At 64.5% G+C, this 56,935-nt stretch carries 51 protein-coding genes, 1 tRNA gene and 2 pseudogenes; 20 read left to right on the top strand and 34 right to left on the bottom strand.

Annotated features, from left to right (window positions below; all coding sequences use genetic code 11):
* Positions 1–292: 292 nt before the first annotated feature.
* Positions 293–661, bottom strand: coding sequence for a hypothetical protein (locus tag OKW30_RS17915; protein WP_184068875.1), 369 nt, complete (start codon positions 659–661; stop codon positions 293–295).
* Between the two features lie 571 nt (positions 662–1,232).
* Between OKW30_RS17915 and OKW30_RS17910 the strand changes: the two genes are divergently transcribed.
* Complete coding sequence (locus tag OKW30_RS17910) at positions 1,233–1,994, top strand: phytanoyl-CoA dioxygenase family protein (protein WP_184068872.1); 762 nt, start codon at positions 1,233–1,235, stop codon at positions 1,992–1,994.
* A 31-nt stretch (positions 1,995–2,025) separates the two neighbouring features.
* On the opposite strand, the gene OKW30_RS17905 is transcribed toward OKW30_RS17910, so the two are convergent.
* Positions 2,026–2,232, bottom strand: a complete 207-nt coding sequence (locus OKW30_RS17905; protein ID WP_429347274.1) for a DUF3185 family protein — start codon at positions 2,230–2,232, stop codon at positions 2,026–2,028.
* 228 nt (positions 2,233–2,460) lie between these two features.
* Here OKW30_RS17905 and mgrA point away from each other — a divergent pair, with 228 nt between their 5' ends.
* On the top strand, positions 2,461–3,504 hold the full coding sequence (mgrA, locus tag OKW30_RS17900; protein ID WP_184025953.1) for an L-glyceraldehyde 3-phosphate reductase: 1,044 nt from the start codon (positions 2,461–2,463) through the stop codon (positions 3,502–3,504).
* A gap of 100 nt (positions 3,505–3,604) precedes the next feature.
* Here mgrA and OKW30_RS17895 read toward each other — a convergent pair whose 3' ends face one another.
* The 3 genes and pseudogenes from OKW30_RS17895 to OKW30_RS17885 all read right to left on the bottom strand — a co-directional run.
* A complete protein-coding gene (locus OKW30_RS17895; protein WP_090805541.1) occupies positions 3,605–3,787 on the bottom strand; it encodes a hypothetical protein in 183 nt (60 codons plus the stop codon).
* 326 nt (positions 3,788–4,113) lie between these two features.
* Positions 4,114–5,391, bottom strand: a complete 1,278-nt coding sequence (locus OKW30_RS17890) for an MFS transporter (RefSeq protein WP_184068869.1) — start codon at positions 5,389–5,391, stop codon at positions 4,114–4,116.
* Between the two features lie 341 nt (positions 5,392–5,732).
* Positions 5,733–7,286, bottom strand: a pseudogene (locus OKW30_RS17885) (efflux RND transporter permease subunit); the annotation flags it as partial.
* Positions 7,287–7,672: 386 nt separating this feature from the next.
* On the opposite strand from OKW30_RS17885, the gene OKW30_RS17880 reads away from it, so the two are divergent.
* Both OKW30_RS17880 and OKW30_RS17875 read left to right on the top strand, forming a co-directional pair.
* Positions 7,673–7,885, top strand: a complete 213-nt coding sequence (locus tag OKW30_RS17880; protein WP_018419122.1) for a hypothetical protein — start codon at positions 7,673–7,675, stop codon at positions 7,883–7,885.
* A 218-nt stretch (positions 7,886–8,103) separates the two neighbouring features.
* Positions 8,104–9,141: a serine/threonine protein kinase gene (locus tag OKW30_RS17875; protein ID WP_429347273.1), complete on the top strand. Its 1,038-nt coding sequence runs from the start codon at positions 8,104–8,106 to the stop codon at positions 9,139–9,141.
* An 11-nt stretch (positions 9,142–9,152) separates the two neighbouring features.
* Here OKW30_RS17875 and OKW30_RS17870 read toward each other — a convergent pair whose 3' ends face one another.
* From OKW30_RS17870 to OKW30_RS17815, 12 genes are all read right to left on the bottom strand, one after another.
* On the bottom strand, positions 9,153–11,051 hold the full coding sequence (locus OKW30_RS17870) for a DUF3857 domain-containing transglutaminase family protein (protein ID WP_429347272.1): 1,899 nt from the start codon (positions 11,049–11,051) through the stop codon (positions 9,153–9,155).
* A 9-nt stretch (positions 11,052–11,060) separates the two neighbouring features.
* Positions 11,061–12,083: an XdhC family protein gene (locus tag OKW30_RS17865; protein WP_184002850.1), complete on the bottom strand. Its 1,023-nt coding sequence runs from the start codon at positions 12,081–12,083 to the stop codon at positions 11,061–11,063.
* The gene (locus OKW30_RS17860; RefSeq protein ID WP_429347271.1) at positions 12,056–12,670 is read right to left on the bottom strand and encodes a CoxG family protein; all 615 of its coding nucleotides are present in this window, start codon (positions 12,668–12,670) and stop codon (positions 12,056–12,058) included. Before OKW30_RS17860 ends, OKW30_RS17865 begins: the two co-directional genes overlap by 28 nt.
* Positions 12,661–13,926 carry a vWA domain-containing protein gene (locus OKW30_RS17855; RefSeq protein WP_429347270.1) on the bottom strand — a complete coding sequence of 422 codons (1,266 nt, stop codon included), beginning with the start codon at positions 13,924–13,926 and terminating at the stop codon, positions 12,661–12,663. The genes OKW30_RS17860 and OKW30_RS17855 overlap by 10 nt, the downstream gene beginning before the upstream one ends.
* A gap of 11 nt (positions 13,927–13,937) precedes the next feature.
* Positions 13,938–14,819, bottom strand: a complete 882-nt coding sequence (locus OKW30_RS17850; protein ID WP_090802637.1) for an AAA family ATPase — start codon at positions 14,817–14,819, stop codon at positions 13,938–13,940.
* Between the two features lie 168 nt (positions 14,820–14,987).
* Complete coding sequence (locus OKW30_RS17845; RefSeq protein ID WP_429347269.1) at positions 14,988–15,785, bottom strand: FAD binding domain-containing protein; 798 nt, start codon at positions 15,783–15,785, stop codon at positions 14,988–14,990.
* 28 nt (positions 15,786–15,813) lie between these two features.
* Positions 15,814–18,195, bottom strand: coding sequence for a xanthine dehydrogenase family protein molybdopterin-binding subunit (locus OKW30_RS17840; protein ID WP_429347268.1), 2,382 nt, complete (start codon positions 18,193–18,195; stop codon positions 15,814–15,816).
* Positions 18,196–18,205: 10 nt separating this feature from the next.
* The gene (locus tag OKW30_RS17835; protein WP_429347267.1) at positions 18,206–18,727 is read right to left on the bottom strand and encodes a (2Fe-2S)-binding protein; all 522 of its coding nucleotides are present in this window, start codon (positions 18,725–18,727) and stop codon (positions 18,206–18,208) included.
* A 465-nt stretch (positions 18,728–19,192) separates the two neighbouring features.
* Entirely contained in the window at positions 19,193–20,584 is a 1,392-nt protein-coding gene (locus tag OKW30_RS17830; RefSeq protein ID WP_187612075.1) for an amino acid permease, read from the bottom strand.
* A gap of 298 nt (positions 20,585–20,882) precedes the next feature.
* Positions 20,883–21,539 carry a response regulator transcription factor RqpR gene (gene rqpR, locus OKW30_RS17825; protein ID WP_184068839.1) on the bottom strand — a complete coding sequence of 219 codons (657 nt, stop codon included), beginning with the start codon at positions 21,537–21,539 and terminating at the stop codon, positions 20,883–20,885.
* Positions 21,540–21,549: 10 nt separating this feature from the next.
* Positions 21,550–22,437: a sensor histidine kinase gene (locus OKW30_RS17820; protein WP_429347266.1), complete on the bottom strand. Its 888-nt coding sequence runs from the start codon at positions 22,435–22,437 to the stop codon at positions 21,550–21,552.
* A gap of 405 nt (positions 22,438–22,842) precedes the next feature.
* Entirely contained in the window at positions 22,843–23,613 is a 771-nt protein-coding gene (locus OKW30_RS17815; protein WP_018419136.1) for a ferredoxin--NADP reductase, read from the bottom strand.
* A gap of 548 nt (positions 23,614–24,161) precedes the next feature.
* Between OKW30_RS17815 and OKW30_RS17810 the strand changes: the two are divergent.
* Positions 24,162–24,632 (top strand): annotated as a pseudogene (locus tag OKW30_RS17810) (hypothetical protein); the annotation flags it as partial.
* Between the two features lie 196 nt (positions 24,633–24,828).
* Here the strand turns inward: OKW30_RS17810 and OKW30_RS17805 are convergent.
* The 5 genes from OKW30_RS17805 to OKW30_RS17785 form a co-directional block, all read right to left on the bottom strand.
* Positions 24,829–25,785 carry an ABC transporter permease gene (locus OKW30_RS17805; RefSeq protein WP_184068833.1) on the bottom strand — a complete coding sequence of 319 codons (957 nt, stop codon included), beginning with the start codon at positions 25,783–25,785 and terminating at the stop codon, positions 24,829–24,831.
* Positions 25,786–25,842: 57 nt separating this feature from the next.
* The gene (locus tag OKW30_RS17800) at positions 25,843–26,823 is read right to left on the bottom strand and encodes an ABC transporter permease (RefSeq protein ID WP_409340036.1); all 981 of its coding nucleotides are present in this window, start codon (positions 26,821–26,823) and stop codon (positions 25,843–25,845) included.
* A gap of 64 nt (positions 26,824–26,887) precedes the next feature.
* Complete coding sequence (locus OKW30_RS17795) at positions 26,888–28,453, bottom strand: sugar ABC transporter ATP-binding protein (protein WP_429347768.1); 1,566 nt, start codon at positions 28,451–28,453, stop codon at positions 26,888–26,890.
* Positions 28,454–28,603: 150 nt separating this feature from the next.
* Positions 28,604–29,623 (bottom strand): ABC transporter substrate-binding protein, encoded by a 1,020-nt coding sequence (locus OKW30_RS17790; RefSeq protein ID WP_184068824.1) that lies wholly within the window; start codon positions 29,621–29,623, stop codon positions 28,604–28,606.
* A gap of 182 nt (positions 29,624–29,805) precedes the next feature.
* Entirely contained in the window at positions 29,806–30,858 is a 1,053-nt protein-coding gene (locus tag OKW30_RS17785; RefSeq protein ID WP_429347265.1) for a LacI family DNA-binding transcriptional regulator, read from the bottom strand.
* A 340-nt stretch (positions 30,859–31,198) separates the two neighbouring features.
* Between OKW30_RS17785 and OKW30_RS17780 the strand changes: the two genes are divergently transcribed.
* Positions 31,199–32,203, top strand: coding sequence for an aldose 1-epimerase (locus OKW30_RS17780; protein ID WP_429347264.1), 1,005 nt, complete (start codon positions 31,199–31,201; stop codon positions 32,201–32,203).
* Positions 32,204–32,249: 46 nt separating this feature from the next.
* On the opposite strand, the gene OKW30_RS17775 is transcribed toward OKW30_RS17780, so the two are convergent.
* A complete protein-coding gene (locus tag OKW30_RS17775; protein ID WP_090802649.1) occupies positions 32,250–33,047 on the bottom strand; it encodes an endonuclease/exonuclease/phosphatase family protein in 798 nt (265 codons plus the stop codon).
* A gap of 54 nt (positions 33,048–33,101) precedes the next feature.
* On the bottom strand, positions 33,102–33,662 hold the full coding sequence (locus OKW30_RS17770; RefSeq protein WP_184068812.1) for a hypothetical protein: 561 nt from the start codon (positions 33,660–33,662) through the stop codon (positions 33,102–33,104).
* Between the two features lie 270 nt (positions 33,663–33,932).
* On the opposite strand from OKW30_RS17770, the gene OKW30_RS17765 reads away from it, so the two are divergent.
* From OKW30_RS17765 to OKW30_RS17755, 3 genes are all read left to right on the top strand, one after another.
* Positions 33,933–34,910 (top strand): AAA family ATPase, encoded by a 978-nt coding sequence (locus OKW30_RS17765; RefSeq protein WP_187628379.1) that lies wholly within the window; start codon positions 33,933–33,935, stop codon positions 34,908–34,910.
* A gap of 355 nt (positions 34,911–35,265) precedes the next feature.
* Positions 35,266–36,372, top strand: coding sequence for an NAD(P)/FAD-dependent oxidoreductase (locus OKW30_RS17760; protein WP_429347263.1), 1,107 nt, complete (start codon positions 35,266–35,268; stop codon positions 36,370–36,372).
* Positions 36,373–36,505: 133 nt separating this feature from the next.
* Positions 36,506–36,817 carry a high-potential iron-sulfur protein gene (locus OKW30_RS17755; protein WP_184026020.1) on the top strand — a complete coding sequence of 104 codons (312 nt, stop codon included), beginning with the start codon at positions 36,506–36,508 and terminating at the stop codon, positions 36,815–36,817.
* A gap of 108 nt (positions 36,818–36,925) precedes the next feature.
* Here OKW30_RS17755 and OKW30_RS17750 read toward each other — a convergent pair whose 3' ends face one another.
* On the bottom strand, positions 36,926–38,482 hold the full coding sequence (locus tag OKW30_RS17750; protein ID WP_429347262.1) for an amidase: 1,557 nt from the start codon (positions 38,480–38,482) through the stop codon (positions 36,926–36,928).
* A 242-nt stretch (positions 38,483–38,724) separates the two neighbouring features.
* Positions 38,725–39,423: a dienelactone hydrolase family protein gene (locus tag OKW30_RS17745; RefSeq protein WP_018419150.1), complete on the bottom strand. Its 699-nt coding sequence runs from the start codon at positions 39,421–39,423 to the stop codon at positions 38,725–38,727.
* Between the two features lie 321 nt (positions 39,424–39,744).
* Here OKW30_RS17745 and OKW30_RS17740 point away from each other — a divergent pair, with 321 nt between their 5' ends.
* Complete coding sequence (locus OKW30_RS17740) at positions 39,745–40,848, top strand: NAD(P)H-dependent flavin oxidoreductase (RefSeq protein WP_429347261.1); 1,104 nt, start codon at positions 39,745–39,747, stop codon at positions 40,846–40,848.
* Positions 40,849–41,299: 451 nt separating this feature from the next.
* On the top strand, positions 41,300–42,445 hold the full coding sequence (locus OKW30_RS17735) for a branched-chain amino acid ABC transporter substrate-binding protein (RefSeq protein ID WP_184026037.1): 1,146 nt from the start codon (positions 41,300–41,302) through the stop codon (positions 42,443–42,445).
* A gap of 106 nt (positions 42,446–42,551) precedes the next feature.
* Here the strand turns inward: OKW30_RS17735 and OKW30_RS17730 are convergent, their stop codons facing one another.
* Entirely contained in the window at positions 42,552–43,766 is a 1,215-nt protein-coding gene (locus OKW30_RS17730; protein ID WP_184068803.1) for an MFS transporter, read from the bottom strand.
* A gap of 250 nt (positions 43,767–44,016) precedes the next feature.
* On the opposite strand from OKW30_RS17730, the gene OKW30_RS17725 reads away from it, so the two are divergent.
* The 3 genes from OKW30_RS17725 (at position 44,017) to OKW30_RS17715 (ending at position 46,952) form a co-directional block, all read left to right on the top strand.
* Positions 44,017–44,679 carry a HugZ family protein gene (locus OKW30_RS17725; protein WP_429347260.1) on the top strand — a complete coding sequence of 221 codons (663 nt, stop codon included), beginning with the start codon at positions 44,017–44,019 and terminating at the stop codon, positions 44,677–44,679.
* 402 nt (positions 44,680–45,081) lie between these two features.
* Entirely contained in the window at positions 45,082–45,384 is a 303-nt protein-coding gene (locus tag OKW30_RS17720; RefSeq protein ID WP_008921239.1) for an H-NS family nucleoid-associated regulatory protein, read from the top strand.
* 284 nt (positions 45,385–45,668) lie between these two features.
* Positions 45,669–46,952: a cation diffusion facilitator family transporter gene (locus OKW30_RS17715; RefSeq protein WP_429347259.1), complete on the top strand. Its 1,284-nt coding sequence runs from the start codon at positions 45,669–45,671 to the stop codon at positions 46,950–46,952.
* A 63-nt stretch (positions 46,953–47,015) separates the two neighbouring features.
* Here OKW30_RS17715 and OKW30_RS17710 read toward each other — a convergent pair whose 3' ends face one another.
* From OKW30_RS17710 to OKW30_RS17700, 3 genes are all read right to left on the bottom strand, one after another.
* On the bottom strand, positions 47,016–47,474 hold the full coding sequence (locus OKW30_RS17710; protein ID WP_012431468.1) for an Lrp/AsnC family transcriptional regulator: 459 nt from the start codon (positions 47,472–47,474) through the stop codon (positions 47,016–47,018).
* Between the two features lie 90 nt (positions 47,475–47,564).
* The gene (locus OKW30_RS17705) at positions 47,565–48,197 is read right to left on the bottom strand and encodes an exonuclease (protein ID WP_090802665.1); all 633 of its coding nucleotides are present in this window, start codon (positions 48,195–48,197) and stop codon (positions 47,565–47,567) included.
* Positions 48,194–48,838: an MBL fold metallo-hydrolase gene (locus tag OKW30_RS17700; RefSeq protein ID WP_429347258.1), complete on the bottom strand. Its 645-nt coding sequence runs from the start codon at positions 48,836–48,838 to the stop codon at positions 48,194–48,196. Before OKW30_RS17700 ends, OKW30_RS17705 begins: the two co-directional genes overlap by 4 nt.
* Positions 48,839–49,487: 649 nt before the next feature.
* Between OKW30_RS17700 and OKW30_RS17695 the strand changes: the two genes are divergently transcribed.
* Entirely contained in the window at positions 49,488–50,093 is a 606-nt protein-coding gene (locus tag OKW30_RS17695) for a septal ring lytic transglycosylase RlpA family protein (RefSeq protein ID WP_429347257.1), read from the top strand.
* A gap of 120 nt (positions 50,094–50,213) precedes the next feature.
* Here the strand turns inward: OKW30_RS17695 and rsmI are convergent, their stop codons facing one another.
* Entirely contained in the window at positions 50,214–51,098 is an 885-nt protein-coding gene (rsmI, locus tag OKW30_RS17690; RefSeq protein ID WP_429347256.1) for a 16S rRNA (cytidine(1402)-2'-O)-methyltransferase, read from the bottom strand.
* 88 nt (positions 51,099–51,186) lie between these two features.
* Between rsmI and OKW30_RS17685 the strand changes: the two genes are divergently transcribed.
* The 5 genes from OKW30_RS17685 to OKW30_RS17665 all read left to right on the top strand — a co-directional run bounded on the left by OKW30_RS17685 (position 51,187) and on the right by OKW30_RS17665 (position 53,650).
* Complete coding sequence (locus OKW30_RS17685; protein ID WP_260336494.1) at positions 51,187–51,609, top strand: YraN family protein; 423 nt, start codon at positions 51,187–51,189, stop codon at positions 51,607–51,609.
* 142 nt (positions 51,610–51,751) lie between these two features.
* Positions 51,752–52,339: a phosphoheptose isomerase gene (locus OKW30_RS17680; protein ID WP_184068788.1), complete on the top strand. Its 588-nt coding sequence runs from the start codon at positions 51,752–51,754 to the stop codon at positions 52,337–52,339.
* 26 nt (positions 52,340–52,365) lie between these two features.
* Positions 52,366–53,157, top strand: coding sequence for a BON domain-containing protein (locus OKW30_RS17675; RefSeq protein WP_090802672.1), 792 nt, complete (start codon positions 52,366–52,368; stop codon positions 53,155–53,157).
* Between the two features lie 8 nt (positions 53,158–53,165).
* Positions 53,166–53,510 carry a c-type cytochrome gene (locus tag OKW30_RS17670; RefSeq protein ID WP_429347255.1) on the top strand — a complete coding sequence of 115 codons (345 nt, stop codon included), beginning with the start codon at positions 53,166–53,168 and terminating at the stop codon, positions 53,508–53,510.
* A gap of 64 nt (positions 53,511–53,574) precedes the next feature.
* Positions 53,575–53,650 (top strand) — tRNA-Ala (locus tag OKW30_RS17665).
* A 901-nt stretch (positions 53,651–54,551) separates the two neighbouring features.
* Here OKW30_RS17665 and OKW30_RS17660 read toward each other — a convergent pair.
* From OKW30_RS17660 to OKW30_RS17650, 3 genes are all read right to left on the bottom strand, one after another.
* The gene (locus tag OKW30_RS17660) at positions 54,552–54,866 is read right to left on the bottom strand and encodes a hypothetical protein (protein ID WP_429347254.1); all 315 of its coding nucleotides are present in this window, start codon (positions 54,864–54,866) and stop codon (positions 54,552–54,554) included.
* A gap of 38 nt (positions 54,867–54,904) precedes the next feature.
* Entirely contained in the window at positions 54,905–55,183 is a 279-nt protein-coding gene (locus OKW30_RS17655; protein ID WP_429347253.1) for a hypothetical protein, read from the bottom strand.
* Between the two features lie 354 nt (positions 55,184–55,537).
* Positions 55,538–56,587, bottom strand: a complete 1,050-nt coding sequence (locus tag OKW30_RS17650; RefSeq protein ID WP_429347252.1) for a GIY-YIG nuclease family protein — start codon at positions 56,585–56,587, stop codon at positions 55,538–55,540.
* Positions 56,588–56,935 lie beyond the last annotated feature (348 nt).

The following is a 56,935-nucleotide window of genomic DNA, read 5'->3' as shown; positions in this document are numbered from 1 at the left end:
CATCGGATGCCAGGCGACACGACGCACGAAACAAGCTCACGCCGACGACCGATCCGGTCCGAGGCCGACGGGAAACGCCGGATACGTGAACCGTACGTCCGGTGTTGTGGGAGGACGGCGGGGGCAACCCCGCCTCCTACCCGATTCTATCGATGGCGTAGCGATGCCGCCGCACGAAGCACGTCGTCGAGGCGGCGCGCTCGAAGTCAGCCCAGCGGTGAACGGCCAGCCGGTCGGCAGATCAGCGGTCTAGCCACTCAACGCGCAACTGCAACTCACCGGCCCAGCAATCTCACCGGCTCGCAAACGCAAACGCAAACGCGAACCACCCGCCGCTGCTCGCCGACAGGCGACGCGGTCGGCGGCTCGCAGGCGTGGGCATCGCCGGCGCGCGTTTCGCGACCGCGAGGCGCAACGGTGTCGGTTTGCGCAGCAGCGTGCGCAGCGACAGACGGCGCGTGCCGCTCTGCTGGCGTAGCGCCGAGAAGAACGTATGGAACCAGGTGCGAAAGCCGTCGATGGCCTTCGCGTCGCGCCACTGCTCGCCGAGCGCGCGGGTGCGCGCGGCATGATGGCGCAGCGCCCGCATCATATGGCGGCGCGCGGGACGCGCCGCTTTCAGCGCGGCGCGGGTAAGACGGGTGCTCAAAAGAGTATGCATGGCTTCACATTTAGGCAATGAACCGCACGTCGGCGCGTGCACCGGATGTGCACGGACAAACAGCACCATATGTGCCAATGACGGGGTTGCGATGAACGGCCTGAAAGCGGGAAATTCGGTGCGGGTCGTGGCGCGGGAGATTGCGACGCGAAACACGGCGCACAGCGCAGCGAAGGTACAACGCGGAGAAACCGACGGCACGGGCCCTGACGGCCTGCGCACAACAGAAAACTGCGTAAGCGACGATCGACATGCGAGCAGGCTACATGGGAATCATGACGTCAGAAAGTCGGTTATTACCCTGCGAGACCGGATTTCTCCGCGGATCGAATCGTCGCGGATGCCAGTCTGCTGTCACCCTTTACGGGCGATTTGCGTGCGCGTTTGCCCAGCGAATGTGCGGTGCGGGCGCGCCGCGCGCCTGAAACCGGTGCATTGGCGCGCCGCGAAAAGCGAAGGCGACCGGCGCAAAAGATCAGCAGGACGCAGGAGCCTCTCGCGGTGAACCAACGCATCCCGATCGCGCCCGTTTTACAATCGAACATCAGTTAGTCGACGGTAACGGAACGCCATGTCACTCCATTCGAAGAAAGAGCAGATTCAAACGTTGCGGGAGCAGGGTTTTGTCGTCGTGCCTGGACTCGTGTCGCCCGAGCGTTGCGACGAGCTGAAGCGGATCGCGCAGCGGCAGCTGCAGGAAGCGGCGGCGCCGATCGAATTCGAAGCGGATTTGCAGTATCCGGGCGCGCCGTCATCGAAGGATGCTCTGGGCGGACATACGGTGCGGCGCCTGCTCGACGCGTACGGTCGTCACCCCGCGTTCGCGCAATGGGCGACCGCGTCCGAAATCCGTGGCTGGATGGAGCTGTATTTTGGCGAGGAGCCGCGTCTGTCGCGCGCGCATCACAACTGCATGATGACCAAGCACCCCGCGTACGGCAGTCTGACCGGCTGGCATCGCGACGTGCGCTACTGGTCGTTCGAGCGCGACGATCTGGTGTCGGTGTGGCTCGCGGTCGGCCCGGAAACCGTCGATAACGGCGCGCTGTGGTTCGTGCCGCAATCGCACGGCGCCGCGTTCACATCGGACCGCTTCGACGAAGCGAAGTTTTTCCGCGCGGATCTCGCCGAGAACGAGGCCGCGATCCGCACGGCGGTGTCGCCCGAACTGAAGACCGGCGACGTGGTGTTCTTTCACTGCAACACGCTGCACTCGGCCGGCAAGAATCTGAGCGACCAGGTGAAGTTCTCGCTGGTGTTCACCTATCACGGCGCAAGCAATGTGCCGCTGCCCGGCACGCGCTCGGCCGCGAAGCCCGAGATCGCGTTCTAGATTATTTTGCTCGCGGGCCTCGCGCCGACGCTCAGCGCTTGCGCCCCGACATCGCGATTCCCGTCAGCCCGGCGAGCGTCGCCACCACGCCCGGGACGATCAGCACGATCGCCTTGTTGCTCGGCGAGCCGGTAAAGAAGCGCGACACGTCGCTGCTCACCGAATTGAATGCCTGCCCGCCGAAATACAGCAGCACGATACCGCCGACAATCAGCGCGATCGAAATCGCTTTCGTCATCTGCACCTCCCATCAACCTGAACCGGCCAGAGTGTAGGTGAGCCGTGCGTGCTCGTCCATCCCGCATACTGGTTGCGCTGCAAGCGCCGCGTCGATTGGCTAACATAGCGGTCTGGCCGCACCGCGGCGACACCACAACAACAAATTTCCCCAGCAGCACGCCTCCCGCAACGCGCGAATCCTCACGCCCGCCATCCTCGGGCGATCTCATCGACAAGGACACTAGCAATGGCTTACGAAGCAGCTTCAGAACGCTATTCGGACATGCAATACCGCGTCTGCGGCAAGTCGGGTCTCAAACTGCCGGCGCTGTCGCTCGGCCTGTGGCACAACTTCGGCGACACCACGCCGATCTCGACGCAGCGTGACATCCTGCGCACGGCCTTCGACCTCGGCATCACGCACTTCGATCTGGCGAACAACTACGGCCCGCCGTACGGCAGCGCGGAAACCAACTTCGGCCGTCTGTTCAAGGACGATTTCAAACCGTATCGCGACGAGTTGCTGATTTCGTCGAAGGCCGGTTGGGATATGTGGCCCGGTCCGTACGGCCAGGGCGGCGGCTCGCGCAAATATGTGCTCGCGAGTCTCGATCAGAGCCTGAGGCGCATGGGCCTCGATTACGTCGACATCTTCTATTCGCATCGCTTCGACGCGCACACGCCGCTCGAGGAAACCGCGGGCGCGCTCGCGAGCGCGGTGCAGCAGGGCAAGGCGCTGTATATCGGCATCTCGTCGTACTCGTCGGCGAAGACGCGCGAAATGGCGAAGCTGCTCGCCGAATACAAGGTGCCGCTGTTGATCCATCAGCCGTCGTACAACATGCTGAACCGCTGGATCGAACACGACCTGCTCGATACGCTCGATGAAGTCGGCGCGGGCACGATCGCGTTCACGCCGCTCGCGCAGGGATTGTTGACCGGCAAGTACCTGAACGGCGTGCCGGAAGATGCGCGCGTCAACAAGCCGGGCGGCGGTTCGCTCAAAGACGAGCATCTGAGCCCGCGGAACATCGAGCACGTGCGGAAGCTCAACGACATCGCGCAGCGCCGTGGTCAGAGCCTCGCGCAGATGGCGCTCGCGTGGGCGTTGCGCGATCCACGCGTGACCTCGGTGCTGATCGGCGCGAGCCGCGCGGAGCAGGTGCGCGAGAACGTCGGCGCGCTGAAGAAGCTCGCATTCTCGGCCGACGAACTCGCCGAAATCGATCGCTATGCGACCGAAGGCGGGATCAATCTGTGGGAAAAGCCGTCGACGGATCAGGCGATCTGATCGCGTGAGGAGCCGTCCGCGCAACAGGCGGGCGGACGCAAGGGCAAAACGAAGCCGCACGCTCAGCGTGCGGCTTTTCTGCAGGTATTTCGCCGCGCCGCTACACGAGCGCCGGCAGACCCTCGACCAGCGCCACCGCGCACATCACACCGATCAGTGCGCCCAGCACACGCAGCCCGTTGTGTCGCAACTCGGTCTTGCAGGGCAGCGCGCCGACGAATAGCGCGCCCGCCAATGCCATCGGAATGACCAGGATGAAATCGCCGATCGTAAAGTAGGTCATCTTCGTCTCCTCCCATGCGGGATGGTTGCTGTGTCGTTCCGGCAGAGGCCGCGGCTTCGAAATCATGCCGCGCCATTGCACGAATCGAGTATAGGAGACCGATCGAGCGGCGCGACGGCGCAAGCTCGCGCCTCGGCGCTTATTCGTAAGCTGCTGAACCCAGGCGCGGCGCGGCCCGCGGCGATTGGCGCGGCGCAACAAAACGCGGCGGAAAATATCAAACGTTCGCTTACGCAAGCCTTTCGTTTTGCCGCCGATCCATGCGGGTTGGCTGATTGCGGCCGGCTCGCGGTGCCCGCACCGCGCAACGCGACCGATGCGCCGGGCTATTCGCGCCCGCGCAGGCGGCTCGCCGCGATCAAGCCGATCACGAGCAGCGCACCGACTAGCCCGACGACGCCGTTCCAGCCATGACCGGCCCACACATGGCCGCCATACGAACCGACCAGGCTCGAGCCGATGTAGTACGCGAGCAGATACAGCGCAGCGGCCTGGCCTTTCGCGTCTTTCGCCAGACGCCCGACCCAGCCGCTCGCGACCGAATGCCCGGCAAAGAACCCGAACGTCACGCAGGCGATACCGGTCGCGATCGCCGCGAGCGGATGCAGCATCGTCAGCGCGAGGCCGAACACCATCAGCAGCAGGCTCCCGATCAGCACGCGTGCACGGCCGAACGTGTCGGCCATGCGCCCGGACCATGGCGACGCGACCACGCCAACCAGATAGACGATGAAAATCGCGCCGATCTCCGTCTGACTCAACCGATACGGCGGCGCGAGCAGCCGGTAGCCGATGTAGTTGTACAGCGTGACGAAGCTGCCCATCAGCACGAAGCCGAGCAGGAACAGCAGCGGCAGACCCGGTCGCGTGAACTGGCGCAACAGCAGCGTGCGGTGATGCGCGAAGCCGAGCCCGCGGCGCGGCACGAAATGGCGCGACGGTGGCAGCAGCGCGCGGAACGCGAGCATCGACAGCAGGCCGAGCACGCCGATCGTGCCGATCGCGACGCGCCACGAAAACAGATCCGCGACCACGCCGGTGATGACTCGCCCGGCCATGCCGCCGATCGCCGTGCCGCCGACGTACAGGCCCATCGCGAGGCCGAGGCCGTCGGGATGCACTTCCTCGGCGAGATAAGCCATCGCGACGGCCGGCACGCCGCCGAGCGCGAGCCCTTCGAGCGTACGCAGCACGAGCAGCTGGTGCCAGTGCGGCGCGACCGATACGCCAATCGTCAGCACCGACGACACCGTCAGCGACAGCGTCATCAGCTTGTGCCGGCTCCAACCCTCGGAGACGAAACCGGCGACGAAGATCGCGAGCGCGAGCGCAGCAGTGGATAGTGACAACGACAGACTGCTTTGCGCCGGCGTTACGTTGAACGCTTCGGAGAACGACGGCAGCAGCGGCTGCACGCAGTAGAGCAGCGAGAACGTCGCGTAGCCGGCGAACAGCAGCGCGAGGCTGGCACGCCAGTACGCGCGCGAGCCGCGTTCGAGATACGGGATGTCCGACACGGTGGTGGTGCTTGCGGGAGCAGCTGAAGCTGCGCCGCGGGAGGGAACGGCAGATGCGGTCCGCTGGGATTGCGGCGGCAGGGTCACAACAAAACTCCTTGGGTCACACGGAAATGCGCAAAATTGTTAAGGATACGCTGAAAACGCGTTTCAAGCCGGCGTCGCGGCCAACGCGGCGTGCCAATGGTGACCCGCAGCGCTCCATCCGCAACATGTCGCGCGCCTGTCTCCCGGCGCTAGCCGTGCGCCCCGGCTTCACTGCCCGGCGCCGGCGCCCGCGTCGCCCCCGAAGTCGCCGTCGACGGATGCACGAGCGCGTCGTCGCCCGGCAGTCTCGACGTATCCCAGCCGCCGCCGAGCGCCTTCACCAGCGCGACGCTCGCGGCCATCCGGCGGCGCGCGATCGCGACCGCGTTGCGCTCGTTGGTCAGCGCGATCGTGCCGGCATCGACGGCGGGGAAAAAGTCGCGGCCGATAAACGGCAGCAACAGCAGCGACGCGCAACAGCACGCGAGAAACAGCGTGACGAACCGTCCCGGTCGCGCGACTCGCGCTTCGAGATGTAAATCCGCGGGCTTGTGGTGATAGCGCAGCAGATACTTCGCGAGCGTCGGCACGAGCGTACGCGAGAAGAAGTACGACGCGAGCATCGCGAAAACCACCGCTTCGGCAAGCGGAATGAACAGATAGTGCGCGACACCGGTGAGCAGAAACATCGGCACGAACACGATACAGATCGCCAGCGTCGACACCAGCGTCGGAATCGCGATCTGATGCGCGCCGTCGAGAATCGCCTGTTCTAGCGTCTTGCCCTGTTCGAGCTGATGGCTGATGTTTTCGATCGCGACGGTCGCATCGTCGACGAGAATCCCGACCGCGAGCGCGAGGCCGCCGAGCGTCATGATGTTGATCGTCTGACCGAGCGCGGACAACGCGATGATCGACGTGATCATCGACAACGGAATCGATACCGCGATGATCAGCGTCGCGCGCCAGTTGCCGAGGAACAGCAGAATCATCAGGCCCGTCAGGCACGCGGCGATCAGCGCTTCACGCAATACGCCCTGCACGGATGCACGCACGAACAGCGATTGGTCGGCGACGGGATCGATATTCAGCGACGGCGGCACCAGATTGCGCAGCGTCGGCATCATCGTCTTGATGCGGTCGACGATATCGAGCGTGGACGTGTTGCCGCTTTTGTTGATCGTCAGCAGTGCGGCGCGCTGGCCGCTCACGCGCACGACGTTGGTCTGTGGCTGGTAGCCGTCGCGCACGTGCGCGACGTCGCGGATATAGATGGTGCCGTTTGCCGTGGTGCGGATCGGAATGTTGTTCAGGCCCGCGAGGGAATCGGGGCTGCCGTTCATTTCCACCGAGTACTCGGTCGAGCCGATCTTCGTGGTACCCGAGGGCAGGATCAGATTTTGCGCGGAGACTGCGTTGACCACGTCGATCGGCGACAGATTGCGCTCCTGCAGCTTGCGCGAATCGATGTCGACCATGATCTGCCGCTGCTTGCCGCCATACGGCAGCGGCGCGGGCGCGCCCGGCACGGTGGCGAGTTGCGTCTTCAGGAAGTTATTGCCGAAGTCGTAGAGTTCCTGCTCGGTCAGCGACGCGGACGACAACGCGAGCCGCAAGATCGGCACCGTCGACGCGTTGTAGCGCGGGATGATCGGCGGCGTGATGCCGGGCGGCAGCGAGCGCACTTGTGATTGCGACAGCGCGGTGACCTCGGCGAGCGCTTCGTCGATATTCGCGCCCGGCTGGAAAAAGATCTTGATGACGGCGATGCCGTTCAGCGATGTCGATTCCGTGTGTTCGATATCGTTGACCGCCACCGACAAGCCGCGCTCGTAGTTCAGCGCGATGCGCCGCTCCATTTCGTCGGCGGGCAGGCCGTTATACGACCAGATGACCGAGAGCACCGGAATATCGACGTTCGGAAAGATGTCGGTGGGCGTGCGCAGAATGGTCAAGCGCCGCGCGGATCGGAAACGCAGGCGCACACCTCGGCGCGAAGGCAGGTACGAAGCCGCGCGGCGCCCGCATGTGGCAGATCGTTCCGGCAGTGCACGTTTTTGATGTCTCCCCCCGCAGGGTTTATGATGGTCTGCATTACGACGTCTGACGCCGAGATCATCGGCCGTGCGCAGCGTAATGGGAATAGGGCGAAACGACGGGTGAAAGCCTTCTATTCGCCTTCCCAAGGCCCCGCAAAGCGGGAACAATGACTCGAACCTCTTACGCGCCATCCGCGCGACAGATTAAGTGCGCACGCAACGTCAAATGCGAAGCGGCGTTTTTATCATCACCTCGACCGGCGTGAAATCATAAAGCCGGCTAAGGGAAGCGGGGAATTATCATGGAAGTCGGTTCCATTGTCCGATCGGTACATATCGCCGTGCCGCAAGGCGCGCGCGGAATCGTCATGCGCATTCTTGGCGACATGGCGATGGTGGCGTGGTACGCCGGCGAGCCCGGCGCCTCGCAGCAACTCAATACCGAACCCTTTTTCCTGGAAGATCTGATCGATACCGGCGACCTGATACGTCCGGCCGGCGCGCAGACGCATTGAACGAGAGGCTTACCGGTTGCTCATTGCCGTTGTGTGACCCGCAGGTGCGGGCTGTAGTGATGCTGTAAGCTGAGATCGGCTCGCCAGCATCGCCGTGGGCCGATGCGCGCGTCGATTCACGGCGCGTCCCAAATCAGCCCGTATTTCTAGCGATGCCACGCACGCATTGTGAGTCGTCGCCCTCGTCTTTACCCGCGGCGCGGCGCACAATGCGGGGCATGAACGACACCATTCCCGACAATTCCTATCCCGAGGCCGGCGCCGATGGCGCCGTGCCATTCGCGCGGCTCACGCCGGAAACCGTGCTCGACGCGATCGACGGCGTGCTCGCAACGACCGGCGTGCGTACCGACGGCCGTCTGCTGCCGCTCAACAGCTACGAAAATCGCGTGTATCAGGTCGGCGTCGAAGACGGTCCGCCCGTGGTCGCGAAGTTCTATCGTCCCGAGCGCTGGAGCGACGCGGGGATTCTCGAAGAGCACGCGTTCGTCGCCGAACTCGTCGCGCGCGAGATCCCAGCCGTGCCCGCGCGCGTGCTCGATGGCCGCACGCTGCACAGCTTCGACGGATTCCGCTTCTCGGTCTTCGAGCGACGCGGCGGTCGCGCGCCGGATCTCGACCGGCGCGACACGCTGGAATGGCTGGGGCGTTTCATCGGACGCATTCATGCGATCGGGCAGACCCAGGACTACGTAGAACGTCCCACGCTAAACATCGACACTTTCGGCTACGAGCCGCGCGACTTCCTGCTCGCGCACCGTTTCGTGCCCGACGATCTGCGCACCGCGTGGGAAACCGTCGTGAATCTCGCGCTCGAAGGCGTCGCGGGTGCGTTCGAGCGGGCTGGCGAGATTCGCAGGCTGCGTCTGCACGGCGACTGTCATCCGAGCAACGTGCTGTGGACCGACGCGGGCCCGCATTTCGTCGATTTCGACGACAGCCGCATGGGGCCCGCGATTCAGGATTTGTGGCTACTGTTGCCGGGCGAGCGTGCGGAGGCGTCGCGCGCGCTGGCCGATCTGCTCGCCGGTTACGAGGATTTCTGCGAATTCGATCCGCGTGAGTTGTATCTGATCGAAGCGCTGCGCACGTTGCGGCTGATTCACTATCAGGCATGGCTCGCGCGCCGCTGGAACGATCCGGCGTTTCCGGCCGCGTTTCCGTGGTTCAACACGCAGCGCTACTGGGAAGATCGCATCCTCGAGATGCGCGAGCAGATCGGCGCGATGCAGGAAGGGCCGTTGTGGCCGGTTTGACGTGTTGACGGTCAGGGCGCCTGCGACGCCACATTCGACGACTCCACCAACGTCGATCTGACGATCACCTCCGCGCGCACGTCCCGCCCAATCGCTTCGATCGCGGGACGCATGCGCGTGAAATCGTCGGGCGTGCAGACGTCGCTGTCGAAATGGGTGGCGCCGTCGCGCGTCATCGTGACCACGTTGCTGCGCGGGTCGAACGCGTACTGCGACGTGAAATCGACGAAGCGGTCCTGCGTGCGTTGCGCCTCCGGCATGTCGAGCACGCGGAAATTGGCCGGCAGTTCGATGCGCGCGCGTTCGTGGATCGCGAGGTTGTGGCACACGAACGGCTGCGTGCGCTTGCGTTCGCCGAGCCAGTAGCGCGTGTCGGCTTCGACGCCGCCGCCGAGGCTCGTCAAGGCCGGAATCGAGGCCGTCATGCCGGTCACCACGAGACTCTCGAGCGTGCCTTTCATCGTCAGCGTGAGCGGGCCGTCGGCCGCGCTGAGGTCGCTCGTCGTCAGCGTCGCGGTGCCGCGCAGATTCGCGTTGCGCAACTCGGTCTGAATCGATTCCTCGCGTTGCGCGGGCGTTTGCGTGCGCAGCCGCGCGCGGGCCTGCTCGGCGTACGGCCCGGCATCCTGCAGCCGATACGTGAAGCTCGCCGAGCCATCCGGTTCGATCTTGATCGCGAGATCGGTGCTGCGCGACATCTGCGCGGTGGCCGGCGTTTGCGCGAGTACGCCGTCGCCGATCAGCACGGTAGGACGGTCCATGTCGGACGAAGGCAGAAAACCGAATTCGACGTTCGACGCGGTCGAATCCGCGTACATCTGCAAATCGGGCAGCCACGTGATCGCATGATTGATGACGCCGTAGCCCGGGACGCTCGGCAGCGTGTAGATCGTGCCGCTGCTGATCAACGCCGGCTCGTTGCGCACGCCGACCGCGTCGAGCAGCGCGCCGTAGAGCGCGACGTGGTCCTTGCAGTCGCCATAGCGGTTCGCGAGAATCGCGCTTGCGCTGTGCGGCACGACGGCGCCACGTCCGACGTAGATCGCGACATAGCGGATATTGCGGCGAACCCAGTCGTACAGCGTTTTGGCTTTGTCGTGTGGGGTGTGATCGTGCGCGGTCAGCTGCTGAGCGAACTGGGTGATCGCGACGTCGTGCGCGCCCGGGTCGGCCGCGGAGCTGCGATAGGAGGCGGCGAACGCGGCATAGCTCGGGAAGGTCGACACCATCAGCCGATCACCGTACGACACGTACGCGACCGAGCCGCGTTCGAGCCGGTCGAAGTGTGCCTTGTCATAGCGGAATTCGTAACGCGTGCGGCCGTCGCGCGTGACCGGTGTCACTGCGCTGAAGCCGCGCGCGTCCGCATACAGCGGCTTGTCGGCGGGCAGGTCGTAGATCAGGCGGAAGTTGCGGGTCGGCGCGAGATCGGGCGGCGTGAAGTCGCTGAATTCGCCCGGCACTATCGGCTGACGCTGCGTCTTGCGGTACGTCAGATGCACGCGCGCGCCGGGTTCGACCGCGGGGAACACGATCACCTTTTCCTGGATGTCCTGGAACATCGGCGCGTCGAACGAGCGGACTTCCTGGACGTCGCGGATCTGCTCGGGCGCAACATCGTGACGCTTGCCGTCGGCGGTGACCGTGTAGGCCTCGAGGATCTGCACGTCGGCCATGTTGCGGTTGAACCAGACGTATTGCTGAGCGACCCGCTCGACGCCGGCTTCGTTGTTCACGCGCAGCGTCATCGAATCAAGCTTCGCATACGAGCCGTCAGCGTTGACGGCGAAGGTCTGCGTCTCGCCTTCGTTGGTGTAGGGATCGTCCAGGTTGAGCGGCGCGCTCGCGCTCGCGGCGTGAATGCCGGCCAGCCAGCCGGCGGAGGCAAGGACCACGAGGCAGAGTCGCATGACGGCGGGCTACACGCTGCAAGCGGCGCCACCCGACGCCGCAATCTCCCGCGCGGCCTTCGCGCCTTCGACCTGCAATAGCGTCGGCAGCGACACGCCATTTTTCGCCGCCGTCACCTCCGCCAGAATCGACACCGCGATCTCGGGCGGCGTCCTGCTACCGATATAAATGCCGACAGGTCCATGCAAGCGGGCCAGTTCGGCTTCGTTCAGATCGAACTCCTTCAGGCGCTCGCGTCGCGCGTGATTGTTCCTGCGCGAGCCGAGCGCGCCGACATAAAACGCCGGCGTCTTCAATGCTTCCATCAGCGCGAGATCGTCGAGCTTCGGATCGTGCGTGAGCGCGATCACCGCGCAGCGCTCGTCGAGCTTCATGTCGATCACGGTATCGTCCGGCATCGTGCGTACGATCTTCGTGCCCGGTACGTCCCATTCCTCGGTGTATTCCTCGCGCGGATCGCAGACCGTCACCTGATAATCGAGCCCCACCGCGATATGGCACAGGTAGCGAGACAACTGCCCGGCGCCGATCACTAGCATCCGGTAGCGCGGGCCGTGGATCGTCAACAGACGCTCACCGTCGAAATGCACGCCGTCGGTCGCCTGCGCGTTGTCGAGCCGCACCGCGCCCGTCGTCATGTCGAGTTCGCGCGCGACGAGCCGGCCGTTTTCGACCGCGTGACACAGCTCGGCGATGCCGCTTTGCCGCGTCAACGGTTCGAGCACGAGCTGGATCGTGCCGCCGCACGGCAGGCCGAAGCGATGCGCTTCCTCGGCCGTGATGCCGTACTTCACCGCCTCCGGATGTGTCTGCTCGATGCCCCGTTGCCGCACGCGATCGATCAGATCGTCTTCGATGCAGCCGCCCGACACCGAGCCCACCACGAGGCCGTCGTCGCGCACCGCGAGCATCGCGCCCTCGGGACGCGGCGACGAGCCCCACGTCTTCACGACCGTCACGAGGAGCGCGCGATGTCCGTCCGCGAGCCAGCGGGCGCTGGTTTTCAGAACTTCGAGATCCACGCTGTCCATGATTTCTTCCCTTTCTTTGCTTCGCCGCCGGACTCGCCGTCCGCGGCCTCGTTCGATTCCGTTTGCCCGGAGGCGGATGCGGCTTCGGCTTCGGTTTCGGTATGCACCGGGGCGTCGCCTTCCGCTGTTTCATCAGCGCTATTGTCTCCCGAGAGCTGGGCGCTCAAGCGCTTGAAAAACTCCCCCGCAATCTTGCGCGCCGCACCGTCGACGAGCCGCGAGCCGATCTGCGCGAGCTTGCCGCCGACCTGCGCATTGGCGGTGTAGGAGAGCTTCGTCGCGGCATCGCCGTCGGCTTCGAGCGAGACCTGCGTGTTGCCCTTGGCAAAACCCGCGGCGCCGCCCTGGCCTTCGAACACAATGGTGTAGGCGTTCGGCGCGTCGATATCGGTCAGTTGCATGCGCCCCTTGAAGCGCGCCTTGACCGGGCCGACCGCCGCGACCAGCGTGACCAGGTACGCGTTTTCGCCGTCCGGGTCGATGCTTTCGCAGCCGGGAATGCAAGCGCGCAGAATCTCGGTGTCGTTCAACGCGTCCCAGGTTTGCTGCTGCGCGACCGGCAGCGTATGAGTTTCGCTCAATTCCATGACGTTGCTCCTGCGAGTGTCGTCGCGGCGACGGCGTGGCGAGGCGCGCGCGTCAGTTGCGCGAGATCGTGGCCGAACGCTGCGAGACTGTCTAGATTATGAACCGGACGATGCGCGTCGACATACGGCAGGATCGCTTGCACGCCGCGCGCCTTCGGAGTAAAGCCGCTGAACCGCAGCAGCGGATTGAGCCACACGATGCGATGCGCGAAGCGTGCGAGGCGCGCCATTTCGGTATCGAGCACGTCGATCGCTTCGTGATCGAGACCGTCGGTGACGAGCAGCACCGTCGCACGACCTGTGAGCACGCGGCGCGCCCAGCGTCGGTTGAACTCGGCGAGCGCCGCGCCGATGCGCGTGCCGCCCGACCAGTCGACCACCTGATCGCTGAGCGTCGCGATCGCGACGTCCGGATCGCGTTCGCGCAATGCGCGCGTCGCGTTCGTGAGCCGCGTGCCGAACAGAAACACCTGCAGACGTTCGCGCGACTGCAACAACGCGTGGCAAAAGTAGAGCACCGCGCGCGAGTAGTTGCTCATCGAGCCGGAAATGTCGAGCAGCAGCACGAGCGGCGGCTTGCGCTCCACCCTCGCGCGATACTTCCACACGGTCCAGTCGCCACCGGCGCGCACCGCATGCCGCGCGCTCGCGCGCAAGTCCGCATGCGTGCCGTGCGATGCCGCCTTCAGGCGCCGCGTCGATTCGGTTGCGAGCGGCAGCCGCTGGCCGCGAATCAGATGCCGCAGCGTGCGCCATTCGTCGGCGTTCAGCGTGTCGAAATCGCGATGACGCAGCCGCTCTTCGGCGCTGAACGTCAACTGCGCATGCAACTCGTGCGGCTCGGTTTCCTGCGGCGCATTCAGATGCGGCGAGGGTGGCGTGCGCACCGCGAGCGCATCGGCGAGACGGTTGTTGCGCTTCGGCGGTGGCAGCCCGTCGCGCACTTTCGGCAGCAGCAGCGCGCGCAGCTTGCCTTCCCAATCGGGGTCGCGCCAGAACAGATCGAACGCGGCATTGAAGAGTTCGCGTTCGTCGGGCGCGGTGACGAGCAGCGCGGCAAGCGCGGCGTGCACGTCGTCGCGGCGGCCGAGGTCGATCCACTGCAACGCGGCGAGTGCGTCGACTGCTTGTGCGGGCGACATCGGCAAGCCGGCGCCGCGCAGCACGCGCACGAAATGGACGACGTTGCGCGCGAGCGTGGGCGCAGTGTGCTGGTTCGTGTCGTCGAGCCTGCCTGAGCCGGTTCCGTTCGTCATGCCAACGACCCTCACCCGGACAGACACTGCGCGATCTGCGCGGCATCCACACGCGCGAGATCGTCCTGATACTTGAGCAGCACGCCGAGCGTGTTCTGCACCGATTGCGGATCGAGCTCCGTGACCGACAGCGCTTCGAGCGCGCGGCACCAGTCGATCGTCTCGGCGATGCCGGGCGCCTTGAACAGATCCATGCCGCGCAGCCGATGCACGAAGTCGACCGCGCGCCGCTGCAATTGCGCCGACGTTTGCGGCGCGCGCGCGGCGACGATCTCCAGTTCGCGATCGCGGTCCGGATAGCCGATCCATTGATACAGACAGCGGCGCTTCAACGCGTCGTGCACTTCGCGCGTGCGGTTCGACGTCATGATGACGAGCGGCGGCTGCGTCGCGCGCACGGTGCCGTATTCGGGAATCGATACCTGGAAATCCGAAAGGAGTTCGAGCAGGAATGCCTCGAACGGTTCGTCGGCGCGGTCGATTTCGTCGATCAGCAGCACGCGCCGCGCGCCGGGATGGTTTTCGTCGGGCATCAACGCCTGCAGAAGCGGACGCTTCAGCAGGAATTCGCCACGATATAGCGTGTCGTTGTCGGGGCGCTCGCCGCTCGCTTCGGCAAGCCGCAGCGCCATGATCTGGCGCGGGTAGTCCCACTCATACAGCGCGCTCGCGGTGTCGAGGCCTTCATAGCATTGCAGGCGCAGCAACGTGGTGCCGAGCATGCCCGCCGCCGCTTTCGCGAGCTCGGTTTTGCCGACACCCGGCTCGCCTTCGACGAACAACGGCCGCTCCATGCGCAGCGCGAGATACAGTGCGGTCGCGAGCTCGCGGCTCGCGAAATAGCGTTGGGCGGCGAGTTGGGCGAGGGTGTCGTCGATCGAAGCCGGCTGCATGGTGATCCTGAATCTGCGCGACAGGCCATGGAAAAGCGTGGCGCGAGTGAAGAACGCAATGGCCGCGAGCCCGGCGTCGAACTGTCGCGCCGGCTCGCGAAGTGAACGAAGCCGGCTTGCGCGCACCGTGGTGAAGGCGCGGCAAGCCGGGGCGCCTGGCGAGGATCGCTAGGCATTTGCCTTCGTGACCGCGCGCGCGGCGAGCACCGGAATCAGATGCGCGCGATACGCGGCGCTCGCGTGCATGTCGTCGTTCAGCTCGTCGGGCGACACGCTCACTGCACGTGCCGCCTCGGGCGTGAAGTTCGTCGACAGCGCGCTTTCGAGCTCGGCCACGCGAAACACCGATGACGCCGCCCCCGTTACCGCGACGCGCACGCCGCTCGCGACCTTCGCGACGAACACGCCGACCAGCGCGAAGTGCGAGGCCGGATTGCGGAATTTCTCGTATGCGGCACGCTCGGGCACCGGAAACTCGACGGCGACGATCAGCTCGTCGGGCGCGAGCGCGGTCTCGTACATGCCGACGAAGAAATCGGCCGAAGCGATGCGCCGCCGGTCCGTGACGATCGTCGCATCGAGGCCCATCGCCGCCGCCGGGTAGCACGCGGCCGGGTCGTTGTTCGCGAGCGAGCCGCCGATCGTGCCGAGCGCGCGCACCTGGCGATCGCCGATATTCGCGGCCAGCTCCGCGAGCGCGGGCAACACGCGCCGCACGTCCGCGTGTTCGGCGACGTCCGCGTGACAGACGGCTGCGCCGATCGTCACCGTGCTGGCGTCGACGGTGATCGTCCTGAGCGCGGGAATGCGCGTCACGTCGATCAGTTGCGACGGCTGCGCGAGACGCAGGCGCATCGTCGGCAGAAGGCTCTGGCCGCCGGCGAGGAACTTCGCGTCGCTGTCGGCGGTGAGGGCTGCGGCGGCCGCTTGCGGATCCGTCGCGCGTTGATACTCGAATGAATACATGTCGAATGCTCCGCTCAGGATCGTTGGGTCAGGCTTGCTTCGCCGCTTGAATCGCGGACCAGACGCGATGCGGCGTGGCCGGCATCTGCAGATTGGTCACGCCAAGCGGCGCGAGCGCGTCGATAATCGCGTTGATCACGGCCGGCGGTGAGCCGATCGCGCCCGCTTCGCCGCAGCCTTTGACGCCGAGCGGATTGTGCGTGCACGGCGTGCCCTTCGACGTTTCGACCGTGAAGTCGGGCAGGTCGGACGCATGCGGCATCGCGTAGTCCATGTAAGAGCCGGACAGCAACTGGCCGCTGTCGTTGTCGTACACGCAGCGCTCGAGCATCGCCTGACCGATGCCTTGCCCGAGCCCGCCATGCACCTGACCTTCGACGATCATCGGATTGATCACGTTGCCAAAATCGTCGACCGCGGTGAACTGCTGGATGCGGGAGACGCCGGTGTCCGGATCGACTTCGATCTCGCAGATATACGCGCCCGACGGATACGTGAAGTTGGTCGGATCGTAGAACGCGCTTTCTTCGAGCCCCGGTTCGAGCACGTCGAGCGGATAGTTGTGCGGCACGTACGCGGCGAGCGAGATCTCCGCGAACGCCTTGGTGCGGTCGGTGCCCGCGACGCGGAACACACCGTTCCTGAACTCGATGTCTTCAGCCGACGCTTCGAGCAGATGCGCGGCGATCTTCTTCGCCTTTGCTTCGATCTTGTCGAGCGCCTTCGAGATGGCCGAGCCGCCGACCGCGATCGAACGCGAACCATACGTGCCCATGCCGAACGCGATGCGGCCAGTGTCGCCGTGCACGATCTCGACGCTTTCGAGCGGAATGCCGAGGCGGTCCGCGACGACTTGTGCGAAGGTCGTCTCATGCCCCTGGCCGTGACTGTGCGAGCCCGTGAACACGGTGACCGAGCCGGTCGGGTGCACGCGAATCTGGCCGACTTCGAACAGGCCCGCGCGCGCGCCGAGCGCGCCCGCGATGTTCGACGGCGCGAGACCGCATGCCTCGATGTAGCACGAGTAGCCGAGGCCGCGGCGCTTGCCGTTCTGTTCGGATTCCTGCCGGCGTGCGGCGAAGCCCTCGACGTCCGCGAGCGTGAGCGCGCGCGAGAGGATCGCGTTGTAGTCGCCGGTGTCGTAGGTGAGGCCGACCGGCGTCGCGTACGGGAATTGCGTGATGAAATTGCGGCGGCGGATTTCCGCGGGGTCGAGTTTCATCTCGCGCGCCGCGGCTTCCACCAGGCGCTCGACGACGAACGTCGCTTCCGGCCGGCCCGCGCCGCGATACGCATCGACGGGAACGGTGTTGGTGAAGACCGCCTGCACTTCGGCGTAGATCGCGGGCGTTGCGTATTGCCCGGCGAGCAGCGTCGCGTACAGGATCGTCGGCACGCTCGACGCGAACGTCGACAGATACGCGCCCATGTTGGCGATCGTATGCACGCGCATGGCGAGGAACTTGCCGTCGGCGTCCAGCGCAAGCTCGGCTTTGGTCACGTGATCGCGGCCGTGCGCATCGGAAAGGAACGCCTCGGAGCGCTCGGCGGTCCATTTGACCGGCCGGCCGATCTTCTTCGACGCCCAGGTGAGCGCGACGTCTTCGGCGTACAGGAAGATCTTCGAGCCGAAGCCGCCGCCGACGTCCGGCGCGATCACGCGCAGCTTCGATTCCGGCAGCGACAGCACGAACGCGGCCATCAGCAGCCGCTCGACGTGCGGGTTCTGATTCGCGACGTACAGCGTGTAGCTCTCGTCCTGCGCCGAAAAGTTCGCGTTGACCGCGCGCGGCTCGATCGCGTTCGGCACGAGGCGGTTGTTGACGATGTCGAGCGTGGTTATGTGCGCGGCTTTCGCGAACGCGGCGTCGGTCGCGGCCTTGTCGCCGTGGCCCCAGTTGTAGCAGACGTTGTCGGGCACTTCGTCGTGCACGGCCGCTTGACCCGGGTCGGCCGCATGCGCGGTATCGACGACGGCCGGCAGTTCTTCGTAATCGACTTCGATCAGTTCGGCCGCATCTTTTGCCACCTTGATCGATTCAGCGATCACGAGCGCGACCTGATCGCCCACGTGCCGTGCTTTCGTATGGGCGATCACCGGATGCGGCGGCTCGTTCATCGGCTTGCCATCGGTGCTGTGGATCAGCCAGCCGCACGGCAGTCCGCCGACGTTGTCGGCGGCGAGATCCGCGCCGGTGAAGATCGCGACCACGCCCGGCGACTGTTTGGCCGCGCTCGTGTCGATGCTTCTGATCTTCGCGTGCGCGTGCGGTGAGCGCAGGAACACCGCGTAGGTTTGCTGCGGCAGCACGATGTCGTCGGTGTACTGGCCTTTGCCGGTCAGGAAGCGATAGTCTTCCTTGCGTTCGACGGCGGCGCCAATCAGGCTCTGTGTATCGGGTGCGTTCATCGTCGGCTCCTCAGGCGGCGGTGGCGCCGGCGGCATTCGCGCCGGCAGATGCGCTCGATGCGGCGGACTTCATACCCGCGGCGCCTTCGAGCACGGCCTTGACGATGTTGTGATAGCCCGTACAGCGGCATAGGTTGCCGTCGAGCTGCTCGCGCACCTCGTCGCCGGTCAGATTGGGTTGACGCTGCACCAGCGACACCGCGTTCATCACCATGCCCGGCGTGCAGAAGCCGCATTGCAGACCGTGGCAGTGCTTGAAGGCGGCCTGCATCGGATGCAGCGCGCCGTTGTGCGCGAGCCCTTCGATGGTCGTGACTTCTGCGCCTTCGGCTTGCACGGCGAGGATGTTGCAGGACTTGATCGCGCGGCCGTTCAGATGCACGGTGCAGGCGCCGCATTGCGCCGTATCGCAGCCGACATGGGTGCCGGTCAGACGGAGTTGATCGCGCAGGAACTGGACAAGCAGGGTGCCAGGGTCGACTGAGGCGCTCACGGGCGCGCCATTGACCGTCAGACTGATGCTGATCGCCATGAAGCTGTCTCCTTTGTCGACCGCAGTTAGCGCTTCAGCGCTTACTGCGGTCTCATGCGTTTATCGCGGTCGATCGGAGCGAGCGCGTTGGCGTATCGATCCCTGCCGCGGCGCAGACCACGATCCCATGCAAGATAGTTGCTGTGGGTGAGACCGGACCTGTGATTGTTATTGCCCCTGCTTTGCTTCGACTGCGTGCTGACTTCGATTCGCCAGGTCCGATGAGGGTACTACGGGTTTTACAAATCTGCCGAAAAGTAAAGCACAAATCGCGCGGGCGCGCTATGAGGGGAAGTGTGTCGGCGCGCGCGCACACGAAGAGAACATGGCGGCCACGGAATGGGACGCCGCAAAGACAAGCGCCCCGTCTGCGGAGCATGACGGGGCGCATCGATAGATCAGCGGAAAGCGAGGCCACGCTCGCGACCATTCAGCTCATTGGCGTGGCTTCATCGAAACGGCGCTTTACTTTGCCAGTTTCGAATGACGGCGCGAGTAGCCGAAATAGATGACCATGCCGATCAGCAGCCAGATCACGAACGCGCCCCACGTGATGCCTTGCAGGTTCAGCATCAGGAACAGGCACGATGCGACCGCGAGCACCGGCACGACCGGCACGCCAGGGCAACGGAACGCGCGCGGCAGCTCTGGGTGCGTCTTGCGCAGCACGAGCACCGCGATCGACACCATCGAGAACGCCGCGAGCGTGCCGATATTGATCAGCTCAGCCAACACATTGAGCGGCACCAACGCGCCGATCAGGCCGAAGAAGATGCCGACGAGCCACGTCGTGAAGAACGGCGTCGCGAAACGCGGATGCACTTTCGACAGCTTCGCGGGCAGCAGGCCGTCGCGCGACATCGCGAAGATCACCCGCGTCTGACCGTAGGCCATCACGAGAATCACGGTCAGCATGCCGAGCACGGCGCCGAGGTCGATGAAACCCGCGACCCAGTTCTGCCCCGCGAGTTGCAGCGCGTACGACACCGGGTGCGAAATGCCCATGAACTTCCCGGACGGCACGATGCCGGTGACGACCGCGGCCACGGCCACATACAGCACCGCGCACACGCCGAGCGACGCGATGATGCCGATCGGGAGGTCGCGCTTCGGATTCTTCACTTCTTCGGCCGCCGACGACACCGAGTCGAAGCCGATGAACGCGAAGAACATCACCGCGGCCGCGCCGAACACGCCGCTCCAGCCGTGAGGCATGAACGGGTGCCAGTTGGCCGGCGTGACGTGAAACACGCCGACGCCGATCACGAGCAGCACGACGACGACCTTGATCGCAACCATGATGTTGTTGATTCGCGCGGATTCGCGCACGCCGAGCGACAGCAGCGTGGTGATCGCCATCATCACGAGGAAGGCGGGCAGGTTGAACAGCGTTTCGTGTCCGGGCACGGCGCCGGGGGCTGCGCTCAGCGCCATCGGCAGCGATACGCCGAAGCCCGACAGCAACGACTGCAGATAGCCGGACCAGCCGACCGACACCGCCGAGGTCGCGAGCCCGTACTCGAGCATCAGGTCCCAGCCGATGATCCACGCGGCCAGCTCGCCGAGCGTCGCATACGAGTACGTGTAGATCGAACCGGCGACCGGAATCGTCGATGCGAATTCAGCGTAGGCGAGCGCGGCGAAGCCGCAGGCGATCGCCGCGATCAGGAACGAGATCATCAGCGCGGGACCGGCCTGTAAGGCGCCCGTGCCGGTCAGCACGAAGATGCCGGTGCCGATGATGGCGCCGACGCCGAGGAAAGTCAGGTCGAGCGCGCCCAGCGCCTTTTTCAGGCCGGCGGTCTGAGCGCTCGCCGCAAGCATGTGCTCGACGCTCTTTTTGCGAAACAGGGACATTGGCGTGGATCTCTAGTGGTGCACGCTTGTTGCGCGCCGAATGTCGGGAAAACCCGCGATTCTAGCGGATGCGTGCCGCCGGGCTGGTTCGCGCGGCGCTTTCCGGGCCAAGGCGATGGGCGGAAACTCCCGCCGGGAGGTGATTTCGAGGAGGTCTTGCGGTGCCGGAAGCGGGGCGGCAGTGAAGCTATTGACTGAATAGTCAATTGATGAGGATGCAATCTCTCCGATTGCGCCGGCGCCACGATCGGACGACCGCGGCGCAACGCCGCAGGCACGGCTGGCGGCGCCTGCTGGGCTAGCCCGCCATCGCGGGATTCAGATCGACGAGGCGGTTGCTCATTACATAGAAGGTCAGCTCGGCGTTGTTGCGCAGCTTCATCTTGTCGAGCAGCCGCGTGCGGTACACGCTGACCGTCTTCACCGACAGCGACAGCGCGGCCGCGATATCGGTGAGACGTTTGCCGGACGCGAGCATGCACAGCGTCTGGTACTCCCGATCGGACAGCTTTTCATGCGGCAACTGCTCGCCGTCGAACGACACGTAGTCGGCGAGCGCCTCGGCCATCTCGGGGCTCACGTACTTGCGGCCCGCCGCGACCTGCTGGATCGCGCCGATCATCTGCGCGGCATCGACCGTCTTCGACAGATAGCCGGACGCGCCGGCTTTGAGCGCGCGCACCGCGTACTGGTCCTCGCGGTACATCGAGAACATCAGCACCGCGACGCGCGGCGCCTTGCGCTTCAGACGCTTGAGCACCTCGACGCCATTCATGTCGGGCAGCGAAATGTCGAGCAGCACGACGTCGAAGCTCTGGTGGACGACCCGGTCGAGCGCTTCGGAGCCGCTTTGCGCCTCGGCGACCTCGCGCGCGACGCCGCGATCGAGCAGCAGATGGCGAACGCCCTGGCGGACCACCGCGTGATCTTCGACGATCAGGATGCGCAGGCTCATGGTCGCGGGCTCACGATTGCAGCGCGCGCCGGGCGGCGCGCGGCGTTGGGGCGGCCGCGAGCAGCGCGTGCCACGCGAAGCGGGCCTGGACCAGAGTGCCGCGCGGGGTGATGGCGGCGTTGCTGCCAGTGCCGCTGTCCTCGCCACGACCGACGCTCGTGCGCCTCGCGCTGATTCGCAGCGTGCCGTCGAATGCGGCGCAGCGCGCCTGCATGCCGGCGAGGCCGAAATGACCGCCGGTTTTTTTCTGGCCACCGCGTTCGCGCGCGCCGCGCGGCAGGCCGATGCCATCGTCGCTGACGAGGAGCCTCAGATGACGCGCACCGGTTTCGACGCGCAGGTCGGCGCAGGTCGCGCGCGCGTGCTTCGCGACGTTGTTCAGCGCTTCCTGCGCGACGCGGAACACGGCGAGCGCGGCATCGGCGGGCAGGCGCGCGAGCCGCGCGTCACCGCTGCAGGTGAAGGTGGTGCGCAAGCCGGTGCGCATGGAGAAGTCGCGGGTCCAGCACTGCAGCGCGCCGGCGAGGCCTGTCTCGAACGAGGGCGCGTGCAGTTGTGCGATGGCGTCGCGATTTGCCGCCTGCACGGCGTCGAGCGAACGATTCGCGACCGCGAGCGCGGCCGCGCATTGCGGCGGCGCGTCGGCGGGCAGCCAGGTTTCGATGCCGGCGAGCGCGAAGCGCGTCGCAGTCAGCTCGGCGCCGACGCCGTCGTGCAGCTCGCGCGCGACGTGACGGCGCACGCTTTCCTGCGCGTCGACCAATTCGGCCGACAGCTCGCGTACCCGCGCGCGCAGCCGCTCGATCTCGCGCGCGGCGAGCGATGGCATGTCGAAGCCATCACGCTGCGCGGACGAAGCCAGCGCAGCGTTGAACGGGACGGCAGTCGACGTATCCATGAATTTCCCTCTCAGGAGGCGGAGTGGACGGCGAAGCGGGCACGCGCAGACGGAATCAAAGCCTGCGAATCACGAGGTTTCGCGTCGGACGAAACACGATGGCCCAACGTAACGAAATTTACATTCAGTAACAACTCTGGTGGACGACGATCGGTGCATGAATTCGTCTGATCTCGCGGCGCGATGATATCTCAAAAAGATTAAAAAAGCAGTCGCACCAAGGCTTAGCGCAGAGTCTTCAGAGATTGCATGATGTTTACAGCGGACTCGTGCTGTCAGAGGAATTCTGACAGCGAAGGTGACGCAACGCGCTCCAATTTGTAACGGAGCAACAAAAAAAGGAGCCCGGAGGCTCCTTTTTTGGAATTCGCGGCACGCGGGCCGCGAAGAAGAATGCCGGCCGGCTTAGCCGACGAAGGCCTTTTCGACCACGTAATGGCCCGGTTCGTTGTTGCTGCCTTCCTTGAAGCCCGCGTCTTCGAGCAGCTTGCGCGTGTCGCGCAGCATGTGCGGGCTTCCGCACAGCATGACGCGGTCGTCCTCGAGCGAGAAACCCGGCACGCCGAGGTCGGCGAACAGCTTTTCGGTTTCGATCAGCTCGGTGATGCGGCCGCGGTTCTGGAACGCTTCGCGCGTGACGGTCGGGTAGTACAGCAGCTTTTCCTGTACGAACTCGCCGAGGTGTTCATGCGCCGGCAGGTGCTCGGTGATGTATTCCTTGTACGCGAGTTCGTCGACGAAACGGCAGGTATGCGTGAGGACCACGCGCTCGTAGCGGTCGTAAATGTCCGGATCCTTGATGATCGACATGAACGGCGCGAGGCCCGTGCCGGTGGACAACAGCCACAGCGTCTTGCCCGGCAGCAGGTTGTCGGCCACCAGCGTGCCGACCGGCTTCTTGCCGATCAGCACTTCGTCGCCGACCTTCAGGTGCTGCAGACGCGATGTGAGCGGGCCGTCCTGCACCTTGATGCTGAGGAATTCGAGATGTTCTTCGTAGTTCGCACTGGCGAGGCTGTATGCGCGCAGCAGCGGCTTGCCCTCGACCTGCAGGCCCACCATCGTGAACTGGCCGTTTTCGAAACGGAACGACGGATCGCGCGTGCAGGTGAAGCTGAAAAGCGTATCGGTCCAGTGATGGACGCTCAGGACGGTTTGTGAATTCAGGTTGCTCATGGCTTCTTGGATAGTGCGAAAACAAAGGCGGCCAGTCGTCTGAGCCGGCCGGCACGGCAAGGGGCGATGCTGCGCTGACCCGTGGTCGGGACTCCCGCGCAATCCGTCATTTTACCGTGCCCGCCGGGGCGGGGCCGCGGCGCGGCGGTCGAGCGTGGTAAAGCGGGTTGCCAAACCGGGAAGCGGCGGCGCCGGCTTGCTGGCGCCGCGAAGTACGTTGGCGTGAGTGCGGCCGTGCTTCAGCGGGGTACGGCGATTCGGCGAACGCCGCGAAGGGCGGCTGCCATTGGTTGCCCGGCAGGCGCGAAAGCGACGCGCCGCAAGGGCAACATTGTCAGGATGATACCGAAAGGCGGCGTGCGCCGCAGCATTGACCCTGCTGATAAAACTGGCAAATGGGGCGGAACCCTGCCGGCGCCATCGAGATCGCCTCGCTTTCGACTATCGTTTGCGCGCCGCGATTTTTTGGGGAATACGCCCGACGTTGCCTCGTTTACGCAGGACGCGAGTCGCGCGAAGCCAGGCGGTGCGGTGGGTGGCCGGCCGGCGTGCCGTCCTGGAGCACGCTCAAACCCGGCGATGTGGTGGTGTCGAATTTCAATGCGAAGTCGAATCTGCAGGGAACCGGTACGACGATCGTCAAGCTCGTGTCCAACAGCGATCCGGTGACGTTCTTCCAGGGAAGCAATCTCGGTCTCACGACGGCGCTCGCCGTGCTGGGAGGCGGCTTCGTGCTGGTGGGCAATGTGCCGACCACGGATGGCAAGAACGTCGTCGCGCCGGGCTCGCTGCTCGTCACCAATCTTCAGGGCGGGCTCGTCAAGGAACTGAAAGATCCCAACCTGCTGGACGGCCCCTGGGATCTCACCGTGATCGACGGGGGGCGATTCGTCCGGGTCTTCGTCTCGGATGTGTTGAACGGAAAGGTCGCGCGGATCGATCTTGCCATCGGCGAGGATGGCGTTCAGATGCTGCCTGGCTCCACGAATACGGCGACCGTCTGGACGTTGCGCACCGACAGTCAATAAGGAAACCGGGGACGACGATCGGGGACGTCGTGACGCGTCGGGGACGCGTCACGGTCACACGGTTTCGCGGCGAGTCTAACGGTACACAGAGATGGGCCGGGGGCGGCGATTGTGGCGGCAAGCCTCGGCCAAGTAAGGAAATTCTGTCCGATGGAATTGATGACGCCAATTCGCGGGTGCCGCTTGCTCACACCGCCGGCACCCGCTTTTTTCCGCGCTGTTTCAACACGCGCGCCTGCAGCACGATCACGAGTAGCAGGAACACGCCGCGAATCACCGATTGCCAGTACGCGGACAGACTGATGAACCCGAGCCCGTTCTCGAAGTTCAGCAGATTGAACACGAGCCCGAGCAGCAGCACGCCGGCAATCGTCATCACGACGGAACCCTCGCCGCCCGTCAGCAGCGTGCCGCCAAGCACGACCGCCGAAATCGCGAACAGCTCCCAACCGACGCCTTCGTTAGGCTGCCCAGCGCCGAACTGCGCGGCGAGAATCACGCCCGCCATGCCGGCGAGCAGCCCGCTGACCGCATAGGCCATCACCAGCGTGCGGTCGACATTCAGCCCCATCAGCCGCGCGGCCTCTTCGCTACCGCCGATCGCGAGCGAGTGCCGCCCGAAGCGCGTGCTGCGCAGCGCGAGCCAGCCGGCGACCGCGGCGACGAGCGCGACGAGTCCCGGAATCGGCAGCCCGAACAGGTCGCCCTGACCGAAGTTGCCGAAGTTCGAATCGGCCGCGATCGATACCGCGTCGTTCTTGCCGAGCAACAGCGCGACGCCGTGGGCGCCGAGGCTCGTCGCGAGCGTGACGATGAACGGCAGGATCTTGAGCCGCGTGACGATGACGCCGTTCAGCACACCGACCGCGAGCCCGGCCGCGCAACCGGCCAGCACCGCGACCCAGCCGCCGAAGACGCTCGTCAACGCGGCGACCACGCTCGCGAGCGCCGCGACCGTGCCGACCGACAGATCGATGCCGCCCGTGATGATCACGAAGGCCATGCCGATGGAGATCAGCGCGAACATCGAGTTGTAGCGCCAGAACGACGTGATGTTGTACGCCGAGCCGAAGTGGTCGTAGCGCACGAGGCCAAAGACGACGAGCCCCGCGAGTGCGAGCAGGATGGGAAGATTCTTTTTCATCGCATCGAATCCGGAAAGGTTGCCCGCAGATCGTGAAAATGAGCGCCAGCGCCAGAATCAGCGCGAGCGCCGCTGCACGTAAACCGCCGCGACGATGATGCCTGCCTTCACGACGAGCGCGGCGGCATCGGGAATGCCGTGCGCGAGCAGCGTATAGCGCAGCAACTGGATGATCAGCGCGCCGATCAGCGTGCCGCCGATATACGCCTTGCCGCCCGTCAGCGCCGTGCCGCCGACCGCGACCGCCGCGATCGCATCGAGTTCGACGCCAAGCCCCACGACGTTCGCATCCGACGACGAATTCACCGAGATCGAGATCAGCCCCGCGAGGCCCGCGAGCGCCGCGCATAGCGTGTACGCGATCATCTTGACGGTAGCGGTCGGCACGCCGCACAGATACGCGGCTTTTTCGTTGCCGCCGGTGATCAGCAGATGCTGGCCGAACAACGTCTTGCGCACGACCCACGCGAACGCGCCGACCAGCGCGAGCATCAGCAGCACCTGGAACGGCACGCCCGCGACCTTGCCGAGCGCGATCCACTGAAAGGCTGGCGTGTCGAACGCCTGCAGGCTGCCGTCGGTGACGACCTGCGCGATGCCGCGTCCGGCGATGAACAACACCAGCGTCGCGACGATCGGCTGCACCGATAAACGAGTGACGAGCAGGCCGTTGAATACGCCGCATGCGGCCGCCGCGACTACCGGCAGCACGAACGCAAGCCCGATGCCGAGCGGCCCCGCTATGTTGAGGAACAGCATCGGCGCGAGCGCGCCCGAAATCGCCATCGACGCGCCCACCGACAGATCGATGCCGCCCGTCGCGACGACCAGCGTCATGCCGATGCCGACGATCACGATCGTCACGACCTGCGTCATGTTCACGTTGAACGTCTGCAACGACCAGAAGTGCGGCGTGAAGATCAGGTTGAACAGCACCATCGCGAGCAGCACGATCACTTCGCGTTGCATCGCGAGATGGCGCCACTTGTGCACGGTGCTCGCGGACCGTGCGGGCGGGGTATTGGTCGATTGCATCATGGTGGTGTCGGCGCCCGCCGCAGCGGCGCCCGCCGCATCGCTGCGCAGCGAATTCGAACGCAGCTTAAGCGCCATGACGGTCGCCCTCCAACGCGTCTTCGATGTGTGCCGATTGCGCGGCTTGCGCGAGCGCTGATTGGCCCTCGCTGCCGTAGGCGATCGCATCCATGATCGCGGTCTCGCTCATGTCGGCGCCGTTCAGTTCGGCGACCGTGCGGCCGTCGCGGATCACGACCGCGCGATCGGCGACCGCGGTCAACTCTTCGAGTTCGGACGCGGACAGCAGTACCGCGAGCCCTGCGTCGCGCAACTCGCGCACGATCTTCGCGACGTCGGCTTTCGCGCCGACGTCGATGCCGCGCATCGGCTCGTCGAGCAGCAGCAGCGCTGGCTCGGCCGCGAGCCAGCGCGCGAGCAGCACTTTCTGCTGGTTGCCGCCCGATAGCTCGCGGATCGGCTGATCGGCCGATCGCAGCTTGATGCCGAGCGACGCGATGAAGCGATCGACGATCGCCTGCTGCTTCTTCACGTCGACGATGCCGTTTTTCGCGAGCGTGCGCAGACAGACGAGCGTCAGGTTGTCGCGCACCGACAGCTCGGGAATGATGCCTTCGCCCTTGCGGTCTTCGGTCAGGTACGCGAGGCCGCGCGCGATCGCGTCCTGCGGCGACTTCAGCGCGACTTTCTCGCCGCCGATCGACAGCGCGCCTTGTGCCAGCGGATCGGCGCCGAACATCAGCCGCATCGTTTCGGTGCGGCCCGAGCCGAGCAGGCCGGCCAGGCCGACCGCCTCGCCAGCGTGCACGTCGAGCGACACGCCGTTGACCTTCGGCGGCGCGCCGAGCTGCGTCGCGCCGATCACCTGCTTGCCGCGCCTCGCGAGATTCGCTTCGCGCGCGGCCGTGTCGTCTTGCACGACGGCGGCGAGCGAGCGGCCGAGCATCGTCGTGACGAGCTGCAGCTTGTCCATCTCGGCCATCGTGCTTTGCACGACCGTCTGGCCGTCGCGCATCACGGTCACGCGATCGCACAGCGCGTACAGCTCGTCGAGCCGGTGCGAGACGAAAATCACCGCGCGGCCGTCGTCGCGCAGCTTGCGCACGACGGTGAACAGCAGTTCGACTTCGCGCTCGTCGAGCGACGACGTCGATTCGTCCATGATCACCATCTTCGCGTCCGACGACACCGCGCGCGCAAGCGCCACCATTTGCTGGATCGCGGTCGAGTAACGACCGACCGGCTTTTTCACGTCGATCTGCAAACCGAACGAATCGAGCAGCGCGGCCGCGCGCTGCTGCACCGTGCGCCAGTCGATCAGACCGAAGCGGCGCGGCTCGCGGCCGAGAAAGATGTTTTCCGCTACCGAGCGGAACGGCACCAGGTTGATCTCCTGGTAGATCGTGCTGATGCCCGCTTCGCGCGCCTGCTTGGGCGTGCGGAAATCGACCTCGCGGCCTTCGAATCTCACGCTGCCCGAGCCGCGCCGATAGGCGCCGGTCAGGATCTTGATCAGTGTCGATTTGCCGGCGCCGTTCTGGCCGATCAGCGCGTGCACTTCGCCCGCGGCGACGCTCAGGTTCGCGCCGCGCAACGCGGGCACGCCGCCGAAGCTGATGCCGATGTCCTGCATCTCGAGCAGCGGCGAACGGGTAAGGGGGGAGTGTGGCGTCTCTTTGCCAGATTCCGTCACGGGCGTTCTCCTGATGCGGATGCCCTGCTACAACGCGGAAGGGAGTCCCCGGGAAAATGATGCGCCCGGGGCGCTTCCCGATAATTGCGATCAGTAGCCGTACTGCATGTTCTGCTGCACGTTTTCCTTGTCGTAGAAGCGGTCGGACACCTTGATCCAGGTGGGGATCTTTTCACCCTTCGCATAGCGCTGCGCGACGTCGCAGGCGAGCGGGCCAAAGAACGGGCTCGACTGCACGCTCGCGCCGAGTTCGCCGGCCGCGATCGCGTCCATGCCGCCCTTGGTGCCGTCGATCGTGACGATCTGAATGTCCTTGCCCGGCTGCTTGCCGGCCGCCTTGATCGCGGCAATCGCGCCGAGCGCCATTTCGTCGTTGTGCGCGTACACGGCGGTCACGTCGGGATGCGCCTGCAACAGTGTTTCCATCACCTTGCGGCCGGTGTCGCGCGCAAAGTCGCCGCTTTGCGACGCGATGATCGTCATGCCGGGGTGCTTCGCGATGACTTCATCGAAACCCTTCTTGCGATCGTTCGCGGCCGACGCACCCGTCGTGCCTTCGAGCTCGATGATCTTCGCCTTGCCGCCCGTCGCCTTGACGAGCCAGTCGGCGGCGCGGTGACCCTGATCGATGAAGTCCGAGCCGATGAACGTGATGTAGTCGCGGCCAGCCTTCGCCACCGATTGGTCGACGTCGCGGTCGACGAGGATCACCGGAATGCCGGCCTTCTTCGCCTGCAGCACGACCGGCGCGAGCGGCTTCTCTTCACGCGGCGGGAACACCAGCAGATCGACGTGCTGGGCGATCATGCTTTGAATGTCGGAGACCTGTTTGGAGTTGGAGCCGTTGGCGTCGGTCATCACGATCTGCCAGCCGCATTTCGCGGCGATGTCCTTGAAGCTCTTGGTTTCCGCGAGACGCCATGGGTTGTTGCTTTCGGTCTGCGCGAAGCCGACCTTCAGCGGGGTCTTGGTCGGCAACTTCGGCAATGCGTCGTCCGCGTGCGCGGCCGCCGCGCCGACACCGATTGCCAGAGCCAGCAGCGAAGCTGCCAGCGGACGAATCTGCTGCTTGCGCGCGTGCATGCGCGACTGCGTATTGAGCGACGCCATGTCTTCCTCCAGTAACCGGTGACCGGTGACGGTTTATTTGCTTTTCGTGCTGCTCGGGATTGCCTCTGTCCAGCCGGGGGGCCGACGTTGGTTCGCCGGCGAGCGCGCGATTGGCGATGGCCCACCGGCGCGCTGTCTTCCCGACCCGACGTGCCGATTATTCCACTCAAAATTATTATCGGTCAATCACTAATAATATTAACTGTCGCCGGTTTTGCCTCGGTAATTACCCTGACCGAGGTGCGTTCCACCAGCGGTCCGTCGAGCTTGACCGTGCGATGGCGCACCGGCGCGCCGGCCGCGCGGTTGTGCTCTTCCTGCAGCAGCGTTTCGACGGCCCAGCGGCCGAGTTCGTAGTTGGGCAGCACCACCGTCGACAGCGGCGGATGCGTGTGGCGCGCGATTTCCTGGTCGTCGTAGCCGAGCACCGACACGTCCTCGGGCACGCGCAGGCCGAGCTGCTTGAGCGCCTCGATCGCGCCGATCGCGGTCAGGTCGTTGGCGCAGAAGATCGCGGTGGGCGGATTGGCCTCGCGCATCAGCGACAGCGTCAGCTCGAAGCCGAGGCCAGGGCTCCAGTCGCCGTCGCGCACGAGTTCGGCCGCGAAAGGCAGATCGGCGGTCGCGAGCGCGGTGCGGTAGCCCTTCAGGCGGTCTTTCGCGGCGTCCTGCCACGGCTCGCCGTTGATGTAGCCGATGCGCCGGTGGCCGGCCTGCAGCAGGTACTCGGTCGCCAGATGGCCGCCCGCCACCTCGGCCGGCACCACGGACGAGAACGTGCTGTCGCCGGTGTAGCAGTTCAGCAGCACGGTCGGCACCTGCGACAGCGCGGTCGGCGGCGCGACCTTGCGCGTGTAGACGGTCGCGTAGATCACGCCGAACACGTGCGGATTGGTGAGGACCGTGTCGAGTACCTGTTTTTCGATGTCGGCGTTGCCGTGCGTCGAGTAGACCGCGAGCATCTTGCCGCTCGCGTACGCGGCGTCGCGCGCGCCGTCGATGTTGACGACCGGGTGCGGGCTCGTCGAGATTTCGTCGGCCAGATAGACGATCAGGTTGCGCTCGTCGCTCGATGCCGCTACGGGCGCGCGCAGCGACAGCCGGTAGCCGAGGTCGTGCGCGGCCTTCAGCACCTTGTTGCGGGTCGCATCGGAGAATTTCGCGCCGGCCGCGTTGTTGAGCACGAGCGAAACGGTGGATTGCGACACGCCGGTGAGCTTGGCGATGTCGGTCATGGTGGGACGGCGTTGAGTCGATTTTTTCATTGTGCGGGCCGCGCCGAGGCGGCGCTGAAGCGAGGGAATGCCAGCGGCATCATGCTGCTGACGGTACCACTAATAATATGCGCGCAGCAACGCGCGCTAACCCGCCATGTGGGGATGGAGCTTACGGTCCGCTACCGGCCCTTTTTGAACGACGTTATTACTAATAATATTGACCAATGGTGCGGTGTCGTGCGATCCTCGCTCTGGGCGGACTGAGGTGGTCCGCCGGCCGCGGGGTGCGCGGCACGTCAAAGGAGATATGAATGCACGTTGATGCCGCTTTCCGCTCGCGGTTTCGCCTCGTCTGACCATGCGCGACGTTTCCCTGAATCCTGCCCGGCCGCGCGAGGCACATGCCGTGACCCGTTCGGCGACTCAACGCTCATGGCTCGACGATCCCGTGATCGCGGCGCGCCTCGTCACGTTGTCGGCCGGTGCGTTGCGAGCGGTGCTCGCGCCGGACGTTGGCGGCGCGCTCGCGGCGTTCTACGAAGTCACGCCGGAAGGTCCGTTGCACTGGCTGCGGCCGGCGCTGCCGGAAGCGTTCGAAGCGCGCGATCCGCTGCGCATGGCGAGCTTTCCGCTGTTCCCATACTGCAACCGGATTCGCGATGCGCGCTTCGCGTTCGACGGCGCGACGATCGATCTCGCCGGCAACGACCCGCGTTTCGCCCACGCGCTGCATGGCAACGCGTGGCGGCATCCGTGGCGCGTCGGCGCGCGCAGCGAAAGCGCGGTGGACTTGCACTTCGAGCACGAACCGGATGCGAGCGTGACTGGCGACTGGCCGTTTCGCTATCGCGCGCGGCAGCGTATCGAGTTGCGCGGTGGCGCGCTCCACATCACGATGTCCGCGCGGAATCTCGCCGGCCGGCCGATGCCGTTCGGCATGGGCCATCATCCGTACTATCCGCGCACCGCGTCGACGCGCATCCATGCCGACGTGCAGGCGATGTGGCACGCGGACACCGACGTGCTGCCGACGCATCTTGGCCCGCATCCGGCCGTCGACGCGTTGCGCGCGGGCATGTCGCCCGATGCGTTCGATCTCGACAACAACTTTTCAAACTGGTCGCGCGTGGCGACGATCTCGTGGCCTGACGAGCGCCGCAATCTGACGATGCGTGCCGACGCGCCGTTCGATCACCTGGTCGTGTTCGCGCCGGTCAACGATCCGCACCTATGCGTGGAACCGGTCACGAATACGACCGATTGCTTCAACGCGGTTGGTACACAAGAGCACGTCGGTGGCTGCGTATTGCAGCCGGGGGAGGAGATCGAAGCGGCGTTGAGCTGGACGCCGCATCGCGAGTGAGGGGGGACGCGCTTTCCGTTGGCGAAAGCGCAACCAACAGACGCGCTCACTCCAGCCGCAACTTCGCCATATACGGTAAATGATCGGACAGCCACGCGGTCTCCTGCGTCGGCTGGATCCATTCGACCGGCTGCATGTCGCGCACGAACATCTTGTCGAGCGACAGCGCCGGCGAGAAGGCCGGGAACGTGCGCGCCGGTTCGCCGAGCAGCGTCGCGACTTCCTGCAAGCCATGCTCGCGAAAGAGCGGCACCGAGTCGTTGCGCCAATCGTTGAAATCGCCGGCCAGCACGAGCGGACCGTCGGGGGCTTCCTTCGCGATCCAGTGCGCGATCCAGTCCATCTGCCGCAACCGCGCCGGACGCGTCAGCGCGAGATGCGCACAGAGCAACGTGACGAGTCGTCCGCCGAACGTCGCACGCGCGACCAGCAGGCCGCGCTTTTCGAAGCGGTGCGCGGAGATGTCCCAGCGGCCGCCGAGATCGAGCGGATGCGGCGACAGGATCGCATTGCCGTGCCGCCATGACGGCTTGAACACGTTCGGGCCGAGCGCGACTTCGAGTTCGAGCGCGCGCGCGATTTCGGTTGCCTGACAGTGCCATACGTCGGTCAGTGGATCGCCCATCGGCGTGCCGAAACTGCTCGCCAATACCGGCGACGGCATACGCCGCGCCATCGCTTCCTGCAGGAAGTATGCGTCCGCGTGGGTCGATTGAACCCAGCGCTGCATCGCCTGCCAGGCCTGAAAACCGAGCGGTGTGCGGCCCTTGTGCAGGTTCCAGCTCACCGCGACGAAATCGTTCGGCGCGAGATTCTCGCGGATCAGTTCTTCTGGGTTTCGCATGCCGCGTTATCCACGTGTTCTGTTTGAGCGCGTCGGTAAGGCGCGCGGTTCCTGTCAGTTCGGATTGCTGCTGCCGGTCGCGGCGCCATTGCCGCTCATGCCGCCGTTCGTGCCGTTGCCGTTCGCACCGTTGCTCACGACGTTCGCATGCACGCGGTACACGAGGTTCGGATTGTGATCGACGATCGTCCAGCTCGCCCATTGATCCGGCGGCACCACGAGACCCGGGTGGCTCGCGCTCACCTGGCGCGGCTGCGGCGGCAGCTTGCAGCCGATGTCGGTGCGCGCCGCATTGTCGTCCTCGAGCGTTTCCTGTGTGTCGATCGAAAACATCACGCCCTCGGGATCGACGCGCAGCGGCGACACCGTGATCGTGCGTGACAGATCGATGCTGCCGGCCGGCTGGTCCTTGCAGCCGACCTCGTGTTGCACGACCTGGTGATGCGTATCCGTGCGCGCCTGGCCGACGGTGGTGGTGCCGTCGAACGAATCGATCTGCTGGCCATCTTTCACCACCTGCAACTGCCATTGCACGACCTGCTGCGCTGGCTGTTGTTGCGCGTGGGCGAGCAACGAAGCGCCAAGCAGCATGGCCACGATACTGGTTTTCCACATAAAAAGGATCTCCGCTCACGCGTCGCTTGCGTGGGTGCCTCGTAGCAATTAGAGAGCCATCTTACCCCCGATGGCCGCAACGATTTCTGACACGGTCGACGAGGGCCGGTTCAGCAACACTCCATTCAAGATAAGGATGGGATGCCAGCGATCGTTAGCAGCAGAGCCACATGACTGCTGGCTTGCACGCGTTTGTGTCCTCGCTACACTGGACTCGAACCGGCGCTCACAAGGCGCCGCCGCTGCAGAATCAGCCAAACGGGGTGAGCGATGACGACAGCAATGGTCAAACAGGAAATCGCCGTGGCCTCGTTCAGCCGGGTGTATGACCTCGACGAGGTCGAAAGCGCGCTGAACGGTCTCGGCGAGGGCGCGAACGAGGCGCTGCGCGCGACCTACGAAAAGATGCTGAAAACCGGCAATCTGCGATTCTGCGTGAAGCCGAACCGGATGCCGTCGATCGACGATCTGATCAGCGCGCTGCCCAATTTCTCCGCACCGCTCGACGACATCCGCAAGCAGGTCGCGCTGTGCCTCGAAACCGAGGACCGGCTCGAACTGATGCCGATCCTGTTGCTCGGCGAGCCCGGCATCGGCAAGACGCATTTCGCGAAGCAGCTCGCGCGCCTGCTCGGCACCGCGTACCAATACGTCGCGATGAGTTCGCTGACGGCGGGCTGGATTCTGTCGGGCGCGTCGTCGCAATGGAAGAACGCGAAGCCGGGCAAGGTGTTCGATGCACTCGTGAACGGCAGCTACGCGAACCCGGTGATCGCCGTCGACGAAATCGACAAGGCGAGCGGCGATTCGCAATACGATCCGCTCGGCGCGTTGTACGCGCTACTCGAACACGACACCGCCCAGAGCTTCATCGACGAGTTCGCCGAGATACCGATCAACGCGGGCAACGTGATCTGGATCGCGACCGCCAACGACGAACGCGCGATCCCCGAGCCGATCCTGAACCGCATGAACGTCTACGAGATCTCGCCGCCGGACCACGCCGGCGCGCGACGCATCGCGCAGTCGATCTACGACGAGATCCGCGGCGCGCACAACTGGGGCCTGCGCTTTCCGGGGACGCTTGGCGAAGCGACCCTCGATGCGCTCAAGCGGGCGTCGCCGCGCGAGATGCGCCGCGCGATCCTGAACGGCTTCGGCGCGGCGCGCATCGCGGGACGCGACCAGATCGAGCCCGCCGATATCCGCCTCGATTACGGAAACCGGCGAAAACCGATCGGATTTTGAGGTTTTCGGTCGGTTTTTTGCACCCAAACCCCGCTTCTCTGGAATTTGGGGAGCTGTCTCGGCAAATTCGTACAGCCTGCGTGGTGAACACCGCGGCAATTATTGCTATTTTCGATGTGGAGCGCAGAATCGAGCCAGCTTGCGCCGCCATCGTCTGGTCGGCGCGCACGAACGTTTGTCACTTCTGTCTGTACCGAGTCGTACAATTTTCCGTGGTGGTGATAAAAAGACATAAGCAGACCAGCGGACAGATGCGTTCGACAACAAACGGAACGCGGCGGCGAGGTGCCGTACCTGTCTTCCTTCCATCGGCTGAACGAGGCAGCGCGCGGCCCAATGCGCCGCGTCAACGGATATGGATCAGATCGAATGTGTAGTGATCGGCGCCGGCGTGATCGGCCTCGCGACGGCGCGCGCGCTGGCGGCGCGCGGGCGCGAGGTGATCGTGCTGGAGGCCGCCGATGCCATCGGCGTGGGCACGAGTTCACGCAACAGCGAAGTGATTCACGCGGGCATCTACTACCCGCGCGGATCGCTGAAGGCCACGCTGTGCGTGCGCGGCCGCGAAATGCTGTATGACTATTGCGCCGAGCGCAACGTGCCGCATTCGCGCTGCGGCAAGCTGCTCGTCGCCACGTCGCGCAACCAGATTCCGCAGCTCGAAAGCATCATGGCCAAAGGGCGCGACAACGGCGTGCTCGACCTGATGCGCGTCACCGGCGATCAGGCGCAGGCGCTCGAACCGGCGCTTGAATGCGTGGAGGCGGTGTTTTCGCCGCAGACGGGGATCGTCGATAGTCATCAGTACATGCTCGCGCTGCAAGGCGATGCCGAGCGCGACGGCGCCGTGTACGCGTTCCATGCGCCGGTCGAGGCGATCGAGGCTCACAACGGCCGTTTCACCATCGCGGTCGGCGGTGCGGCGCCCACCACGATCAGCGCTGCCTGCGTGATCAACAGCGCGGGTCTGCAGGCGAACGCACTCGCGCGCAAGATTCGCGGACTCGACTCGCGCCACGTGCCGCCGCTCTACTTCGCGCGCGGCAATTACTTCAGCATCTCGGGGCGCGCGCCGTTCAGCCGCCTGATCTATCCGATGCCGAACGAAGCCGGCCTCGGCGTGCATCTGACGCTCGACCTGGGCGGCCAGGTGCGCTTCGGCCCCGACGTCGAATGGGTCGATGCGATCAATTACGACGTCGATCCGCGTCGCGCGGAGGCGTTTTATGCGGCGATTCGCGCGTACTGGCCGGCCTTGCCCGATGGCGCGTTGCAGCCGGCGTACGCCGGTATTCGTCCGAAGTTGTCCGGCCCGGGCGAGCCCGCCGCGGACTTCATGATCCAGGGGCCGGCCGCGCATGGCGTGCGCGGGCTCGTCAATCTGTTCGGCATCGAGTCGCCGGGGTTGACGGCATCGCTTGCGATTGCGCAGCGGGTCTGCGAGCTGAGCGGGCGGCCTTGAGGCCGCGTTTGCACCGTACCGATCCGCGTATCTTTAGCATTTGGAATATCACGGGCGACGGCTACGTTGCTATGCTTGGCGAACGCTGTCATCAGAACGGCGTTGATTCCCATATAAATGGAGTGCGTTCCCCATGAGATCTTCCCGTCGTACGTTTTTGATCACCAGCATCGGTGTGGCATCGACGTTCGCGCTGTCGCGCCAGGCGTTCGCCGACGCGCCGAAAGTCTCCGAAACCGATCCGACCGCGCAGGCGCTTGGCTACAAGGCGGACGCGAGCAAGGTCGACAAGGCGAAATTCGCCAAATACACGCCTGGCGAGCAATGCAGCAACTGCAGCTTCTTCCAGGGCAAGGCGGGCGATGCCTACGGCCTCTGCCCGATGTTCGCGGGCAAGCAGGTCGCGGCCACGGGATGGTGCAGCGCCTATAACAAGAAGGCCTGATCAAGCCTGCGCTTGAGGTGCTTGCAAGCGCGCACGGGATGCGCCGCAATCCCGCGGCGCATGCCGGGCCGGTTTTTCAAAGCTTCATTGCAGTGGACCGCTGGACTTTTAGCGGCGCGCATTCATCAATGGCGGCCGCCTGTCGAACCACGGCCGTGCCGCCTCGAGTTGCGCGGCGAGTCTGAACAGAGTCGCCTCGCCGCCGATACGCGCCGCGAACTGCACGCCGATCGGCAGCCCGCGCGCATTCCAGTACAAAGGCACCGACATCGCCGGCTGGCCGCTCAGGTTGAACAGCTCCGTGCATCCGGCCCACGCGAACGCCTTGTTCGACGCTTCGAACAGCAGTTTCTTCATCAATCGTTCTAGCGGTATCGTGGTGACCGCGCGCATCTGCATGCGCTCGACCGAGCTTGGTCGCATCTCTCCGATCTTGATCGGCGCGGACGCGAGCGTCGCGCACAACAGCACGTCGTAGCGGTTCAGCAGGTCGGTCAGACGCGCGGTGATGCGGCGCTGTTCGTCGAGCGCGGCCGGCAAGCCCTGCTCGCCGAGCTTGCGGCCGACGTGCGCCATCGCCCATGTCGAAATTTCGAACTCGCCGCGCGTTGGCTTGTGGCCGGTGATGCGCTCCGCGTTCAGCACGAGGTCCTCGGCGGTCACCGACCACAGCGTCAGGAACGCATGACGGACCGCCGCGAAATCGACGCCGAGCGACACCGGCTCCAGACGATGGCCGAGTGAGCTCGCGAGTTGCGCGGCGTCGTCGAGCGCGGCGCGTGCATCGGCCGATAACGACGGCGCGAGCATCGGCTCGGTCACGTAGGCGATCGTCAGCGGTTTGCACGGCTCGCGCGTCGCGCCGAGAAAGGTGCCGGGCGCGCCGCTCGGCCGCTCGGCGTTGCCGGCCAGCAGATCGAGCAGCAACGCGCTGTCGCGCACGCTGCGCGACACGGCGTGATCGATGCCGAGTTCGCCGGCGCCGGCCTGCGCCGCGCGCGGCACGCGACCGCGCGAGGGTTTCAGGCCGAACAGTCCACAGCACGACGCCGGAATCCGGATCGAGCCGCCGCCGTCCGACGCATGCGCGAGCGGTACGATGCCGGCAGCGACCGCCGCCGCCGCGCCGCCGCTCGAACCGCCCGGCGTGTGATCGATATTCCACGGATTACGGCACGCGCCAAATAGTTCGGGCTCCGTATAAGGCATCTGGCCGAGTTCGGACGTGCTGGTCTTCGCGAAGATATTCAAACCCGCCGCTTTCGCGAGCGCGACGACCGGCGCATCCTGAGTCGGAATGAAGTGGCGGTAGTGTCGGCTGCCCATTGCCATGGGCAGTCCCGCAACGGGCGCGCCGAGATCCTTGATCAGGAACGGCACGCCGGCGAGCGCGGCGTGGGCGGCGGAGTCGTCCGTTCCGTTCGTGCCGTCGACGGTATTCGCGCGATTCGCGTCTTCGTGCGACGCACGTTGGCGGGCCGCATCGTAGTCCTTCAGAACGATCGCGTTGATCGCGGGATTGACGGCCTCGGTGCGCGAGATCGCGACGTCGATCAATTCGCGCGCGCTGACCTGGCGCGTGCGCACGAGTTCGGCGAGGCCGATGGCGTCATGAGCGAGATAGTCTGATTGCACGTCGGTTGAGCCCTCGCGGTCGGTTGGCATGCTGCGTCGAATTCGTGGCCGGCCATGCACGCGCGACTGGGGCGTTTCGCTCGGCATCGCGTTGCCCCGCTCGGGCGTCGCACATGTGAAAAGACGCCGTGTCGGCCGACACGCCGTCTTGCACAGAGTACCCGAGTTGAGCGCCAACGTGACTCATGTGAATTCGAGTGCGCACTTCAAATGCGCGAGCGTGCGATCACATGCGCAACGCGGCAGGGCCGACTGAATGCCGGAACCGCGGATTACATCCGCTCGCCGAGGAACGTCAGCGTGCGGCCATGCGCCAATGCCGACGCGTGCTGGTTGTACGAGGCACGCTCCGAGCAGTTGAAACCGTGATCGGCGTTCGGGTAGATGTTGAATTGCACGTCGGCGCGACCCGCGAAGCGCTCCTGAATCTGGCCGATGTCCGACGGCAGAATATGCGCGTCGAGCTCGCCGTAGTGGAACTGCATCGGCACCTTGATGTTCGCGGCTTTGTCGAGATGGTTATGGATGCCGCCGCCGTAGTAGGCGACAGCGGCGTCGACCGAACCGGCCGCCGCGGCGAGATAGGCGAGACGGCCGCCGAAGCAGTAGCCGATCGCGGCGATCTTGCCGGTCACTTCCGGCAGCGCGCGCAAGGCGGCCGCAGCGGCGCCGAGGTCGGCGACCGCGTCGTCGACCTTGGTTTTCTGCATCAGCTCGATGCCCTTTTCGCGATCCTTGCCGTCATACGTCAATTCGACGCGCGGCTGCACGCGCCAGAACACGTCCGGGGCGAGCGCGACATAGCCGTCCTGCGCGTACTGATCCGCGACCGAGCGGATATGGCCGTTCACGCCGAAGATTTCCTGAATGATGATGACGGCCGGTCCCTTGCCGCCCTTCGGCAGCGCGAGGTAGCCGCCGAAACTGTCGTTGCCGGCGGGGATGTCGATCCATCGGGAAGTCGTGCTCATGCTGTTCTCCATTGACTCGCGCGACCGCCGCGCGAGGTCGGTGTGTACGAAACGCTCAAGGCCACGAGGCCCTGCAACGGGCGCTTAGTTTGCCATCAAAAGAACCGCCTTGCAGCGAGGCGGGACGAGGCCTCGCGGGTGCTGCGGCGTGCTTCGATTCTCGTCAGGCGATTGAAACGATCTCGATAATTCATTTCTCCGCGATGGCGCGTCTCGGTACAGTCAGCGCGTGATGGCTCGCGCGTGTCAGCGCATCTCGCGAACATGTTGGCGAGCGCATGAATCAGCACATCGACGGCTTTGCGCCGGAAGGAAACGAACATGAATGAAGGCGGTTTCGTGACGCCGTTCGCCGAGCACTTCCAGATGCGGGTACCCGTCGTGCAGGCGCCGATGGCCGGCGGCGCGACGACGCCGGCGCTCGTCGCGGCGGTATCCAATGCGGGCGGACTTGGTTTTCTCGCGGGGGCGGCGCTCGCAGCCGAGAAGATCGCGAGCGAGGTCGCGGCGATTCGCGCGCTGACCGATCGCCCGTTCGGCGTGAATCTGTTCGTGCTCGATCCGGTCTCGCCCGATGAAGCCACCGTGCGCCGCGCGCTCGACGCAATCGATCCGCTGCGGGCCGATCTCGGCTTACCGCCGGGACAGCCGCTCGCACGCTATGCGCCTGACTTTCGCGCGCAACTGGAAACGCTGATCGAATTGCGGGTGCCGGTCGCCGGCTTTACGTTCGGACTGCTAGCAGCGGACGACGTCGAGCGTTTGCACGCGAGCGGCAGCTATGTAGTTGGGACTGCGACGCATGTTGAAGAAGGCATCGCGTGGCGCGATGCGGGCGCCGATGCCGTCGCCGCGCAAGGCGCGGAGGCGGGCGCGCATCGCGGCACGTTCATCGGCGCCTTCGAAGATGCGCTGGTCGGCACGATGGCGCTCGTGCCGCAACTGGTCGACGCGACCGGGCTGCCGGTGCTCGCGGCCGGCGGCATCATGGACGGTCGAGGCATCGTCGCGGCACTCGCGCTGGGCGCGCAAGCCGCGGTGATGGGCACCGCGTTTCTGACCACCCGCGAGAGCGCGATCCCCGAGGTATGGAAAACCCGCGTGCGCGGCATGGCAGATACCTCGACCACGGTGACGCGCGCGATCACGGGCCGCCACGCGCGCGGCATCCGCAATCCGTTGATACAACGTTTGCGCGAATCGGCGGACAGCATCGCGCCGTATCCGGTACAAAACGCGTTGACGCAGGAGCTGCGGCAAAACGCGGCGCGTGCGCAGAACGGCGATTACCTGTCGTTGTGGGCGGGGCAGGGTGCGCCGCTTGGCCACACGCGCGCCGAAGCAATCGGCGCGATCGAACTGATGGCGCAGCTCGAGCAGGAATGGCAGGCGGCCTCCGTGCGAATCGCCGCGTTCTTGCGTTGATTGCATGGCCGATTTAAGGCTGATTTAAGTTGTTTACCGCACTCACAATCCTGTGCGGCACGCCACATTTTTGAGTTGAAAAACCCTTCGAATCATATGTGACAGAAGCCGGAAAATGGCTAAATCCGCGCCCGCGGAGAAACTTACCAATTAGCGGAAACCCGCATGGGCTGGGGTTTTCCGGCCCGCTCGCCCAAGCCACGAGCGGTTCGCCCGGGAACTGCGCTATTAGTGTTGTTCCCACTTTCTCAAAAAATTCCCGCAAATTAATTTGATGGCCTACACTTGCGCGCAAGTACGGTTTGCCAACTGTCACAAACAGTCCGGTAAACGTACTGGCCAAGTGCATGAACGATGCAACCGGCGTGGTCGTCCACGGGACTGAGCGACACGTGTAGGGGAAGCGGGGCACAGGGCGATTACGTTGTTTTGACCGAAACTGGAGACTTACATGAACATCAAGATTCAAAAGCTGTTGCCGATCAGCGCTGCGGCGGTGCTGTTCGCGACGTTGGCAACATCGGCCGCGGCCGACACGGTCGTGAAGATCGGTCACGTCGCGCCGTTGACTGGCGGTATCGCTCACCTGGGTAAGGACAACGAAAACGGCGCGCGCCTCGCCATTGAGGAAATCAACGCGAAGGGTCTGACGATCGGCGGCCAGAAGATCACGCTGCAACTCGACGCGCAGGACGACGCGGCCGACCCCCGCACGGCCACGCAGGTTGCGCAGAAGCTCGTCGACGACAAGGTCGTCGCCGTGGTCGGCCACCTGAACTCGGGCACCTCGATCCCGGCATCGAAGATCTATAGCGATGCGGGCATCGTGCAGATCTCGCCGTCGGCAACGAACCCGGCCTACACGCAGCAAGGCTTCAAGACGACCTACCGCGTCGTCGCGACCGACGCGCAGCAAGGCCCGGCACTCGCGAACTACGCGGCGAAGGGCATGAAGGTGAAGAGCGTCGCGATCGTCGACGACTCGACCGCTTACGGCCAGGGTCTCGCGAACGAATTCGAGAAGACGGCGAAGTCGCTCGGTATGAACGTCGTGTCGCACGACGCGACGAACGACAAGGCCGTCGACTTCCGCGCGATTCTGACGAAGATCAAGGGTGAAAATCCCGACGCGATCATGTACGGCGGCATGGACGCGACCGGCGGCCCGTTCGCCAAGCAGGCGAAGCAGCTCGGCCTGCGCGCGAAGGTGCTGGCAGGTGACGGCGTGTGTACCGACAAGCTGTCGGACCTGGCCGGCGACGCAACCGACAACATCGTCTGCTCGGAAGCCGGCATGGCGCTCGAAAAGATGGCGGGCGGCAAGGCGTTCGAAACGAAGTACGAGAAGCGCTTCGGCCAGCCGATCCAGATTTACGCGCCGTTCACGTATGACGCGGTGTACATCATCGTCGACGCGATGAAGCGCGCTAACTCGACCGATCCGGCGAAGATCCTGGCAGCGATGCCGACGACCGACTACAAGGGCGTGATCGGCGAAACGACGTTCGACTCGAAGGGCGACCTGCAGCACGGCGTGATCTCGCTCTACAACTACAAGCAAGGCAAGAAGACGCTGCTCGACGTCGTGAAGATGTAAATTCGGTGTGGTCGAAGGCGGCGTCGGGCCGCACTTCGATTTACCGCTAAAGAGGCACGTGGGCCGTCAGGCTTGCGTGCCTCTTCTTTTTGGCGTTGCGTTTGCGTCAGATCTTCAAACGCCGCAGCACCTTCGGCCCGACGAGCGCGATCATCGCGGCGCACACGGCGACGACCGACAGCCCGATCGTCAGATTGGTCACCTGCGCGACCGCACCGATGATCACCGGTCCGAGCAGCAACCCGAAATAGGCCAGCCCCGCGACGTGCGCGAGCCCCTCGGCCGCGTGGATGCCCTTCACGCTCGCGGCCGCCGCGAATAGCACCGGCATCATGTTTGCGAGGCCCAGGCCGATCAGCGCAAAGCCGGCGAGCGCGGCCACCGGATTCGGCAGCAGCAGCGCGTCGACCATCCCGGCGCAGGCGAGCGCCGCACTGATCATCACGAGTTGCGGCGCGCCGAAGCGGGCGCGCACCGCGTCGCCGGCAAAACGCGCTGCCGCCATGCCGCCGGAAAACGCCGCGTAGGCGGCGCTGGCGAGCGCGGGCGTCGAGAGCACGACATCGCGCATATAGACCGTGGCCCAGTCGTACATCGCGCCTTCGGCGATCAGCGCGACCAGCGCCATCGTGCCGAGCGCCCACAACGCCGGCGAGCGCCAGCGGCTCGCGCGCGGCGTCGCGGCATCGGGATGCTCGGCGTGCGGCACGTGCGGCAGCACCGACGGGCACGCGAGCACCAGCACGAGCGCGCTGGCCGCCGCGGCGAGCGCGAGATGCACAGCCGGCGCCATGCCGCGCGACAGCAGCGCCCCGCCCACCGCCGCGCCGAACATGCCGCCAAGGCTGAACATTCCATGCAGCGACGACATGATCGGCTTGCCGAGCGCCTTTTCGACGGCGCTCGCTTCGGCGTTCATCGCGACGTCGAGCGTGGCCATGCCGGCGCCGAAGACGGCCAGCACGATCAGCAGGATCCAGTACGCCGGCACGACGAGGATCAGCGCGGCGCAGGCGGCCATCGCGAGGCCGCCGGTCAGGCAGGCGCGGCGCGTGCCGACCCGCGCGATCCACGACGCATTGGTCACCATCGCGCCGATCGATCCGCCCGCCACCGCGAACAACGCGAACGACAGCATCGCCGGATTCAGATGGAAGCGGTCGCGCACCGTCGGCACGTGCACGCCCCACGACGCGTACATCATGCCGGCGATGAAAAATACCGCCATCGTGGCAATGCGTGCGCGTTGCCGTGCGGTGACGGACAGATTGCGATGCGCGGCGGGCAGGACGGCGAATTCGGAGGATTGGTGATCGGGCACGGAGGTCTCGAGGCGAAGTGCGCGAGAAAGCGCATTGAAAGCGGATCTTCGATTCTATCGAAGCGTGGTGGCGAATGCTTGGAGCCGTGGGATCGGGCGCATACGATTGATAGGCTGGGGATGCAACCTGGCGGTATTGCCGGCTGTCATGCCATGGCACGCCGCAGTTGGTTTTTGCATTGCCGTGCGCGGCGGCTTTTCTGCCGCTCACCGCTTTCCGTTCATTCCTGATTCAACGAGGAACCCTCAGTTGAACATTCCGGCTCACGCTCCGCTGCATCTGCTGCACACGGCCACGATCGGCACGCTCGCCACGCACGCTCGCCAGCCCGAGGGCTTTCCGTATCCGTCGGTGCTGCCGTTCGCGCCGGACGCGCGGCATCGTCCGACGATCCTCGTGAGCCGGCTCGCGGAGCACACGCACAACCTGCACACCGATCCGCGCGCCGGTTTTCTGGCCGTCGACGCACCCGACGGCGACGTGCTGGGCGGCCAGCGCGTCACGCTGCTTGGCCGCTTCGAGCCGGTCGGCTCGAGCCCGGAACTGGCGCGGCGCTACCTGCGCTATCACCCGGACGCGGAGCGCTACCTGATGCTGGGCGATTTCACGTTCTGGATCATGGAGGTCCAGCGGCTGCGCTACATCGGCGGCTTTGGCGCGATGGGCTGGCTCGATGGCGCCGAACTCGATCCGCTGCCGCCGCTTGCAGTCAGCGAGGAGGACGCGCTGATCGCGGAATTCGGTCACCGGCTGAGTGGCGCGGGCGGCGTCGAATTGCTGGGTGTCGACCGTTATGGCGCCGATCTGAAACGCAACGGCGTGCGCCACCGTTTCGCATTCGATGGCGCCCGGTCCGATACCGGGACATTGCACGCCGCGCTCGAAGTCTGCATCGAGCGGCATGCGGATTAAGTATTTATCGTTTATCGAGAAAACGCGCATGCGCCAGTCGCGACGAACGGGTCTGGTCTTTGTCTCAATAGTGCGCGGCTTATCCAAGTCAAAGCTTTCATGCCGTGAAATGTTCGATGTGCAATGGACCGCTCAAGTCTCATTTCCTGATAGTTAAATCGTGTAAATATGCAGATGAGTGGACTTTTTCAGCGACATGCGAAATCAGGATTTGAAAGGCCGTAGTCCGACCCAAAAGCAGCGCAGGAAACTTTTTGAAACGAATTTGAATTAATTTTTCCCGGTTACTTATCCAGCCTTTCTATTTTGTGTTAATCTCGCCGTCAAATTCCGAGGCATGAAACCTTCAAAGGCGAGTCGGCAAAAGACCGGCGGTCATTTATCCATACCACAAGGGAACCTATGTCTTCTTACAAGGAACTGCTCGCACAGCGCGAGAAGCTCGAAAAGCAGATTGAAGAAGCGAAGTCGCGCGAATACGCGGAAGTCTTGAATGAAATCAAGCAGAAGATGGCGGATTACGGCATTTCGCTGAGCGAACTCGGCGGCGGCCGCGCACCGAAAGGCGCTAAAGCGAGCCGGCCGCGCGCAGGCGTCGCGCCTAAATATCGCGATCCGGAAAGCGGCAGCACGTGGTCCGGTCGCGGCAAGCCGCCGCGCTGGATTGCGGGTCTTGATCGCGAAAAGTTTCTGATCCAGAAGTAATCACGATCAGGCGGGCAGTGAGGGTTGGCCGCACGTAGTACGAATAGCGGCAATCCACCGCGTTTATAGCCTGCTGCAGAATCTGAAAAAGCCGCGCACCGTTCAGGGCGCGGTTTTCGTCATTTGCGGCGCCGAGTTTTTTGTCGCATGCGCTTCAGGCAACTGGAACGCGAATGCTTTTCGTTTAGATAAGCGACTGATTTAAAAAGGTTTTTTCCGCTTTTCCCTGCGCGCGCGATTCGTGGCGGGTACAATAACAATAATTGACCTTTCCGCCTTTCAGCATGCAGTCCGCCGCGATCGCCCAAACCACCGAGAAACAACGCGTTGCGCGCAAAAGTACTTTTGCGAGTATTGCGCTCAATAGCGTGTTGATGACGCTGCAAATCGCCATCGGCACGATCGCGCACTCGCAGGCGCTAGTTGCCGACGGTATCCATTCCCTTGCCGATCTTATTTCCGATTTTGTCGTGCTGATTGCCAATCGGCACAGCGGGGCCAAGCCCGACGCGGATCACAATTACGGGCATAGCCGTTATGAGACGGTGGCGTCGTTATTTCTCGGCGCGCTGCTGATCTCGGTCGGCGTCGGCATGTTGTGGCGCGCCGGTACGCGGCTCGCCGACATGCAAAATATTCCTGCCGTCCACATGAGCGCGCTCGCGGTCGCGGCGCTCGTGCTGGTCTGCAAGGAAGCGCTGTTTCGCTACATGCTGCGCGAGGCGAAGCGCGTGCGTTCCGCGATGCTGATCGCGAACGCATGGCACGCGCGCTCGGACGCGGCGTCGTCGCTGGTGGTGGGGATCGGCGTGATCGGCAGCCTCGCCGGCTTGCGGTTGCTCGACCCGATCGCAGCGGCCATCGTCGGTTTCATGGTCGCGCGCATGGGCTGGACCTTCGGTTGGGACGCGCTGCAGGATCTGTCGGACCGCGCGCTCGACGAAACCGCCGCGGCCGACATGCGCGCATTGCTGATGTCCACCCCGGGCGTGCGTGACGTGCACGAAATGCGTACGCGCAAGATGGGCGATTTCGCGCTCGTCGACGCGCACATTCTGGTCGATCCGATGATTTCGGTATCGGAAGGGCATTACATCGCGGAGTCGGCGCGGCTGCGTGTGCTGACCGACAAGCGCGTGCTCGACGCGCTGATCCACGTCGATCCGGAAAACGATGCGCTCGCGCATCCACCGGTCGATCTGCCGCCGCGGGAGCGCGTGACCGCCGAGGTCGACGCGGCGCTGGCGGTTTGGGGCTTGCAGGCCGCTGGGATAAATCTGCACTACCTGAGCACCGGGCTCGACGTGGAGGTGGTGTTACCGGCGGCGGCGTCCGTTGAAGGGCGCGCTGCGGACGGCCCCGAGGCCGCGCGTCTGCTGGAAAGCGAGGCGCAGTCGCTTGGGCGCGTCGATCTGGAGGCGCTCAAGCGTCGTCTCGGCGCGCGCAAGCTAGACGTGCTGCTGCAACGGGATATCTCGGCCGCGCAAGGCGGTCCGGCGGCGGAACTCAAGACTGGCGTCGCCCCCGGCGGTCGGTCAATCGCCACGGAGCCTCACAACGCCGCCTGAGTCCGATGAGTTTCGGACACCCGATGCCGCGAACCTTCATGCCGCCCGCAGCGGCGGCATCCGTCACAGCGGCAACTGCGTATCGAACTTGATTTCGCGCAGCACGACGCTCGTCCGTACCTGCGCGACGGCTGGAATCTTGAAAATGCGTTCGTGCAGGAAGCTGTCGTACGCCTTGATGTCCGGCGCGACGATCTTCAGGATGTAATCGGATTCACCGGTCGTGCTGTAGCACTCGGTCACTTCGGGGCAGGTGGCGATTTCCCGCTCGAACTGCTCGACGCCGCCTTCGGTGTGGCGCGTCAGATGGATATGCGCGAGCGCGCACACATGCAAGCCGAGTTTTTCGCGATCGAGCAGCGCCGTGTAGCGCTGGATCACGCCCGACTGTTCCATGTCCTTGATGCGCCGCCAGCACGGCGTGCTCGACAGCCCGACCTGGTCGGAGATTTCCTGCACGGAACGACGTGCGTCGAGCTGCAGTAGGCGCAGGATCTTCTGTGAGAACGTATCGAGTGTCAACTGCGCCTCCGTTAGCGTCGCCGTATCAACGCATGGTAGAGGGCGCGAAAACGAAACGCAATGTAAAACGGCTCTCGCGAGCGAGATTGCCTAATTTACCGGGTCGGGAGCGGCGTTTTGCCCTGAGCCGTCCCCATCATCCTTGCCGTCCCCCGGCAGCTCGGGCTGACGCGCGCGCAAGTCCTTCAGCATGTTGCAAAAGAGGGCACCCTGCTCGATCGCGTCGTCGAGCGCGACGTGCGTGTGCGGATGCTCGTCGAACCAGTGCTTCGGAAAGCGCGGCTTGATGTTCTTGCGGTACGGCAGGCCGGTCATCGCGAACGCAAGCGTCTTGATGTCGAGCGCCGACCACGAAAACGGGCAGCGGCCGACGAAGCGCATCATGTACCAGAACATATAGGTGAAGTCGAAGCCGGCCGGCATCGCGACGAACACCGGCTTGCCCGGCAGCGCCTCGACCCATTCGACATAGGCGGTCAGGGCGGCTTCGGGTTTCTGCAAGTCCTGGCGGCAGGCCGCCCATGCTTCCGGCTGGGTCTTCCACCACGCTTCCTGAACCGGATGCGGCGCTGCACCTTCGAGCAGTTCGAGATTCGCCGAGAACGTCGCGATCAGCTGCTTGTCTTCGGTGTATGCGGCGGATGCGAAGCTCAGCATCGAATGCGGGCCGGGGATCGGGCCGTCCGCTTCGACGTCGGTACTCACATAGATTTCGCTGCTCATGCGCCCACTCCGTCTGCGACGTAGGGATTCGTGCGGCGCTCGGCGCCGAACGTCGAGGTCGCGCCGTGGCCTGGCACGAACGTGACGTCGTCGCCGAGCGGCCAGAGTTTGTCGCGGATCGAGCGGATCAGGTCCGCATGATTGCCACGCGGGAAATCCGTGCGGCCGATCGAGCCGGCGAACAGCACGTCGCCAACTAGTGCAAGCCGGTGCGCGCGGCTGAAGAAGACCACGTGGCCCGGCGTGTGGCCGGGGCAGTGGTAGACCTCGAGGGTTTCGTCGCCGAATTGCACGGTGTCGCCGTCTTGTAGCCAGCGGTCCGGCTCGAAGGCGTCGGCGGCCGGAAAGCCGAAGCGCGTGCTCTGGTCCGGCAACTTGTCGAGCCAGAAGCGCTCGTCGGGATGCGGACCTTCGATCGGTACGCCGTGGTGGCTGGCGAGTGTCTTCGCGCCGGCGCAATGATCGATGTGGCCGTGGGTCAGCAAGACCTTGTCGACGGTCACGTTCTGCCGCGCGATCTCGCGCTGGATCGTGTCGAGGTCGCCGCCCGGATCCACGACGGCAGCGCGCCCGGTGGCCTCGCAAACGAGCAGCGAGCAGTTCTGCTGGAACGGCGTGACGGGGATCAGGGTGACTTTCATGGCTGGACGACGCGCTGGAAAAACGTTGATTGTACCGGGCCTCGCGACAGCCTCCGCCGCCCATGCGACGGGGCCGGCTCCCGGCCGGTCTCAGTCTTTCGTATGTCCATTTTTGCGATAAATGTGAAGATTGATCAAGTTTTTGAGCAGCCCGCCATCCCAAAAAAAAGTTTTGGGTATAATGGACTTCATGCACTAGGAATTGTGCTGCCACAAGGCGATGCGTTCCCACAAAAAGGGAATGCCGCTCGCCGTTCAAGTAAGGGCTGTCGGAATGCCGACGGCCATCCAGTATCGATGCGTTCGATGCACACGTCTTGCCCAGCCAGGCGCCGCGCGCCTGCTACGGAATTAATCTCCGTGACGCTGGGTGGGGCCTACGCCGCCGTTCCTGCGCGCTGAGTTGCGCGCGCAAGAACGTGTCATTGCCACGTTCAGTTGGCGGCATGTGGGGTCTGGTCAGGCTGCCGGGGACAGGTTGCGCCAGACGTGAAAATTAACCGTGCGGTAGCGGCTGAGTGAGCCGTATCCGGGCTTTGACGTACTGCGCTTTTTCGCGCGGCGCGTTGTCGTCCCTACCGCCGGAGCCGCAAGCAACCTACCCAGCAGTTTGCGGGTGACGCGGCTCGACAATGTGATTGCACGTCTTATGAAAACTCGGCTAACCCGTGGTGTAGGGACTCTTTTTGCCTTTTTTGTACTGGCCGGCTGTGCCACGCCTCCGGGCGCGCGCGATACGTCCGCGAACGACACGCCGCCAAGTACAAAGAACACGCACCTGAGCTCTTTCGGGCCGCAATCGTTCGGTAGCGCGCCGGCCTCGAGCCCGAGCGCGTCGAACGCGCCCGCGTCGCCGCTGGCTGACGCGCAGCCGCTCACCGACGACGGCGTCGACGTCGCGGACTTCCATCAGATCGGACGCGCGTCGTGGTACGGACGCTTCTTCCACGGCCGCCGCACCGCCAATGGCGAGCGTTACGACATGCATGCCCTGACGGCCGCGCATCGCACCCTGCCGCTCGGCTCGTACGTGCGCGTGACTAATCCGGCCAATTCGCGCTCGGTGATCGTACGGATCAACGACCGCGGCCCGTACGCCCGCGGCCGCGTGATCGACCTGTCGATGGCGGCCGCCGCCATGCTCGACATGCGCCACACCGGCACCGCGCGGGTCAAGATCGAAGGGCTCACGCAGCAGGAAGCGCGCGCCGAGCTGAACGAGACGCTCGCGTCGAACTCGGATTCGAACAAGTGATGTGACGTTACGTGGCGATGATGCCGCGTCGGCTGAACCAACCGTCTGTAGAAAATCGAAGGGCCGCGACATGCGGCCCTTGTCTGTTGCCGTCAGCCTTTTACCCGCCGGGCTCGACCCTCACGTTTCGGGCTTGTCTTCCTTCAGCGCCAGCGCGCGCGCGTACAACACGTTGCGCGATGCGCCCGTGAGCGCCGCCGCGACCTTCGCCGCGCTGCTCACCGTCAATTCTTCCAGCAGGATGCCGAGCAGCGCGTCGTGATCGTGCTCGCCGGCCGCTTCGGGCGCCGCGCCTTCGACCACCAGCACGAATTCGCCACGCTGCCGGTTCGCGTCGGCAGCGAGCCACGTTGGCCCTTCGGCCAGGGTGCCCTGGTGCAGGGCTTCGTGTAACTTCGTCAGTTCCCGCGCGATCAGCAGACGGCGTGTGCCGCCGAACTCATCGGCGAGCGCCTGCACCGTCTCGACGATCCGGTGCGGCGCTTCGTAGAACACCATCGCGTGAGGATGTTGCGCGAGCGCTTGCAAGGCGGCGGCGCGCGCCTTCGGCTTCGGCGGGAGGAAGCCGAGGAACGAGAACGTCGCGACCCAGTCGCCGGTTGCGCTGAGCGCGGTGGCGAGCGCACTCGCGCCGGGCAGCGGGACCACCACGAAGCCGGCCTCGCGCACGGCATCGACGAGCTTGGCGCCGGGGTCCGAGATGCCCGGCGTGCCCGCGTCGGACACGTAGGCCACGCGCTCGCCGGCCTGCAGATACTCGATCACGCGCTGCGCGGCGGTGCGCTCGTTGTGCTGATGCACGGCGACGAGCGGCTTCGAGATGCCGTAGCGCGCGAGCAGCTGACCGGTGTTGCGGGTGTCCTCGGCGGCGATGCGATCCGCGAGTCCGAGCACGTGCAGCGCGCGCAGCGTGATGTCGGCGATGTTGCCGATCGGCGTGGCCACCACATACAGCGCGGCGGCGGGGTACTGCTGCCCTTGCGCGAGTTTGGAGAGAGGAGTCATGACACGGAAGACACAAACAGACGGAACGAGGCCGACATTGTGCCATGTGGGCTTGCGCGAGCAGGCCGCGCCGAACACTGCGCAAAAGATGCCCATAAACGCCGGTCCAAAAACCGCCCACAACTTTTCCTGCGCTCACCAGTCCAAATCCGTCGGCGCGGCGTTCGAAGCACGCGCGCGAGAATTTTTGCAGCGCCAGCGTCTGCGCTTCGTGGCGCGCAACGTCACCTGTCGGGGCGGCGAGATCGATCTCGTGATGAGTGATCGTGACGGCGCGCTGGTGTTCGTCGAAGTTCGCGCGCGTGCGCAGCGGCATTATGGCGGTGCGGCTGCGAGCATCGGTTGGCAGAAGAGACAGCGCATCGTGCGAGCGGCGCGGCACTATCTCGCGACGCGCGCCACGACGAACCGCGGCCCGCGCGACGAACCCGCGTGCCGTTTCGACGTCGTCGCGTTCGAGAGCGGCAGGCTCGTGTGGTTGCGCGATGCGTTTCGCGCCGACGAAGTCTGACCGACAGCGCAGACAACGCGCGTGAGTGCGATAAACTTGCGCTCGCGTGCCGCGCGAACTCATCGGCGGCCACAGCCTGGCAGTATGACTTCACAACACGGCCGCGCAGTGCGGTCCATTCGCGGTACAAGATAGAGACTCGATGTCAGTCGAACGCATCCAACAACACTTCCGCGACAGCGCGGCAGTCAAACTCGAAGCCCTCGAAACCCTGTCGATGCCGATCGCCGCCGCGATCGACACGATGTTCGCCGCGCTCGCCAACGGCAATCGCATCCTCGCGTGCGGCAACGGCGGTTCGGCCGCCGACGCGCAGCATTTCGCGGCCGAGCTGATCGGCCGCTTCGAGCGTGAGCGGCCAGGTCTGCCGGCCATTGCGCTCAGCACCGACACCTCCGTGCTCACCGCGATCGCCAACGACTATTCGTTCGAACAGATCTACGCGAAACAGGTCTGGGCGCTCGGTCAGCCCGGCGACGTGTTGCTCGCGATCACCACATCCGGCAATTCCGCGAACGTGCTGGCCGCGATCGAAGCCGCGCATGAGCGCGAAATGATCGTCGTTGCGCTGACCGGCAAGGGCGGCGGACGCGCGCAGCAAGTGCTGAGCGACACCGACATCCACGTGTGCGTGCCGTCCGACCGCACGGCGCGCATCCAGGAAGTGCACCTGCTGACCATCCATTGCCTGTGCGACGGCATCGATGCCATGTTGCTCGGCGAAGACTGAGACTGATTTCGAAGGAGAGCTAGTTGATGAGCGTTTTCCGCATCAAGAAGACACTGGTGAGAACCGTGCTCGTGGTCGGGGTCGCGGCGGGCCTGTCGGCCACGCTGCAAGGCTGCTTTCTCGCTGTCGGGGCCGCGGCGGGCGGCGGCGCGCTGATGGCGACCGACCGCCGCACGCTCGGCGCGCAGACCGAGGATCGCGAGATTCAGGTGAAGGCGCTGTCGCAGATCAGCCAGAATCTGCCGGACTCCGCGCACGTCAACGTCACGGTGTTCAACCGCCGCGTGCTGCTGACCGGCGAGGTCGCGGGCGAGGCGTCGAAGCAGCGTGCCGAGAGCATCGTGCGGAACATGAACAACGTGAATACGATCGTCAATGAACTGGCGATCGCGCCGGCGAGCTCGTTCTCGTCGCGCACCAACGACACCTACCTCGAGACGCGCGTGAAGACCGCTCTGATCGCCGAGAAGAACATTTCGGCGAACAATTTCAAGGTCGTGGCCGAGCGCGGCAACGTCTATCTGATGGGCCTCGTCACGATGAATGAGGGCAATATCGGCGCCGACGTCACGAGCCGCGTGCCGGGCGTCGTGGAGGTGGTCAAGGTGTTCCAGTACATCCAGCCGCAGGAAGCCGAAGCTGCTGCGGCCGCCGGTGCGACGGCGCCGGTGGCCGCCTCGCAGCCCGAGGTCAGCGAGCCGACGGTCGGCGCGATTCCCGATTCGTCGGTGAGCGCGCGGCCGCTCGATCAGCAGGCGCCTGCGCCGGTCAACTCGTCGACGTCGGTGCGACCGGGTAATCCGAAGGCGGTGCCTTGAGGCGCGGTATGACGCGTGCGGGTGTCGTGTTCGCGTTGGTGGTGGGCGCGGTGGCGGGCACGATGACGTCGGGTGCTCGCGCGGCCGAGGCGCCGCGCGGCCAGCAGGTCGCCGCCGCGAATGCGTGCATGGGCTGTCACGCCGTCGATCGCAAGCTGGTTGGTCCGTCGTTCCAGCAAATCGCCGCGAAGTACAAGGGCGACGCGCAGGCGCCAGCCAAACTCGCGCGCAAGGTGAAGGACGGCGGCTCCGGCGTATGGGGCATGATTCCGATGCCGGCCCATCAATCGATGAGCGATGCGGATATCCGCGCGGTGGTCGACTGGGTGCTCGCGGGCGCGCCGTCCAGATGAGGTTTTCCCGGGGCTGGAGGCTTGGCAAAAGGGAAAATGGCTGTGCTAGAATTATTTTTGTGTTGGGGGGGTAGCTCAGCTGGGAGAGCGTCGCGTTCGCAATGCGAAGGTCGAGGGTTCGAGCCCCTTCCTCTCCACCAGGAATATCAAAGGGTTACAGGTGATTTGCCTGTAACCCTTTTCTGTTTCTGAGGTTCGTGTAACCGCGGTGTAACCAGATTTGATCAATCCGGATCAATGCGGCGCCATTCGCGGTACAGCTCCGCGACAAGCGAGCAGACCCTGGTTGGCAAGCCATCAATGCAGTCTGCGAGGCCAGACGAAAAAAAGCCCGCAGTCGCGGGCCAGAAAGTCTCAGGGCGTGAGCGGACGCCGGGTCTCGTCATGCACCAAGATGTAGAAGCGTTCTTCATCCGAGCGCCAGCGCACCCCGGGACACCGTCATCACAAGATGACTCTGGTCGTCCCACTCGCCAGTCCACCCTGCCCGCTCCAGCAGAGGCATCGCCCGGGCCGCCGTTCAGGCTGATGGAAACGGCCCATCTCAGAGGTGCGCATCTTGAAGGAGTTCATCTCTGGGACGCTACGGGGCTCGAGCGGCACCAGCTTGCAAATTCATCGGCCGATGCGCAGACAATCCTACCGGACAGCGTGGCTCGGCCGGCCAAATGGCCGCCAGCAATGCCCTGAAGGCGGACATTTCAGGGCGCGCGCTACGACGGGGATGCGATCGATACAAATCTGGCGCAGCTGAAAGCCGCACAGAAGCAGAACTCGGTGTTCAAGACATCCTCCCTTGTGAGCCAGCGTCAGGCAGCAGTCGACCCCGCTCTGCCACTGGCTTTGTGAGCATCAAGCGACCGTTTATAGGGCACTCCGGTGATCAACTTCGCCACACCATTTGCTGATACGACGCGACGCTACCAATGTGATCGCACGAATCTTCTGCGCCATGACAACAGCCCCGCCCTTGGCTTGCTAACACGGATGAACCGCTGAAGTGCGAGAACCGCATGGCACCGGACGATCAACCTCCCGTCATCAGATGGACTCGGGTTCCCACGCGAGGCTTGGAGAGAGCTGCACAGTTTGATAGAGGCGATTCAAAAACGCCGCCCTGTTGCTTGGCAGCATCCCTGTTTGTTGCATCAATGTCTCGCGCAGCGGGTGATGGCCGCCAACCAAATACTCATTGCGTTGGTGCAAGCGCTCTAACAACGGGAGGGACGGAATGCGGTCGAATTTTCCTTTCAGTCCCCGGTTGCACGTAGGGCAGGCCAACACGAGGTTCCACACCCCGTCCAGATTGACACCCAAGTTGGCCTGTTTTAGCCGATGCGGAAAAAAATGATCCACATCCGCATTTCTTCGTTGCCCGTCCAGCTGGGCGGCGATTATCTTGGCCGGCGTGTTGCCTCACGAAGGAATGTTACGCACGGGATGCTGCGCCGGATGGCCGAGCCCACACCCTTGCGGCGTTTGCGCTGCCCGTCGATCGCCAAACGTGCATTGGCCAGCATGCGATCGATAGTCGCCGCGCTGACATCAAGGAGTTTGGCCTTGATGACCGGATCCAGATCGAGATGGCCGTGCCGCTCCATGGCATCAATCAGCTTCGGGATCAACGCCTTCAGGCGCTTGCCGCAAACCCGGTCGGCTGCTTCCCACAACACCGTCAGCGCCTGGCGTACCGCCTCGTCGTACCGCCTCGTCGTACAGCCGGTTGCGCTCGCGCGCCCTTTACCGCGCCGGGCTGCTCCCGCAGCAGCCGGATGGCGTGCTTGCGGTGATACCGCGCAATTGCAATGCTGCGACCAACTCCTTACGTGTCGTCACGCTGATTTGCCTTGTCACCTCGTGTCGCTCCCTCCGGACAATCCGGCGGGTGGCAAACTACGTGAGGCAACAGGTCAGCGCGAGTTGCATTTCTGATGAGTCAATGCACCGGCCATGCTGCTTGACGCTGTCTACAGGGTCGATCTTGATATGTGTCAGGATGTCGTCGCGTTCGTGATTGCCTTCAAATGCTACGCGCCGCTCACCTTCGATGCCCATTCGTGGACGGGCGATAAACGTTCAATTGCAGCTGACAAATCTTCTGTCGAGTCGCGCGACGGATCAATTGGAGCCCATATGGTGAGGTGAGGCGTAACCGGCATCATCCTTGATTCTGCATCCGGTCCTGCCTTTCTCAACAAAGTCACAGCCTGGCGACCCCTGCCACGGTAGCTACGGTCCTCGTTGAGGCAACGGATGGCTTCGTTTAGTATTGTCTGCCATAACTCTTCGGTAAGTTCGGACAGGCGAAATTCGCGTTCGCCCAAGAGTTGCTCCACGATGTCCGGCCTCGAAGTTGCCTGCCACGCGTCTCGAGCGAATCGTAGGGTGATATTCTGCGGGTCTCGCAAATGGGGAACAAGTCGAAGCAACGCCGGAACTTCGAGTTCAGAACGTATTAGCGAAGCAATCGGCCAGCCGCGGTATTCCATGCCCTCAAGATTGACTCCCACACGCGCCGTCCCAACATCCGGATATATCTTCAAATTCCATTGAACGCCTTCGCGTCCATCACTAACTCCGAACGCCGGTTTGTTCAACTGCCCGAATGGTCGTCCTTTAACCTTCAACAATTCGGTGAACCCGTCTAGCAAATGGGCGTATATGGTGTCTCTGTTTGGGCGCGCAGACTGCTTGCGGGGACGACCGGTTCTTCTCGACACTCCGGAATCCTCTTTCTGGCTTTCCGCAATGGTCACTGTTCTTAGGTCCGGCGCCGACCCGAGTATGGATTGAATCGCGACAATTGCGTCGTCTGGATGAATATTGAAGAACTCACGTTTCTTCTGTCGGAGTGGCAGTAGCTTTGCGTGAACCAGCGATTCAAACTTTCGGCAATCTTTCACTGCGATGTGATGCGTCACCTCCCAAAGAAAATCCCCTGTCGAGCTCTGATTGATTTCTGCACAGCGGACAACGGGATCTCTAGCGGTTCTTCCGATCTTGCACACCGGAAGATCGATGTCTTTAACCCCGAGAATATAGACATACCCTTTCTCCGCCTCGGAGTAGTTTTCCATGCAGGTTTTCCTAAAGTTAGAGAACTAGCTGCTGCAGCATCGATTGGAAGGTCTCGCATTTGGCGTATTCCGCTCGTCACACGACTTCAAGGTAACTCGCCAAACTTGATATCGATCGCAAAGCACAAACCTAACACGTGCCGGTACCGTTCGTGCTTGTCGGGGACAGCGGGGGAACAGCGGACCTTGGGGACCTACACGTATTAAGCCCCAAGATTTTAGCCCGGTTGCAAAGCCTAAGTCGAGGTGATGGCACGCGATACCGCGACGGTCGGATCGGGGGGAGCAAGCACTTCCCGAACGGTCAGCTCCTCTTCGGGCAGGCACAAGAAGGACTTGAATGACAGT

It is taken from the genome of Paraburkholderia sp. Clong3, from assembly GCF_050436485.1.
Lineage (GTDB): Bacteria > Pseudomonadota > Gammaproteobacteria > Burkholderiales > Burkholderiaceae > Paraburkholderia > Paraburkholderia tuberum.
This window is presented reverse-complemented; position numbering and strand designations above follow the sequence as displayed.

Excerpts from the sequence above, each read along its gene's own strand:
- OKW30_RS17820 (WP_429347266.1), bottom strand. The coding sequence starts at position 22,437 with ATGGATACGTCGACTGCCGTCCCGTTCAACGCTGCGCTGGCTTCGTCC.
- OKW30_RS17865 (WP_184002850.1), bottom strand. The coding sequence starts at position 12,083 with ATGGACAGCGTGGATCTCGAAGTTCTGAAAACCAGCGCCCGCTGGCTC.
- OKW30_RS17785 (WP_429347265.1), bottom strand. The coding sequence starts at position 30,858 with ATGACCGACATCGCCAAGCTCACCGGCGTGTCGCAATCCACCGTTTCG.
- OKW30_RS17830 (WP_187612075.1), bottom strand. The coding sequence starts at position 20,584 with ATGTCCCTGTTTCGCAAAAAGAGCGTCGAGCACATGCTTGCGGCGAGC.
- OKW30_RS17720 (WP_008921239.1), top strand. The coding sequence starts at position 45,082 with ATGTCTTCTTACAAGGAACTGCTCGCACAGCGCGAGAAGCTCGAAAAG.
- OKW30_RS17845 (WP_429347269.1), bottom strand. The coding sequence starts at position 15,785 with ATGTATTCATTCGAGTATCAACGCGCGACGGATCCGCAAGCGGCCGCC.
- OKW30_RS17705 (WP_090802665.1), bottom strand. The coding sequence starts at position 48,197 with ATGAGCAGCGAAATCTATGTGAGTACCGACGTCGAAGCGGACGGCCCG.
- OKW30_RS17895 (WP_090805541.1), bottom strand. The coding sequence starts at position 3,787 with ATGACCTACTTTACGATCGGCGATTTCATCCTGGTCATTCCGATGGCA.
- rsmI (WP_429347256.1), bottom strand. The coding sequence starts at position 51,098 with ATGACTCCTCTCTCCAAACTCGCGCAAGGGCAGCAGTACCCCGCCGCC.
- OKW30_RS17860 (WP_429347271.1), bottom strand. The coding sequence starts at position 12,670 with ATGGAATTGAGCGAAACTCATACGCTGCCGGTCGCGCAGCAGCAAACC.
- OKW30_RS17840 (WP_429347268.1), bottom strand. The coding sequence starts at position 18,195 with ATGAACGCACCCGATACACAGAGCCTGATTGGCGCCGCCGTCGAACGC.
- OKW30_RS17765 (WP_187628379.1), top strand. The coding sequence starts at position 33,933 with ATGACGACAGCAATGGTCAAACAGGAAATCGCCGTGGCCTCGTTCAGC.
- OKW30_RS17905 (WP_429347274.1), bottom strand. The coding sequence starts at position 2,232 with ATGACGAAAGCGATTTCGATCGCGCTGATTGTCGGCGGTATCGTGCTG.
- OKW30_RS17910 (WP_184068872.1), top strand. The coding sequence starts at position 1,233 with ATGTCACTCCATTCGAAGAAAGAGCAGATTCAAACGTTGCGGGAGCAG.
- mgrA (WP_184025953.1), top strand. The coding sequence starts at position 2,461 with ATGGCTTACGAAGCAGCTTCAGAACGCTATTCGGACATGCAATACCGC.
- OKW30_RS17855 (WP_429347270.1), bottom strand. The coding sequence starts at position 13,926 with ATGACGAACGGAACCGGCTCAGGCAGGCTCGACGACACGAACCAGCAC.
- OKW30_RS17700 (WP_429347258.1), bottom strand. The coding sequence starts at position 48,838 with ATGAAAGTCACCCTGATCCCCGTCACGCCGTTCCAGCAGAACTGCTCG.
- OKW30_RS17740 (WP_429347261.1), top strand. The coding sequence starts at position 39,745 with ATGAATGAAGGCGGTTTCGTGACGCCGTTCGCCGAGCACTTCCAGATG.
- OKW30_RS17685 (WP_260336494.1), top strand. The coding sequence starts at position 51,187 with ATGCCCATAAACGCCGGTCCAAAAACCGCCCACAACTTTTCCTGCGCT.
- OKW30_RS17790 (WP_184068824.1), bottom strand. The coding sequence starts at position 29,623 with ATGGCGTCGCTCAATACGCAGTCGCGCATGCACGCGCGCAAGCAGCAG.
- OKW30_RS17795 (WP_429347768.1), bottom strand. The coding sequence starts at position 28,453 with ATGCAGGACATCGGCATCAGCTTCGGCGGCGTGCCCGCGTTGCGCGGC.
- OKW30_RS17775 (WP_090802649.1), bottom strand. The coding sequence starts at position 33,047 with ATGCGAAACCCAGAAGAACTGATCCGCGAGAATCTCGCGCCGAACGAT.
- OKW30_RS17835 (WP_429347267.1), bottom strand. The coding sequence starts at position 18,727 with ATGGCGATCAGCATCAGTCTGACGGTCAATGGCGCGCCCGTGAGCGCC.
- OKW30_RS17770 (WP_184068812.1), bottom strand. The coding sequence starts at position 33,662 with ATGTGGAAAACCAGTATCGTGGCCATGCTGCTTGGCGCTTCGTTGCTC.
- OKW30_RS17650 (WP_429347252.1), bottom strand. The coding sequence starts at position 56,587 with ATGGAAAACTACTCCGAGGCGGAGAAAGGGTATGTCTATATTCTCGGG.
- OKW30_RS17760 (WP_429347263.1), top strand. The coding sequence starts at position 35,266 with ATGGATCAGATCGAATGTGTAGTGATCGGCGCCGGCGTGATCGGCCTC.
- OKW30_RS17670 (WP_429347255.1), top strand. The coding sequence starts at position 53,166 with ATGACGCGTGCGGGTGTCGTGTTCGCGTTGGTGGTGGGCGCGGTGGCG.
- OKW30_RS17745 (WP_018419150.1), bottom strand. The coding sequence starts at position 39,423 with ATGAGCACGACTTCCCGATGGATCGACATCCCCGCCGGCAACGACAGT.
- OKW30_RS17870 (WP_429347272.1), bottom strand. The coding sequence starts at position 11,051 with ATGCGACTCTGCCTCGTGGTCCTTGCCTCCGCCGGCTGGCTGGCCGGC.
- OKW30_RS17805 (WP_184068833.1), bottom strand. The coding sequence starts at position 25,785 with ATGAAAAAGAATCTTCCCATCCTGCTCGCACTCGCGGGGCTCGTCGTC.
- OKW30_RS17915 (WP_184068875.1), bottom strand. The coding sequence starts at position 661 with ATGCATACTCTTTTGAGCACCCGTCTTACCCGCGCCGCGCTGAAAGCG.
- rqpR (WP_184068839.1), bottom strand. The coding sequence starts at position 21,539 with ATGAGCCTGCGCATCCTGATCGTCGAAGATCACGCGGTGGTCCGCCAG.
- OKW30_RS17750 (WP_429347262.1), bottom strand. The coding sequence starts at position 38,482 with ATGCCAACCGACCGCGAGGGCTCAACCGACGTGCAATCAGACTATCTC.
- OKW30_RS17680 (WP_184068788.1), top strand. The coding sequence starts at position 51,752 with ATGTCAGTCGAACGCATCCAACAACACTTCCGCGACAGCGCGGCAGTC.
- OKW30_RS17850 (WP_090802637.1), bottom strand. The coding sequence starts at position 14,819 with ATGCAGCCGGCTTCGATCGACGACACCCTCGCCCAACTCGCCGCCCAA.
- OKW30_RS17695 (WP_429347257.1), top strand. The coding sequence starts at position 49,488 with ATGAAAACTCGGCTAACCCGTGGTGTAGGGACTCTTTTTGCCTTTTTT.
- OKW30_RS17780 (WP_429347264.1), top strand. The coding sequence starts at position 31,199 with ATGCGCGACGTTTCCCTGAATCCTGCCCGGCCGCGCGAGGCACATGCC.
- OKW30_RS17715 (WP_429347259.1), top strand. The coding sequence starts at position 45,669 with ATGCAGTCCGCCGCGATCGCCCAAACCACCGAGAAACAACGCGTTGCG.
- OKW30_RS17815 (WP_018419136.1), bottom strand. The coding sequence starts at position 23,613 with ATGAGCAACCTGAATTCACAAACCGTCCTGAGCGTCCATCACTGGACC.
- OKW30_RS17755 (WP_184026020.1), top strand. The coding sequence starts at position 36,506 with ATGAGATCTTCCCGTCGTACGTTTTTGATCACCAGCATCGGTGTGGCA.
- OKW30_RS17880 (WP_018419122.1), top strand. The coding sequence starts at position 7,673 with ATGGAAGTCGGTTCCATTGTCCGATCGGTACATATCGCCGTGCCGCAA.
- OKW30_RS17875 (WP_429347273.1), top strand. The coding sequence starts at position 8,104 with ATGAACGACACCATTCCCGACAATTCCTATCCCGAGGCCGGCGCCGAT.
- OKW30_RS17735 (WP_184026037.1), top strand. The coding sequence starts at position 41,300 with ATGAACATCAAGATTCAAAAGCTGTTGCCGATCAGCGCTGCGGCGGTG.
- OKW30_RS17800 (WP_409340036.1), bottom strand. The coding sequence starts at position 26,823 with ATGATGCAATCGACCAATACCCCGCCCGCACGGTCCGCGAGCACCGTG.
- OKW30_RS17675 (WP_090802672.1), top strand. The coding sequence starts at position 52,366 with ATGAGCGTTTTCCGCATCAAGAAGACACTGGTGAGAACCGTGCTCGTG.